Source organism: Maribacter sp. HS (assembly GCF_048059195.1).
In the GTDB taxonomy this organism is placed as follows: Bacteria; Bacteroidota; Bacteroidia; order Flavobacteriales; family Flavobacteriaceae; genus Maribacter; species Maribacter dokdonensis.
Window position 1 is genome coordinate 1 of sequence record NZ_JAYLVV010000005.1, and the last position, 57,671, is coordinate 57,671.

General features: G+C 35.8%; 54 protein-coding genes and 1 other RNA gene (1 of these 55 running past the window's edge). 21 read left to right on the forward strand and 34 right to left on the reverse strand.

Going from position 1 to position 57,671, the window contains the following annotated elements:
• The first annotated feature begins 275 nt into the window (after positions 1-275).
• Positions 276-911 carry a PAQR family membrane homeostasis protein TrhA gene (trhA, locus tag VBZ51_RS12990; RefSeq protein WP_416577201.1) on the forward strand — a complete coding sequence of 212 codons (636 nt, stop codon included), beginning with the start codon at positions 276-278 and terminating at the stop codon, positions 909-911.
• Between the two features lie 19 nt (positions 912-930).
• On the opposite strand, the gene VBZ51_RS12995 is transcribed toward trhA, so the two are convergent.
• Together VBZ51_RS12995 and VBZ51_RS13000 are read right to left on the reverse strand one after the other, a co-directional pair.
• Entirely contained in the window at positions 931-1,356 is a 426-nt protein-coding gene (locus VBZ51_RS12995; protein ID WP_215997359.1) for a DUF4268 domain-containing protein, read from the reverse strand.
• Positions 1,357-2,028 carry a ZIP family metal transporter gene (locus VBZ51_RS13000; RefSeq protein WP_416577202.1) on the reverse strand — a complete coding sequence of 224 codons (672 nt, stop codon included), beginning with the start codon at positions 2,026-2,028 and terminating at the stop codon, positions 1,357-1,359.
• Between the two features lie 93 nt (positions 2,029-2,121).
• Here VBZ51_RS13000 and VBZ51_RS13005 point away from each other — a divergent pair, with 93 nt between their 5' ends.
• Positions 2,122-3,291 carry a THUMP domain-containing class I SAM-dependent RNA methyltransferase gene (locus tag VBZ51_RS13005; protein ID WP_416577203.1) on the forward strand — a complete coding sequence of 390 codons (1,170 nt, stop codon included), beginning with the start codon at positions 2,122-2,124 and terminating at the stop codon, positions 3,289-3,291.
• Entirely contained in the window at positions 3,288-3,518 is a 231-nt protein-coding gene (locus VBZ51_RS13010) for a hypothetical protein (protein ID WP_099191499.1), read from the forward strand. The genes VBZ51_RS13005 and VBZ51_RS13010 overlap by 4 nt, the downstream gene beginning before the upstream one ends.
• Here the strand turns inward: VBZ51_RS13010 and VBZ51_RS13015 are convergent.
• The 3 genes from VBZ51_RS13015 to rlmD are packed head-to-tail and all read right to left on the reverse strand — an operon-like array spanning position 3,513 to position 6,202.
• Entirely contained in the window at positions 3,513-4,301 is a 789-nt protein-coding gene (locus VBZ51_RS13015) for a DUF6048 family protein (protein WP_074672997.1), read from the reverse strand. The genes VBZ51_RS13010 and VBZ51_RS13015 overlap by 6 nt on opposite strands.
• A complete protein-coding gene (locus VBZ51_RS13020) occupies positions 4,282-4,788 on the reverse strand; it encodes a DUF6452 family protein (RefSeq protein ID WP_071341728.1) in 507 nt (168 codons plus the stop codon). Before VBZ51_RS13020 ends, VBZ51_RS13015 begins: the two co-directional genes overlap by 20 nt.
• 1 nt (position 4,789) lies before the next feature.
• A complete protein-coding gene (rlmD, locus tag VBZ51_RS13025; protein WP_416577204.1) occupies positions 4,790-6,202 on the reverse strand; it encodes a 23S rRNA (uracil(1939)-C(5))-methyltransferase RlmD in 1,413 nt (470 codons plus the stop codon).
• Between the two features lie 218 nt (positions 6,203-6,420).
• Here rlmD and rocD point away from each other — a divergent pair, with 218 nt between their 5' ends.
• Positions 6,421-7,668, forward strand: coding sequence for an ornithine--oxo-acid transaminase (rocD, locus tag VBZ51_RS13030; protein ID WP_058103380.1), 1,248 nt, complete (start codon positions 6,421-6,423; stop codon positions 7,666-7,668).
• Between the two features lie 50 nt (positions 7,669-7,718).
• Here the strand turns inward: rocD and VBZ51_RS13035 are convergent, their stop codons facing one another.
• From VBZ51_RS13035 to VBZ51_RS13045, 3 genes are read right to left on the reverse strand one after another with little or no spacing between them, the layout of a single operon-like run.
• On the reverse strand, positions 7,719-8,030 hold the full coding sequence (locus VBZ51_RS13035; RefSeq protein ID WP_416577205.1) for a CCC motif membrane protein: 312 nt from the start codon (positions 8,028-8,030) through the stop codon (positions 7,719-7,721).
• Positions 8,031-8,034: 4 nt separating this feature from the next.
• Entirely contained in the window at positions 8,035-8,361 is a 327-nt protein-coding gene (locus VBZ51_RS13040) for a CCC motif membrane protein (protein WP_058103378.1), read from the reverse strand.
• A 15-nt stretch (positions 8,362-8,376) separates the two neighbouring features.
• Positions 8,377-8,682 carry a DUF2752 domain-containing protein gene (locus tag VBZ51_RS13045; RefSeq protein WP_416577206.1) on the reverse strand — a complete coding sequence of 102 codons (306 nt, stop codon included), beginning with the start codon at positions 8,680-8,682 and terminating at the stop codon, positions 8,377-8,379.
• Positions 8,683-8,741: 59 nt separating this feature from the next.
• On the opposite strand from VBZ51_RS13045, the gene VBZ51_RS13050 reads away from it, so the two are divergent.
• On the forward strand, positions 8,742-9,284 hold the full coding sequence (locus VBZ51_RS13050; RefSeq protein WP_416577207.1) for a Smr/MutS family protein: 543 nt from the start codon (positions 8,742-8,744) through the stop codon (positions 9,282-9,284).
• A 4-nt stretch (positions 9,285-9,288) separates the two neighbouring features.
• Here the strand turns inward: VBZ51_RS13050 and VBZ51_RS13055 are convergent, their stop codons facing one another.
• The gene (locus tag VBZ51_RS13055) at positions 9,289-9,798 is read right to left on the reverse strand and encodes a hypothetical protein (protein WP_091605557.1); all 510 of its coding nucleotides are present in this window, start codon (positions 9,796-9,798) and stop codon (positions 9,289-9,291) included.
• A 103-nt stretch (positions 9,799-9,901) separates the two neighbouring features.
• On the opposite strand from VBZ51_RS13055, the gene VBZ51_RS13060 reads away from it, so the two are divergent.
• Complete coding sequence (locus tag VBZ51_RS13060; RefSeq protein WP_416577208.1) at positions 9,902-11,047, forward strand: cysteine desulfurase family protein; 1,146 nt, start codon at positions 9,902-9,904, stop codon at positions 11,045-11,047.
• Here the strand turns inward: VBZ51_RS13060 and VBZ51_RS13065 are convergent, their stop codons facing one another.
• From VBZ51_RS13065 to VBZ51_RS13075, 3 genes are read right to left on the reverse strand one after another with little or no spacing between them, the layout of a single operon-like run.
• Positions 11,048-11,701, reverse strand: a complete 654-nt coding sequence (locus tag VBZ51_RS13065; protein ID WP_416577209.1) for a hypothetical protein — start codon at positions 11,699-11,701, stop codon at positions 11,048-11,050.
• 9 nt (positions 11,702-11,710) lie between these two features.
• Entirely contained in the window at positions 11,711-14,176 is a 2,466-nt protein-coding gene (locus VBZ51_RS13070; protein WP_416577210.1) for a TonB-dependent receptor, read from the reverse strand.
• Between the two features lie 5 nt (positions 14,177-14,181).
• On the reverse strand, positions 14,182-15,873 hold the full coding sequence (locus tag VBZ51_RS13075; protein WP_416577211.1) for a M23 family metallopeptidase: 1,692 nt from the start codon (positions 15,871-15,873) through the stop codon (positions 14,182-14,184).
• A 198-nt stretch (positions 15,874-16,071) separates the two neighbouring features.
• On the opposite strand from VBZ51_RS13075, the gene VBZ51_RS13080 reads away from it, so the two are divergent.
• The 4 genes from VBZ51_RS13080 to rny all read left to right on the forward strand — a co-directional run bounded on the left by VBZ51_RS13080 (position 16,072) and on the right by rny (position 18,457).
• The gene (locus tag VBZ51_RS13080) at positions 16,072-16,362 is read left to right on the forward strand and encodes a hypothetical protein (protein ID WP_210709082.1); all 291 of its coding nucleotides are present in this window, start codon (positions 16,072-16,074) and stop codon (positions 16,360-16,362) included.
• Between the two features lie 13 nt (positions 16,363-16,375).
• Positions 16,376-16,672: a cell division protein ZapA gene (locus VBZ51_RS13085; protein WP_058103369.1), complete on the forward strand. Its 297-nt coding sequence runs from the start codon at positions 16,376-16,378 to the stop codon at positions 16,670-16,672.
• A 56-nt stretch (positions 16,673-16,728) separates the two neighbouring features.
• A non-coding RNA gene (gene ssrS / locus VBZ51_RS13090) (6S RNA) lies at positions 16,729-16,839 on the forward strand.
• 49 nt (positions 16,840-16,888) lie between these two features.
• A complete protein-coding gene (rny, locus tag VBZ51_RS13095; protein ID WP_058104281.1) occupies positions 16,889-18,457 on the forward strand; it encodes a ribonuclease Y in 1,569 nt (522 codons plus the stop codon).
• 97 nt (positions 18,458-18,554) lie between these two features.
• Here the strand turns inward: rny and VBZ51_RS13100 are convergent, their stop codons facing one another.
• The 18 genes from VBZ51_RS13100 to VBZ51_RS13185 all read right to left on the reverse strand — a co-directional run bounded on the left by VBZ51_RS13100 (position 18,555) and on the right by VBZ51_RS13185 (position 42,903).
• Positions 18,555-19,769 (reverse strand): sensor histidine kinase, encoded by a 1,215-nt coding sequence (locus VBZ51_RS13100; protein ID WP_416577212.1) that lies wholly within the window; start codon positions 19,767-19,769, stop codon positions 18,555-18,557.
• Positions 19,770-19,872: 103 nt separating this feature from the next.
• A complete protein-coding gene (locus VBZ51_RS13105) occupies positions 19,873-21,891 on the reverse strand; it encodes a DUF349 domain-containing protein (RefSeq protein WP_416577213.1) in 2,019 nt (672 codons plus the stop codon).
• A 147-nt stretch (positions 21,892-22,038) separates the two neighbouring features.
• Positions 22,039-22,791 (reverse strand): shikimate dehydrogenase family protein, encoded by a 753-nt coding sequence (locus tag VBZ51_RS13110; protein WP_416577214.1) that lies wholly within the window; start codon positions 22,789-22,791, stop codon positions 22,039-22,041.
• On the reverse strand, positions 22,763-23,782 hold the full coding sequence (locus tag VBZ51_RS13115) for a DUF368 domain-containing protein (protein WP_416577215.1): 1,020 nt from the start codon (positions 23,780-23,782) through the stop codon (positions 22,763-22,765). The genes VBZ51_RS13110 and VBZ51_RS13115 overlap by 29 nt, the downstream gene beginning before the upstream one ends.
• A gap of 13 nt (positions 23,783-23,795) precedes the next feature.
• A complete protein-coding gene (locus VBZ51_RS13120; protein ID WP_416577216.1) occupies positions 23,796-24,710 on the reverse strand; it encodes a DUF368 domain-containing protein in 915 nt (304 codons plus the stop codon).
• Between the two features lie 17 nt (positions 24,711-24,727).
• Positions 24,728-26,131, reverse strand: coding sequence for a tetratricopeptide repeat protein (locus tag VBZ51_RS13125; protein ID WP_416577217.1), 1,404 nt, complete (start codon positions 26,129-26,131; stop codon positions 24,728-24,730).
• Between the two features lie 104 nt (positions 26,132-26,235).
• The gene (locus tag VBZ51_RS13130; protein ID WP_416577218.1) at positions 26,236-27,411 is read right to left on the reverse strand and encodes an aspartate aminotransferase family protein; all 1,176 of its coding nucleotides are present in this window, start codon (positions 27,409-27,411) and stop codon (positions 26,236-26,238) included.
• A gap of 9 nt (positions 27,412-27,420) precedes the next feature.
• Positions 27,421-29,133 (reverse strand): OstA-like protein, encoded by a 1,713-nt coding sequence (locus VBZ51_RS13135; protein WP_416577449.1) that lies wholly within the window; start codon positions 29,131-29,133, stop codon positions 27,421-27,423.
• 131 nt (positions 29,134-29,264) lie between these two features.
• Positions 29,265-30,107 (reverse strand): sugar phosphate isomerase/epimerase family protein, encoded by an 843-nt coding sequence (locus VBZ51_RS13140; protein WP_416577219.1) that lies wholly within the window; start codon positions 30,105-30,107, stop codon positions 29,265-29,267.
• Positions 30,108-30,110: 3 nt separating this feature from the next.
• Complete coding sequence (locus VBZ51_RS13145) at positions 30,111-31,094, reverse strand: ThuA domain-containing protein (protein WP_416577220.1); 984 nt, start codon at positions 31,092-31,094, stop codon at positions 30,111-30,113.
• A 20-nt stretch (positions 31,095-31,114) separates the two neighbouring features.
• Entirely contained in the window at positions 31,115-34,273 is a 3,159-nt protein-coding gene (locus VBZ51_RS13150) for a PVC-type heme-binding CxxCH protein (protein WP_416577221.1), read from the reverse strand.
• Between the two features lie 86 nt (positions 34,274-34,359).
• Entirely contained in the window at positions 34,360-35,661 is a 1,302-nt protein-coding gene (locus VBZ51_RS13155; protein ID WP_416577450.1) for a Gfo/Idh/MocA family protein, read from the reverse strand.
• Between the two features lie 146 nt (positions 35,662-35,807).
• Positions 35,808-36,605 (reverse strand): 3-keto-disaccharide hydrolase, encoded by a 798-nt coding sequence (locus VBZ51_RS13160; RefSeq protein WP_416577222.1) that lies wholly within the window; start codon positions 36,603-36,605, stop codon positions 35,808-35,810.
• Between the two features lie 148 nt (positions 36,606-36,753).
• Complete coding sequence (locus VBZ51_RS13165; RefSeq protein WP_058103356.1) at positions 36,754-38,025, reverse strand: adenylosuccinate synthase; 1,272 nt, start codon at positions 38,023-38,025, stop codon at positions 36,754-36,756.
• Between the two features lie 25 nt (positions 38,026-38,050).
• Positions 38,051-38,521 (reverse strand): Fur family transcriptional regulator, encoded by a 471-nt coding sequence (locus VBZ51_RS13170; protein WP_058103355.1) that lies wholly within the window; start codon positions 38,519-38,521, stop codon positions 38,051-38,053.
• A 50-nt stretch (positions 38,522-38,571) separates the two neighbouring features.
• Positions 38,572-40,776, reverse strand: coding sequence for a RelA/SpoT family protein (locus tag VBZ51_RS13175; RefSeq protein ID WP_074673039.1), 2,205 nt, complete (start codon positions 40,774-40,776; stop codon positions 38,572-38,574).
• 44 nt (positions 40,777-40,820) lie between these two features.
• Complete coding sequence (locus VBZ51_RS13180) at positions 40,821-42,053, reverse strand: M48 family metallopeptidase (protein ID WP_416577223.1); 1,233 nt, start codon at positions 42,051-42,053, stop codon at positions 40,821-40,823.
• A gap of 46 nt (positions 42,054-42,099) precedes the next feature.
• On the reverse strand, positions 42,100-42,903 hold the full coding sequence (locus tag VBZ51_RS13185; protein WP_416577224.1) for a TrmH family RNA methyltransferase: 804 nt from the start codon (positions 42,901-42,903) through the stop codon (positions 42,100-42,102).
• Between the two features lie 82 nt (positions 42,904-42,985).
• Between VBZ51_RS13185 and VBZ51_RS13190 the strand changes: the two genes are divergently transcribed.
• The 10 genes from VBZ51_RS13190 to VBZ51_RS13235 all read left to right on the forward strand — a co-directional run bounded on the left by VBZ51_RS13190 (position 42,986) and on the right by VBZ51_RS13235 (position 50,199).
• Positions 42,986-43,783, forward strand: a complete 798-nt coding sequence (locus VBZ51_RS13190; RefSeq protein WP_416577225.1) for a hypothetical protein — start codon at positions 42,986-42,988, stop codon at positions 43,781-43,783.
• 100 nt (positions 43,784-43,883) lie between these two features.
• Positions 43,884-44,123 carry a MoaD/ThiS family protein gene (locus VBZ51_RS13195; protein WP_416577226.1) on the forward strand — a complete coding sequence of 80 codons (240 nt, stop codon included), beginning with the start codon at positions 43,884-43,886 and terminating at the stop codon, positions 44,121-44,123.
• Entirely contained in the window at positions 44,123-44,539 is a 417-nt protein-coding gene (locus VBZ51_RS13200; RefSeq protein ID WP_416577227.1) for a molybdenum cofactor biosynthesis protein MoaE, read from the forward strand. Before VBZ51_RS13195 ends, VBZ51_RS13200 begins: the two co-directional genes overlap by 1 nt.
• 117 nt (positions 44,540-44,656) lie before the next feature.
• Positions 44,657-45,640 carry a GTP 3',8-cyclase MoaA gene (gene moaA, locus VBZ51_RS13205; RefSeq protein WP_416577228.1) on the forward strand — a complete coding sequence of 328 codons (984 nt, stop codon included), beginning with the start codon at positions 44,657-44,659 and terminating at the stop codon, positions 45,638-45,640.
• Entirely contained in the window at positions 45,640-46,113 is a 474-nt protein-coding gene (gene moaC, locus VBZ51_RS13210; protein WP_058103347.1) for a cyclic pyranopterin monophosphate synthase MoaC, read from the forward strand. The genes moaA and moaC overlap by 1 nt, the downstream gene beginning before the upstream one ends.
• On the forward strand, positions 46,097-46,690 hold the full coding sequence (locus VBZ51_RS13215; protein WP_091605507.1) for an NTP transferase domain-containing protein: 594 nt from the start codon (positions 46,097-46,099) through the stop codon (positions 46,688-46,690). Before moaC ends, VBZ51_RS13215 begins: the two co-directional genes overlap by 17 nt.
• Positions 46,687-47,760 carry a HesA/MoeB/ThiF family protein gene (gene moeB, locus VBZ51_RS13220; RefSeq protein WP_091605505.1) on the forward strand — a complete coding sequence of 358 codons (1,074 nt, stop codon included), beginning with the start codon at positions 46,687-46,689 and terminating at the stop codon, positions 47,758-47,760. The genes VBZ51_RS13215 and moeB overlap by 4 nt, the downstream gene beginning before the upstream one ends.
• Complete coding sequence (locus tag VBZ51_RS13225; protein ID WP_416577229.1) at positions 47,744-48,526, forward strand: sulfite exporter TauE/SafE family protein; 783 nt, start codon at positions 47,744-47,746, stop codon at positions 48,524-48,526. The genes moeB and VBZ51_RS13225 overlap by 17 nt, the downstream gene beginning before the upstream one ends.
• Before the next feature lie 53 nt (positions 48,527-48,579).
• Positions 48,580-49,770 carry a molybdopterin molybdotransferase MoeA gene (locus tag VBZ51_RS13230; RefSeq protein WP_416577230.1) on the forward strand — a complete coding sequence of 397 codons (1,191 nt, stop codon included), beginning with the start codon at positions 48,580-48,582 and terminating at the stop codon, positions 49,768-49,770.
• A 21-nt stretch (positions 49,771-49,791) separates the two neighbouring features.
• On the forward strand, positions 49,792-50,199 hold the full coding sequence (locus tag VBZ51_RS13235) for a hypothetical protein (protein WP_058103342.1): 408 nt from the start codon (positions 49,792-49,794) through the stop codon (positions 50,197-50,199).
• A gap of 79 nt (positions 50,200-50,278) precedes the next feature.
• Here the strand turns inward: VBZ51_RS13235 and VBZ51_RS13240 are convergent, their stop codons facing one another.
• The 3 genes from VBZ51_RS13240 to VBZ51_RS13250 form a co-directional block, all read right to left on the reverse strand.
• The gene (locus tag VBZ51_RS13240; RefSeq protein ID WP_416577231.1) at positions 50,279-51,571 is read right to left on the reverse strand and encodes an amidohydrolase family protein; all 1,293 of its coding nucleotides are present in this window, start codon (positions 51,569-51,571) and stop codon (positions 50,279-50,281) included.
• A gap of 38 nt (positions 51,572-51,609) precedes the next feature.
• Positions 51,610-54,564 (reverse strand): amidohydrolase family protein, encoded by a 2,955-nt coding sequence (locus VBZ51_RS13245; protein WP_416577232.1) that lies wholly within the window; start codon positions 54,562-54,564, stop codon positions 51,610-51,612.
• A 174-nt stretch (positions 54,565-54,738) separates the two neighbouring features.
• The gene (locus VBZ51_RS13250; protein WP_416577233.1) at positions 54,739-55,806 is read right to left on the reverse strand and encodes a DUF3810 domain-containing protein; all 1,068 of its coding nucleotides are present in this window, start codon (positions 55,804-55,806) and stop codon (positions 54,739-54,741) included.
• A 29-nt stretch (positions 55,807-55,835) separates the two neighbouring features.
• Here VBZ51_RS13250 and VBZ51_RS13255 point away from each other — a divergent pair, with 29 nt between their 5' ends.
• A complete protein-coding gene (locus tag VBZ51_RS13255) occupies positions 55,836-57,320 on the forward strand; it encodes an aminoacyl-histidine dipeptidase (RefSeq protein WP_416577234.1) in 1,485 nt (494 codons plus the stop codon).
• A gap of 69 nt (positions 57,321-57,389) precedes the next feature.
• Here the strand turns inward: VBZ51_RS13255 and VBZ51_RS13260 are convergent, their stop codons facing one another.
• On the reverse strand, positions 57,390-57,671 hold the 3' end of the coding sequence (locus tag VBZ51_RS13260) for a peptidylprolyl isomerase (protein ID WP_416577451.1). Its footprint extends 855 nt past the window's final position; only the last 282 of its 1,137 coding nucleotides appear in the window; the start codon falls outside the window, past its right edge; the stop codon is at positions 57,390-57,392.

The window sequence follows — 57,671 nt, forward strand, 5'->3', positions numbered from 1 at the left end:
ATTCCGAACAGGGAAGTTAAGACCGTTTGCGCCGATGGTACTGCTATACCAAGTGGGAGAGTAGGTAGCCGCCTTTTTCGAAAGCCCCTTACAGTAATGTAAGGGGCTTTTTTTATACCTTAAAAGTAAATTCAAGGATTACCAAAATATCTTTTCAATAATTACCGTAGCATTATCAGATATTATTTAATAGACTTAATTTTGGCGCAAATAGATAATAAGTAATACTATATGTGCCAAAAGCATATGATAAGGATTAAGTTAAAATAATAGTTATGCCATATCTAAATTCGTTAGAAAAGGAAGAAAAATTTAATACCATTTCTCATGGTGTTGGTGCCGTATTGGCAATGGTAGGTATGATTGTTTTAATCAACGCTAATAGTCATAAATCGGTATATGCTACATTTGCTATTATTATTTACAGTATATCCTTAATTAGTATGTTAACAGTGTCTACAATCTATCACGCTGTTGAAAATAGAATTTGGAAACTAAGGACCAGAATTCTTGATCATATTAATATATACTATCTAATTGCCGGAACATATACTCCTGTGGCACTTATAACTCTTATTAACGGTAATGGATGGTTGATATTTGGAACGGTATGGGGAATTGCAGCTGTGGGGACTATTTTAAAATTGTTTTTTACCGGTAAGTTTGAAATTATATCATTGTTGCTATACTTAGCTATGGGATGGTTGATAGTATTCGATTTTCAAAATTTAGTAAATAATACGTCAGAAAATGGAATTAAATTACTTATGCTAGGTGGTGCATTCTATACTATTGGGATAATTTTTTATGCCGTTAGAAGAATCCCTTATAATCATTTCATATGGCATCTTTTTGTCCTGTGCGGTGCAATAAGCCATTGGTTTTTCATCTATCTAGATGTAGTCAAATAGATTCAACAATAGAATGTAATTATGAATCTATGATGTCTTTATACTCTTCATAAAACCTTTCTATCTGTAGCATGTTCTGGTTTAAGAATTCCATCGTTTCTCTCCAAGTATTCTTGTTGTGTATAGATACATGGTTTAGCTCTACATAAATTCTTGATATCTCTTTTTTGTTTTCTAGTAAATAGAAATCTTCGAAGGTAGCTTCATGTAAATAATCATTTAGTAAAATTGATTTTAGGGCAACTAATTTATCCCATACTCTTATTCGTTGTTCAAAATCTGAATCTACATCTATAGATACTATAGCCCTTTTTAAATCAAAATGAAATTTAAAAGATAATCCCTTAACTTCAGTTTTATATAAAGTCCATTTATTTGGAAAGGATTTTCCAAATGCAATCCAAAATTCTTCTCGTAGTTTTCTCGATTCTTCCTTACTGAACATCTATAAAAAATATGCGATTGTTATACCTAATATAATTACCAATAATTTTCTCAGGTTGAATTTATGTCCTTCAGAGCTTTCAAATAATATTACTGTAGAAATGTGTAAAAACACACCTATTACCAAAGCATTTAGATACATGCCAAAAGTAGATAGTATATCAGTAGTATGTGCCAAATAGGTGCCTATGGGGGTCATGATTGAAAATAGCAGCATAAAAAAGGCTGCATATAAAGGTTTAATATTTGAGCCTAGTAGAAATATACTCAATATTATGGCAATAGGAATTTTATGTATTAGGATTCCATAGATTATAGTGTCGTTTGTTCCAATGGGTAGACCTTCTAAAAGAGAGTGCGTACATAGACTGATAAAAAGCAACCAAGGAAAATTTGGGCTCTCTTTAGAAATATGCACGTGACCATGTTCAGCTCCTTTAGAGAAAAACTCTAAGAATATTTGAAAAAGAATACCTAACATAATAAAAACACCAATAGATTTTGGGTTGGTATTTGCATATACCTCCGGTAACATTTCAAAAATTGTTAGGGCTAACAGAAATGCTCCACTAAAAGCTAATAAAAGTTTAAAGGACTCATTTTTTTTGGGTTTTGCAACAACCACAAAAAGAAAACTAATAAGTACTCCTAGAATAGGTAATATATAAATCATGTGTTGCTGATAAACCTTTTATAAAAGGAAATAGGTCATAAATTAAACAGGCGTCAAAATTAGCGTATTTTTGTGGTTCGAGAAAAAATGAATATGGGTAATAATTTTAAGATGGTCGCTAAGACCTTATTCGGATTTGAGGAACTTTTATCTAAAGAGCTAAGAAATCTTGGTGCAAGTAATGTTGTAGAAGGTGTTAGAAATGTATCTTTTGAAGGAGATAACGGATTTATGTATAAGGCTAATCTTTGCTTGCGTACCGCAATTAAAATAATTAAACCTATACATTCATTTGGAGTTAGGGATGAAAATGATCTTTATAAGAAAATCTATGCAATGGACTGGACGGAATATCTTTCTGTCAGTGAAACTTTTGCAATAGATGCTACGGTAAATTCAGATCAGTTTACGCATTCTTTGTACGTGTCTCAAAAAACTAAAGATGCTATTGTAGATAAGTTTAGAGATACTGATGGTACTAGGCCAGATGTTGATGTTAAGGATCCAGATTTACGTATTAATATTCATATTCACAATAATGAATGTAATGTATCATTGGATAGTTCTGGTTATTCATTACATAAAAGAGGGTACCGTACAGCTACTAATATTGCTCCTATTAATGAGGTACTTGCCTCAGGTTTACTTTTGTTAAGTGGTTGGGACGGTCAATGTGATTTTATGGATCCTATGTGTGGTAGTGGTACTATGTTGACAGAAGCGGCTATGATAGCATGCAATATACCTGCAAATATTAATAGAAAGAGTTTTGCTTTTGAAAAATGGACAGATTTTGATGCTGAACTATATGAGAAGATTGTAGAATCTAGTTTGAAGAAAACAAGAGAGTTTCATCATAAAATTGTTGGATATGATAAAGCACCTTCTGCAGTAAGAAAGGCACAGGATAATATAGAAAATGCTCATTTAGAGGATTATATTACCGTTGAAAGAAAAGATTTTTTCAGAACTACCAAACAAACCGAGGGAACTTTACATATGTGTTTTAACCCTCCTTATGGCGAACGTTTGGATATAGAGATGGAAAATTTTTATAGTGCTATTGGAGATACTTTAAAACAGGGATATCCAGGAACCAATGCTTGGTTTGTAACTAGTAATTTACCTGCCTTGAAATTTGTGGGTTTACGGCCGTCTAGAAAAATAAAAGTTTTTAATAGTCACCTAGAATCTAGGTTGGTAAAATACGAGATGTATGAAGGTAGTAAAAAAGCTAAACATCAAAACAGAACTGAGAAATGAAATTAAAACACAAAGTATTAGTATTTAATTTTTTAGCTTTCGCAATACTTTTTATTGTTTTCCGTGTTGTATTGTTTATGACTTTAACAATTAGTTCAATTTATTTATCTGTAATTGCCGCAATTTTAGCATCATTTTTAGCCCCTAAGTTTGCTGTGGCCAAAATTGAAAGTGTTGAAAAAATTGTAATGAAATGGATTTTTACCAAAGGGTTTAAGGTTTTATAAACCTTCGTTCTGTCTTGGTGGCGGACCTTGGGGTTCGGTTGAACTTTCAACTTTTTTCTTTGCTTTGTTCTTCTTTTTGTAAAGAGGCAAGAAGTATGAGATGCTGAAGTTGTATCCAACACCAAAATTACTATCCCAAGTAACTTTATTAAAGCCAGGAACCCATAGGTTTGGAAAACGTTCATCTTCTTTTTGGCTAAGAATGAGTCCTAAGCGCACACTAGCGCCAACATACACATTATGTAATAATTCTACTTTAGTGCCAAATACACCTTCTAGCCAGGTTGCTGAAAGCCCTGAGAAGTTCTCGGGAGTATCAGAACCATTGGCGAAATCATCCGGATTCCAGTATCTATTGGTGTCAAAATACTGGTAGTTATTTAAAGTATTGTCAAACGTACTGAATGCCAATCTACCTCCTATGTAAATCAGGTTACGTTCACCATACCAATTTGCATAGTTGTTTTTGTTGACCCCTATCTTAATGTAGTTTCCTGAAGTTGTAAAATTGTAAAGATCTTCTTGTCTTGTTTTTTCTTCACTACCTAATTCTGCCGCTAAATACAAATTTTGTGTTAGTCGGTAATCGGCTACAATTTCAAACCCTGTATAATTATCATCTAACGAACCAGTGATTATCCTACTTAAATCTATACCTAACCTAAGCCCATAATATTGTTTGTGTTCAACCGTGTCTTTAGGGTTAAGGTCTATAGGTTTATTTTGACCTAATACGGTAACCGTAGTTAAAAGTACTATAAGACTAATGAAATATCTTGACATGTGTAGAATCTGAGTTGGTGACTAAAGACTGTGTGATTTCTATATCTTGAATCCAATTATCGGTATCTGCTGTTACATTTGCTGTTAGTTCATCATAATTGACAATAAAACCGCATCCGCGTGAAAGAAAATCTTCAATTCTGGAATAAGAGAAATTAATGGTGTCCAGGTTTCCTGTTTCGGCACCATCATCATCAGACGCTGAGCTATTAATTAATATAAAGCTAGTACTGTCTTCATCTGTTTTTAGTGGTATAGAAATGGTGCTCAAATTGCTGCGGTCTGTAACCGTATTTACGGTTATTGTTTGTCCTACACCAACAACCCTTAAAGTTGGAACTTCTTTTAAGGTGGATGTATCTTCGGCGTCGTAAAATTCTATGACCAGCAAAGGAGTGTCACCTTCTACGCAGATATCATCTTTTTCACAAGATGAGATAAAGATTATTCCTAATAATAGTAGTAACCCGATGTGAATTTTTTTCATTTTAGGCTTTCTTTTCTAAAAGTACAACATTTTCTACATGATGCGTTTGCGGAAACATGTCTACAGGCTGAACCTTTGTAATGGTATAAATTTCCTTCATTAGTTCTAAGTCTCTTGCTTGTGTGGCGCTATTGCAACTCACATAAACTACTTTTTTAGGCGCAATGTTCAATATTTGCTGTACTACATCTTTATGCATGCCATCACGAGGCGGGTCTGTTATAATAACATCTGGCACACCGTTTTGAGCAATAAACTGTTCATTGAAAACATTTTTCATATCGCCTACAAAAAAATCTACGTTTTCAATTTTGTTTCGCTCTGCATTTGCCTTGGCATCTAAAATAGCTTCTGGGACAGATTCAATTCCAATTACTTTTTTAGCTTTTTTTGAAACAAATTGAGCAATGGTTCCTGTGCCTGTATATAAGTCATATACCAATTCATCACCTTTTAAATCTGCAAAATTTCTGGTGATCTTATATAACTCATATGCTTGTTCTGAATTCGTTTGATAAAAAGATTTGGCGTTTATCTTAAACTTCAAGCCTTCCATTTCTTCGAATATATGGTCTCTACCAGAAAAACAGATAATTTCTTGATCGTATATGGTATCATTCTGTTTTGGATTGATTACATATAACAAAGATGTTATCTCTGGGAATGTTTTAGAAAGATGATTTAACAGCAATTCCCTTTTCTCTTTGTCATTTTCAAAGAATTGTACCAAAACCATAATTTCGCCAATAGATGATGTTCGTAACATTAATGTACGTAACATTCCATATTGGTTTCTTGGATTAAAAAAGGTTAATCCATTTTCAATCGCAAATCTTTTTGTTTCTAAACGAATTGCGTTGGACGGGTCTTTTTGAAGATGACATTTTTTAATGTCCAATATTTTATCCCACATGCCAGGTATATGAAAACCCAAGGCATTTTTGTTGTCAATTTGTTGATCAGATTGAATTTCGTCAAGAGTTAGCCAACGGCTATCGGAAAACGAAAATTCCATTTTATTTCTGTAAAAATATTCTTGCTCTGAACCAAGTATTGGTGTAAGCTCTGGTAAATCTAAATGCCCAATTCTTTTAAGATTGTTTTCTACTTCTTTTTGCTTATAAAAAAGTTGATGCTCATAGCCCATATCTTGCCACTTACAACCACCACATACATTAAAATGCTGACAAACTGGATCAACCCTCTTGTCGGAAAGACTATGGAAATTGATCGCAGTGCCTTCAAAATAAGCTTTTCGCTTTTTAGTGGTTTGTACATCTACCACATCACCTGGTACAGTGTTGTTCAGGAAAATTACCCTACCATCTGGAGCTTTACCTATGGTTTTGCCTTTGGCAGCAGCATCGGTAACGGTTACATTTTCAAAAACTAAACGTTTCTTCTTTTTTCGCATAGCGCAAAAATAATGGGTTTCTTTGGATTGGGAATATAGTTAGTGATAGTATTAACAAGATATTGAAACGTTTTAGCGTAAATTTTATGATTCATATTATAAATTTGTACTTTTGAAATTCTACAAGGATGATTTCTCTCCCACGCTGAATTTTCGACTCTTCGAAAGGAAAAAGGTATAGAAGGAATTGCTAAAGTTTTATTTAAAGTAATTTTATCATGTCAATTTTAGAAAACATCACATCTTCTAAAGATGCTATTGCATTGGAAGATAAACACGGAGCACACAATTATCATCCATTACCTGTTGTATTAAGCAAAGGTGAAGGTGTTTATGTATGGGACGTTGAAGGTAAAAAGTATTATGATTTTCTCTCTGCGTATTCTGCAGTTAACCAAGGTCATTGTCATCCAAAGATTGTTAATGCAATGACAGAACAGGCAAAGACCCTTACCTTGACCTCAAGGGCATTTTATAATGATATGCTGGGTAAGTATGAAAAATATGCTACGGAAACTTTTCATTTTGATAAGTTGCTACCTATGAATACCGGTGCTGAAGCTGTTGAAACGGCACTAAAAATTTGTAGAAAATGGGCGTATGAGGAAAAAGGAATCGTTGAGAACAATGCTGAAATTGTTGTTTGTGAGAATAATTTTCATGGACGAACAACTACTATAATTTCTTTCTCTAACGATCCTGTTGCCCGAAAGAATTTTGGACCGTATACAGACGGATTTATTAAAATAGAGTATGATAATCTTTCGGCTCTAGAAGAAGTTTTAAAATCAAACACGAATGTTGCAGGTTTTTTAGTGGAACCTATACAAGGTGAAGCAGGAGTTTACGTGCCTTCTGAAGGTTATTTAAGCGGAGCCAAAGCATTATGTGAGAAGTATAATGTACTATTTATTGCAGATGAAGTACAAACCGGTATCGCTAGAACCGGTAAAATGATCGCTGTAGATTATGAAGAGGTAAAACCAGATATTCTTATTTTAGGTAAGGCATTATCAGGAGGTGCATACCCAGTTTCTGCTGTTTTAGCAGATGATAGGATTATGGGAGTTATTAGACCAGGTAACCATGGTAGTACTTTTGGAGGTAACCCTATAGCGGCTGCTGTTGCCATAGCTGCTTTAGAGGTGGTAAAGGAAGAAAAATTAGCCGAAAATGCTTTTGAACTTGGTGAACTTTTTAGAGATGAACTCAATAAGTTTATTCCGCATACAGATTTGGTAAATAGTGTTCGTGGTAAAGGTTTATTAAATGCTATACTTATTAACGACAGTGAAGATAGTTCTACTGCATGGGATATTTGCATGGCACTTAAAGAAAATGGTTTACTCGCTAAACCTACACACGGTAATATTATAAGATTTGCACCGCCATTGGTGATGACAAAAGAACAGCTTTTGGATTGTGTTTCTATTATAATTAAAACACTGAAAGAGTTTAAAAATTAATAATAAAAAAATCCCCGATGTAAATCGGGGATTTTTTTTGATTATTGCTTTTATTGAAAATCTGCAGTAGTAAATAATGCGATTATGAATCCAAAATAAAGAATACAAAATATCAGATATATTAGCGATAATGCTAAACCAATATAAGAGAGAATTCTTCCCGTATTAATATTTTCGTATCCTCTATAATTACCAGGGTTTGCTTCAAAATAACGCTTTGCGTTTTTAGCATTGCTTAAACCAATAAAGCTGAATATAGCCCCAAAAGGACCACAGCAGAAAAGGGTTAATACAATAGATAAAATGCCAAAAGTTAATGCGTTGCTAGAACCTGGTATTTGTTGATATTCCGAATTGTTCATTTAATTATTGTGAATATTGTTCAGACATAATTCTAACTTGTTCCATATATGCATCCCAACCTCCAATGCTCATTATACCATAGATAGAATATGCTAAATATAAAATTCCTAATACCAAAACGACAATTGAAATGGTTTTAGTCGTTTTTAAGGTACTGTAGTTGGAATAGTTTTCCGGATTTTCCTTGTATAGTTTTTCGTCTTTTGATGCTAAGAAAAATGCTATCCCGCCTAAAATAATACCAGGTAGCCCGCCTATACAACAGCAGACAAATCCTATAATAGAAAGAACTAAGGCTATTGTTACGTTGGGTAATTTTTGTTGTTCCATAATGTAAAGGTTTAATTAAATGAATTTTAAAATGTAATTGGTTAATATAAAACCTACGGTACATACCGCAAGAGTAATGGTAATATGATTAGAATATTTAATGGGAAAAAATTTGTTGACACCTAAGAAGGTAAATAATGCTAGCATTGGGTAAATTGCAGGATACATTAAAAAAGCGGAAACAAATTCGCCCTTGCTCAAAAATAATAAAGAACGTTGCAATCCACATCCAGGGCAATCAACACCAAGTAACTGTTTTGTAAAACAGGGTAGCATAAAGTTTTCTAATGCCAAAAAAATAATTAATGCCTTAATGCGCATCTGTAAATTAATTAATAGTCGGAAAATTACCATTATTTTTGTGTATTCAAAACAAAAACATGTCTCAATTTAAGATTGGCGATACCGTAGAAACAATTGATGACGTCATAAAAGGCGTTGTTGAATCTATTGATAATGGTTCAGTCACCATTTTAAGTGAAGACGGATTTCCTTTATCTTTTGATGCTCATGAACTTGTCTTGGTTTCTAATGAAATAAAGGTTAGTAATTATGAAATTGCCAAGATTAAAAAAGAAAAAGAATTACCAAAGCGAAGAAAAACAAGCGTTCTAAAACCAAAAGAGCGTACTGCACCCAAAATGGAAGTTGACCTCCATATTAATCAGCTTGTTAAAAATCCTAAATCTATGGGCAAGTTTGATATGCTGAATCTACAATTAGATACCGCTAAAAGACAATTGGATTTTGCCATAAATAAACGTATTCAAAAAATAGTATTTATTCATGGTGTGGGTGAAGGCGTCTTAAAGGAAGAACTAGGTTATTTATTCAGAAAATATGACAACGTTAAATTTTATGACGCGGACTACCAAAAATATGGCTTGGGCGCTACAGAGGTATATATTTTCCAGAATTATTAATTAGTTACTCTGTAGATGTGGTTACCGTACCAAATTCATTGATCTGTAAATCTGTAATTCTACTACCGTTCTCATTTAAGAAGGTAACACCGCTTAGTTGAACCAAATGACTAAAAGTTACATTGTCTTCTGATGCGGTTGTGGTTATTATGATGCTACCTCCTGTGGCTTCAATTTCCTCAAGCACAGTTGGTGTAAGTGGTGGTGGCGAGTCGCAAAAATATGCACTTGTCACTGTTTCGGAAAAAATTCGATAACTGATTTGAGAGTTTCCAGGAACTGCACTTTCTATACTGGTAGTAGAAGCTTCATTTTTTAAAAGCCCGCTTGGTAAAGTCAATATCAAAGCTTCATCTCCATTTATCTTGAACAAAACATTTTCTGTAGATGCTGAAATAGTATTGCATGATTGTACGGTTTCTATACTATCAAAATCAACGGTTTCTATTTGTAAGTCACCATCGTTACATCCAAAGAACAAAATGGAACAACCAATTAAAAGGTATTTTTTCATAGGTCAAATTTAATTTAAAATTTGGAAAACCTTCCTTTGCTTAAGGGTCATTTATAGGTTAATTAACTATTTTTGCGCTTTATTTATATAAGAATGCACATATATGAAACATGTATATTTAGATAACGCCGCAACAACTCAAGTACATTCTAACGTTATTGCCAAAATGCAAGAAGCCTTGGCTACCTATGGTAACCCATCTTCTACGCATAGTTTTGGTAGAACCGCTAAAACAGCTATTGAAAGCGCGCGTAAAACCATTGCTAAATATATGAATGCCCAACCTTCTGAAATAATATTTACTTCTGGTGGTACCGAGGCCGATAATATGATTCTAAGATGTGCCGTACGTGATTTAGGGGTTACGACTATTATTACGACAAGAATAGAGCACCATGCTGTTTTACATACCGTAGAAGAATTGGAGGAGAAAGGGCTAATAAATTTATTATATGTTGATCTTGATGCTTATGGAAATCCAGATTTAGCACATTTAGAATCTTTATTGCAAAAAGATGATTCTAAAAAATTGGTGAGCCTAATGCATGTAAATAATGAAATTGGGAATAAGATAGACTTAGAGGAAATTACCCTATTAAGCAAAAAGTACGGGGCTTTGGTGCATTCTGATACTGTACAATCTTTAGGACATTATAATTGGGATGTAAAAGCTTTTCCTATTGATTTTTTGGCTGCTGCAGCTCATAAATTTCATGGCCCAAAAGGTGTTGGTTTTGCTTTTATTCGAAAAAATTCTGGTCTTGGATGTATGATTTCGGGCGGTTCTCAAGAAAGAGGCTTACGGGCAGGAACAGAATCATTCCATAACATTGTAGGTTTGGAAGAGGCTTTTAAACATGCCTATGATAATTTGGACACAGAAAAGAAATATGTAGAAGATTTAAAGTCTTATTTTATAGATCAGGTGAAGTCTGCTATTCCAGGTGCCAAATTTAACGGACACTCTGGAGTGTTGGAAAAAAGTACTTATACCTTAGTTAATGTTTGCTTGCCAATTGAAGAAGAAAAGGCTATGCTACTGCTATTTAATTTAGATATGAAAGGTATTGCTTGTTCTAAAGGTAGTGCTTGCCAATCTGGTAGTGACATGGGCTCTCATGTACTAACACAAATTCTAAATGATGAAGATATGAAAAAGCCTTCTGTTCGTTTTTCATTTTCAACGTACAATACAAAAGAAGATATTGATTATACCGTCAATGTTCTTAAAGAAATAATTGAAGCGTAATTAGCTCTTGTTTCTATCGCGTTTGCGCTCTCTTTCGTACGGAAATTTTCTAATAGCTAATTTCATCATACGATTAATAAGATCGGTAGTGTTTTTACCTGTCTTTTTATTTATTTCTTTTTCATACTTCCATAGAAGTTTGCCGGTATTGCCATCACTGATCTTTATACCTATTCTTCCATAATTGGCACCGCCAGAGAAGTAATCTGTAAAACTGAATTCTGTAGGTACTCCGTTGGACAATAGTATATTTAGATCTAACGTACCGCTTATGATACCATCTACACCCAATATTTCACTTAACTCTTTGGTGGTGTATACATCAATATTCTCATAGCTAATATTTTTCTTAGCTAATATTGCAGCGGTATTTTCTATGTTTTGAAAGGTTACCGGTAACTTTTTCTTTTTACTTCGTTTAGAAAAATAGGTTTCAAGGGCATTTTGTACAGCATACCCTTCATTTTCTTCTAATCTCTTTTGTTCAGATTTAGATACTTTCTCATTAAGATCTAAATTGGTGAGAAAAGGTATGATCGCCAAAACCTGGTGGTCTTCACTTAAGTGGTCAAAATTTGGACTCTCGTAAATGTTCTTTTGGGCTACGACTGTTAGGGTAGAAGTAAGTGCTATTAAGAAAAGTAATCTTTTCATTTTTGTTTTTTATAGGCGAATTCCCAGTCTTAAATTTAGTACTCTAGATGTAAGGTAGTTTGGAACTGCAAATTCATTTTTGCTATCCGCATCCCTTACCCAAGTATTGGTAATTGAATTCTGATTGTTGAAGAGATTAAAAATTTCAAAACCTAAACTCAATTCTTTAAAACTATGAAGCCAATGTGTACTTGAATATTGTTTGTCCTTGTTTGCAAAAATATAGGAAATTCCCAAATCTGCACGTTTATAATCTCTTAATCTATTCTGAAATATATATGGGTCCGCATAACTAGGAGAACCACCTGGAACACCGGTCTGGTATACCAAATTTAAATACATCTTAAAATCAGGAATGGTGGGTATGTAATCTTGAAAAAGAATGCCAAATTTAAAGCGTTGGTCGGTTGGTCTAGCTATATAACCTCTATTATCTCTATTTTCCTCTGTTTTTAAATAACCTAAACTAACCCAAGATTCGGTGCCCGGAACAAAAGCACCATTTAGTCGTACTTCTGCACCGTAAACATAAGCTGCGGTATCATTTGTTGCCGTATACCTAATGCGTACATCTTCTAGTGAATACGGATTTACATTGTTCAATTTTTTGTAGTACGCTTCGCTTATGAGTGTAAACGGACGGTCCCATAATTGAAAACTATATTCATTGCTTGCTACCAAATGAAATGCCTTTTGTGCCTTTACATTAGGTTGTATAGTGCCAGTGCTATCTCTTAGTTCCCTGTAAAACGGGGGTTGGTGGTAAATGCCCGTAGAAAGTTTGAACAATATGTCTTTTTCCCAATTTGGTTTAATGGCAAATTGTGCCCTTGGGCTAACTACTGTTTGTGATACCTTATCAACACCGGTACCACTAACTGTCCAATGATGAGAGCGTAATCCTGCATTATAGTAGATATCTGTATTGTTCCAAGTTTTGTGGGTGCCAATTTGAATATAACCAGAAAAACGATTTGTTTTCACAAAGTTTAAAGCACTAAGACCATTATAAGCGACTAAAGGGGCGTCAAACGGTTCTGCAGGCTGGTTGTTCGTGAATTCTGCTCGTGGAGGTCTAATGGAATATCCCGCGGAATCTATAAACTCAGATTCTCTTAGTTGATCTCTTATATCCTCGTGCGTATATTTTACGCCCCATTCCAAAAGCGAGTTGTTTTTGGTGTGGTTCCCTTTATGCTCTAAGTTGAAAATTAGAGCATCGAGGTCGTTTCTTGTTCTATTGAATTGTGACCCAATACCACGAGACGTTAAAACTTGGCCTGCGGTATCGCTATTTAAATTACTATCTATATCGCCCAGTTCATAAGCGGCAATTACATCTGAGTATTCCTCTTCTGTGGTATGATAGATTGATGAAATAAGTTTTATTGTCGTGTTTTCATCTAAAAAATAACTGCCTTTTAAAGCTGCTAAAGCAGTATTGTACTTGTTTGTTTCCTGTCCCTCATAATAAACGATTAAGGCTTGTGGGTTGTCTATAGTGCCAAAATTGGTTTGTCTGTTAATGGGTTCATTCTTGTAATCGTTGACCGAAATATTTCCTAGAAAATTGAATTGAAATTTGGGTGAGACATGGTAGGTTAAATAGCTTTGGACATCAGTGAATGAAGGGTTAAAATTGCTTTGTGTTTGTTGACTGTTTACTAATAATGCATTGTTTCTATAGCGAATTCCTGAAACCGAACTTAACTTTTTGTTTTTAGAGATCGTTTCTAAACTGGCACTAGCGCCCAAAAAACTTACATCTGCACGCAGGGAAAATAGGGTAGGCGTTTTATACTTAATGTCAAGTACAGAGGACATTTTATCTCCATACTTGGCTTGAAAACCTCCTGCAGAAAATTTTACATTTTGAACAAGGTCGCTATTTACAAAACTTAACCCTTCTTGCTGCGCAGAACGAATTAAAAATGGTCTGTACACTTCAATTTCATTAACGTAGACCAAATTTTCATCATAGTTACCGCCTCGCACAGCGTATTGGGTACTCAACTCATTGTTAGAAGATACGCCCGGTAATAGTTTCAGTATGGTTTCAACACCAGAATTTGCGCCAGGAATTTTTCTGATTTTTTCTGGGGTAATGTTCAGAATATTATTGGTTGTTCTTTCTCCTGTAGCGGTAACGGTAACACCATCTATTTGAGTGACATCACTTTTTAAAACCGGATTGAATTCAAATGTTTCGTTCGTAGTTAGGATTAAATTTTCAAGAACTACATCTTTAAAGGCTACGTGAGAAAAGGAAATCGTATTTTCTTTATCTGCTATAATTTCCAGAAGGTAGAATCCGTCCGAGTCGGAAATTGTACCCAAATCCTTGGCCGTAATGTTCACATTGGGCAGCGGTTTATTGTTCTCATCTAATACAACACCCGAAATAGTAGCGTTCTGAGCAAAACCAATGGTGCTGCACAGCAGTATTATAAGGTTTTGTACATTGCTAAGTTTCAATTATTCTATTTTCTATAAAACGAAGTGGTCAAGGTATTTTCATTACCTACATTATCAGTAACGGTAACTTTAAGTACGCATTGCGTTTGGTCAGCAATCTTATCGTCAAAATTATACGTTAGTGTATTACGTTTTGGTTCGTATTCCATTAAAATCCATTCACCGTTCAAAGTTGCCTTGTAAGTATCTACACCACTAAGGTCATCTGCAATTTGAACACTTAGGTATTTATAATTGTTCAACCACTGCTTTTCTTTGAAATTTTTGGTTCTAATGGTTGGTGCAATAGTGTCTTTTGCTAAAGTATAGGTTCCTAAATTACGGGTGCGAGTGGTAAATTCATTACCTCGTTTATAGGTGTTTGCGTGGCTAGGTCGTAGTTTAGAGTCTAACCTGGCAATGAATAACTGTTTTTGCTCTTCTTTTGAATATTTGGAAACATCAAAAGTTATTGTGAAATTTCTATGTGCAGGCACCGTATTGGTGTGTATGGTAACCGTGTCTTTTCCTTTTTTTAAGTCGATATAAAAATCTTCATAGAACGTGTTGGCAGGGAAATATACCTTGGCACCGTCCAAATCAAAATTATTAGGCCTTTTTGCTGTAATATAATTATCTGTGGTAATCGTTTCTTTTTTGTTGCCCAAAAGATTTTTCTTGCCCGTAACCGGTATGTTCATAACAAGTTTATTGCCTGCGAAATCCTTTATCAATAGTTTTGCGTTGTAGCTTAGACCTTCGTTAACCTTAATTTTTCCGTCATTAAACAATTCTTTATAAATACTTAAATTGTTACCTTGGGATTTAAAACTTTTTTGAATGCGCTGCCTATTTCTGCCATAGTAATCATAGTCTATTAAGGTGTTGATATACCTGGTTTCACCAAAGGAGAACGATTCAAAATCGTATAACGAGTACACTTTACCGTTAACACTGAGTTCTACACTGTAAACGCCATTTTTATTAGCGGCCATATCCAATCGGTCAAAACCAACAAAGCCTATGCCAATATCACCGAGCGCAGTTACGTCATCCGCTAAAAAAGAGCCATCACTTTGTCTTTTGAAATTGACTTGGGTTCTGCTATAATTACCGTTTACATGAGATTGATCGGTTAGTGGGTACACAAATAGCTTCTCTAAAATCGGGTTAGTGGCATCTGCAACATCCATACCGTAGAGTAGCGGGTTGGTAGGTTTTTCAGAAATACTACTTCTTATCTCAAAATGCAAGTGCGGACCGGCAGAACCACCAGTGTTTCCGCTATAGGCAATTAGTTCTCCCTTTGAGACCTTTAATTCGCCATAGTCGGGAAAAACTTCTACCTCAAATGATTTTTTATCGTATTGTATTTTTTTGATGTATTCTTCAATGGATGGGGAAAATTTTTGAAGATGCCCGTAAACAGAAGTATAGCCGTTAGGGTGTGCAATGTATAATACCTTACCATAGCCCCAAAGAGAAACTTTTATCCTAGTTATTGTACCATCACCAATTGAATTTATAGGTATACCTTCTCTTTGCTGTGTTTTTATGTCAACGCCAGAGTGAAAGTGATTAGAACGCAGCTCGCCAAAAGTACCTGCCAAAATGATAGGTATGTCCATAGGTGGGGCAAAAACTCCTTTAGGATAATCTTTTTGTGCAAAAAGGGCAAAACAAAATAAAAAAAGCAGGCTTGTTGAGATTTTTTTCATAGGTAGAATGCAATACTGCGAAAATAAATAATCATTGACAATTCTATGAAGAACCTGTCGCTAAAATTAATATAAAGTAAAAGCGTTTTGCATAAGCAAAAATCAATTAAGATTTTATGAACTACGAATATTTCACAAAACTATTGCTAAGTCATAATATGTATGTTAACTTTGTGTAAATCGCATTGACGGTAATGTATGAGCGAATTAATTAAAATCGTTGATTCTTTAGAAAATAAAATTAGCAAGCTGTTGCATAAACTTGAGGTTTTGAACAATGCTAATATTGAATTGGAAAAAGAATTACGTACAATAAAATCTTCTCAAGAGAACGCTAGTAAAACAGTTTCTGAATGGGAAGAAAAATATAATTCGCTTAAACTTGCAAACTCAATGCTTGGCAGTAATACCAATAAAACAGAAGCTAAGCTTAAAATAAATACATTAATACGAGAGTTGGACCATTGTATAGCCCAATTATCGGAGTAATGTTTATAATAATATGTCAGATAAGCTCAAAATAAAACTTTCTATTGCTGATAGGGTATATCCATTAACAATTGATCCCTCTCAAGAAGAAGGCTTGCGCAAAGCGGCCAAGAACATAGAACAGTTGGCTAAAAAATTTGAGCAGAACTATGCAGTTAGGGACAAACAAGATGTATTGGCAATGTGCGCCTTACAATTTGCGTCTAAAATTGAACAGAATGGCATAGAGCAAGTAGAGGGTACCAAAGAAGCTGAAGAACGTTTAAAAGCGCTTGAAGACTTGGTAAATTCTAAATTAGCTTTTAAATAAAAACGTTCTTATAAATACATTAAGTTACTGCCCACATTGGTAATACCTTTTGACAAACTCAACATTTATTTTTTTTAAAAAGGGTGAGTTTAGATTGTAAAAGCAGGCCCTACTCGTATAGGGATCCTTGATCAGTCTGTTAGCCCTAAACCTGTTTACCGGAGTTTGATCAAAACTTCTCCAATGTGGGCTTTTTTTTTATTAATAAATTACACTATGGATAGTACAATGATAGTTATAGCCGCAATAGTTGGGCTGGCAGTAGGTTTTGCGATTGCAAAATTTTTGGAAAAAGGGAAGGCCTCTAAAACCATAATCAATGCTAAAAAAGATGCTGAACGTATTTTAAAGGACGCTAATGCAGAAGGTGAAAGTGTCAAAAAGGAAAAAATATTACAGGCAAAGGAAAAGTTTTTAGAATTAAAGGCCGAGCATGAAAAAGTTATCAATACTAAGGATAAGAAAATCAATGATGCCGAAAAGAGAACTAGAGACAAAGAATCTCAAGTAAGTAGTGAACTTGCCAAAAATAAGAGCATGAATGCTCAGTTAGACAATAAGTTGAAAGAGGTTGAACAAAAAAGACAACTTTTTGAAAAGCGTCATGAGGAGTTGGATAAAATGCATAAAAGCCAAATTCAGCAATTAGAAGTTATTTCTGGTCTATCTGCGGATGAAGCAAAAAATCAACTAGTAGAAAGCTTAAAAGAAACAGCCAAAACAGATGCAATGGCCTTTATACAGTCTACTGTTGAAGAGTCTAAACTTACCGCACAACAAGAAGCTCGTAAAATCATTATCAATACTATTCAAAGAATAGGTACGGAAGAAGCTGTTGAAAACTGTGTGTCTGTATTCAATATAGAATCAGATGATGTAAAGGGGCGTATCATTGGTAGAGAGGGTAGAAATATTAGAGCTTTAGAGGCAGCTACTGGTGTAGAGATCATTGTGGACGATACACCTGAGGCAATTATACTTTCTTGTTTTGATTCGGTTAGAAGAGAGGTCGCAAGACTTTCGCTTCATAAACTGGTTACCGATGGTAGAATTCACCCGGCAAGAATTGAGGAAATCGTTAAAAAGACCGAAAAGCAGATAGAAACGGAAATTGTAGAAATAGGAAAGCGTACCGTTATAGATTTAGGTATTCACGGTCTTCACCCAGAGCTTATTCGTGCAGTAGGTAGAATGAAGTATAGATCGTCTTACGGCCAGAACTTGTTACAGCACTCAAGAGAAGTTGCAAAACTTTGTGGTGTAATGGCATCTGAACTAGGCTTGAATCCTAAAATTGCCAAACGAGCCGGACTTTTACATGATATAGGAAAAGTACCTAATACTGAAAATGAAGTGGAAACTCCACACGCTATCTTAGGTATGCAATGGGCAGAAAAATTTGGGGAGAAACCAGAAGTTTGCAATGCCATTGGAGCACACCATGATGAAATAGAAATGAAGACATTGATTGCGCCTATAGTACAGGTTTGTGATGCCATAAGCGGAGCAAGACCAGGAGCTAGACGACAAGTGTTAGATTCATATATTCAACGTTTAAAGGATCTAGAAGAAATTGCCTTTGGGTTTAGTGGTGTTCAAAAAGCATATGCTATACAGGCAGGTAGAGAGCTTCGTGTAATTGTTGAAAGTGAAAAAGTAAACGATGATAGAGCTGCTCAACTATCCTTTGAAATTTCTCAAAAAATACAAACGGATATGACCTACCCAGGTCAAGTGAAAGTAACGGTCATAAGGGAAACACGTGCCGTTAACGTTGCTAAATAATCGTTATTGACTTATCATATGAAAGCCTCTAGTATAGAGGCTTTTTTTATGCGTGCTAAAATTTTTTTATGATGGTTTAAAGTTGTACCTGATATATTTATAACGCATGAAACTTAGCAAGTGAAAAACTAAAAAACACGCCTTCTTTATTGTTTTCACGATTATTTATCCTTATTTGTCCACCCAATTTCTCTATTAATGTTTTAATAGTCGTTAGACCAATACCCGTATCCTTAGCATCATCTGTGCCTAGTTTTTCAAAAAGTCCAAATACTTTTCTCCAATATTTTTCTGCTATTCCGGGTCCATTGTCTTCATAAGTGAAGTAATAAAATTCTTGGTCTTCATTAAATGTTACTATGATTTCTGTAGAAGGGGAGTTGGCGAATTTTAGACTGTTGGAAAATAAATCTCTAAATATTTGATCAAAACTATTTAAAGATTGGTTTATAATTTGATCACAATTGATCAGTTGTAATTTTACGTTTTGAATATCAGAGTGCTTATGAAGTACTTGTTGTAACTCTTTTGTTACGTTAAACTTTTCTAATTTTATTTCAGCATTGGTTATAGAATTATAGTTGATTATACCGTTGATCAATGCCTCCATATACTCAACCCTGTTATCTATAGTACCTAGATAACTTGGTATTTCGGTATCTTTCAGTAAATCATCATAATCTTCACTGATAAAGGCTACCATAGAACTTATGCCAAGTAATGGTGTTTTCATATCATGAGCTAGTCGGTATGATAAATGTTTTAACTGGTCATTCTTTATACGTAATTCTTCATTGATTAGTTTTTGTTGAATGTTCTGCTTTCGTAGCTCTAACTGTGCTATTACCTGGTCAGCTAGATCTTTTAAGCAAGCTTGTTGCTTTTCTGTAAAAGCTTGTCTTGGTTTGGTATCTATAACGCAAAGCGTTCCAATAGAAGCTCCCTCTTTGGTGTTCAAAGGAGCACCTGCATAGAACTGGACCGCTGGTCCGCCAGTTACCAGAGGATTGTCATAGAACCTTTCATCTTTATTGGCATCATTTACGATTAATAAGGAATCTGGGGAATTAATGGCATGAGCACAAAAAGCAAGTTCCCTTGGTGTTTCGGTGGCGTCAATACCATGATGCGATTTAAACCACTGCCTATCTTTGTCAACTAAAGATACAAGTGCCATGGGTGTATCACATATTTCAGCAGCAATGCGTGTTATAGCATCATATTCTTTTTCTTCCAATGTGTCTAAAACATTGAAACTATTTAAAACTTCTAATCTAGTTTGTTCGTTTTTTGGTATTTCTGGTTTTACCATTTTTTGGATATAACATATTACCTAACATTATAAATGTAGGTTTTTTCTTACTTATTAACGATTGAATTGCTAAAATGTTATATTTACAAGAACTTAAAAATACTTATTCCTCTGTTTGGGCTTCATCCGTAGATTCCCCTTCATCATCCTCTTTAAGTAGATTGTTTTTTAAAATATTTAGCTTTTTAAGTTTTGCTTTCCAAGCAGCTAAAGATTCTTTGTGTTGGTTTACTCTTTTTATGACATCTTGAACTAAAGGATTGCTTTCAGAAGCATTTGAGAAAAATTGTAGATTATTCTCTAACTGTCTAATCTCATCTTTGCTTTCGTCGATTTTCTTTCTGATAAACGTACGTTCATTTTGTATAGCACGTTCTTGATTGTCATTATCAGCAAGCTGTTGAATTTTGTTTCCGTATTTCAATAACTCCGACTCTTGCTTGCTCACTCCGCATTTTTGATAGAGAGCGTCAATTATTTTATCGAATTTTTGGTTAATGTTTTTCTTTTTAAATGGAACTCTACCATAACCTTTCCATTCTTCTGAAAACTTTTTGATGTCAGCAAGATCTTTAGACTTGTCGCCACTTAATTCAAAAGATTTAAGGCGGTCCATTAAAGCTTCTTTTTGCTTTAGATTTGCTTCTTCTTCTTTAAAAGCATCATTTTTAAGGGCATTTAATCTATCAAAATAGTGATTACAGGCCGTTTTAAATTCTTTCCATAATTTATCTGAATACTTTCTAGGTACATGGCCAATTTTTTTCCATTGTCCTTGAATTCGTTTCATTTCAGAAGTAGTAGCATCCCAATCTTCACTGTCTTTTAAAGATATCGCTATCTCTAATAATGCTCTTTTTTTATCTAAATTTTCTTGCTGCTCCTTTTTAAGGTTTTTGTAAAATGCGTTTTTATGCTGATTAAACTCTCTTACAGCGGCCTTAAAACTGTTCCATGTTTTAGAGTTTACTTTTTGTGGTACTTGTCCGACCGTGAAAAATGCTTCTCTAAGTTCTTCTAACTTTTTAATCTGTTGTTGAAGCTTACCGTGATTGTCCGATACATTTTCGGTAAGGGTATTTATTTCAGCAATAATGGCATGTTTACGCTCTAGATTGTCTTCTTTTACTTTGTCAAGATTCTTAAAATAGTCTTGGCGTCTTTCATGTATAATTTTTGTGGCAGCACTAAATCGATCCCAAATTTCTTCTCTGTGATCTTTTCCTACCGGACCTAAATCTTCTTTCCAAATTTTATGCAGCACTTGTAATTCTCTGAAAGCCCTATTTAAATCTGGTTCTTTGGCAAGTTCTTCCGCTCTAGCAACGATCTTACTTTTTTCTTCAAGATTATGCTTAAAATCTAAATCTCTTAAATCTCTATTTATGTTAAGAAAGTCATAGAATATTTCAATATGGTGATGGTAGGTTTTCCATACATTATTGTAATCTGCACGAGGTATAGGACCGGCATGACGCCATTTGGCTTGTATATCTTTAAAGTTGTTATACGTTGTGTTTATATCTTCTTCTACATTGACCAATGCCTTTAATTGCTCAATTAGATCTAACCTGTACGCTAGATTTTCTTTGTGACTTTTTTCTAGGCTTTTGTAGTACTGATTACGTTTTTCTCTATACTCTGTATATACTTCATTGAATTGTCTTTTGTCTACTGAATTGTATCTAAAATCAATTTCATTGCCGCCATTCGCGATAAATTCTTCTTTCTTTTCCTCAATAAATTCATCAAATTTCTGATTGAATTCATCTTTGATATTGTCTACATGCTTTCTTATGGCCTGAACTTTTTCATTCTTTACCAATCGCTGTAATTCACCAACTAAGTTTTCCATGTTCATTTCATGGTAGTCTGGCATAGGAATTTCGTGTCTCTTTTCTGTATCACTATCTTCTGCATCTTCAGCGTTAGAATCGTCAATTTCGTTCATGACGTCAGTTTCTACGGCAGATTCATTTGATTCAGGTACATTTTCTTCAGGTTGCGCTGTTGAATTTGTACTGTCATCAACAGTTTCTTCTACCTTGCTTTCAATTGCTTGGGCAGTAGTTTTTTCTTCCGTTGAATTTTCTTGTAGCTTTTGTTGTTTATCCTCAGACATAATCCTATGTTATATGCTTACAAGATAGTAACAACCCTAGTACTGGCAAAGAATTGATTACTCTTTTTAAATCTATTACAAAACCCAATTTGATAGGGAATTTCAATAAATAAGGTCTTGATATGGTTGGGTAAGTGAATAGGACACTTATTTATTCCAGATTTCCCAAGATTTTTCAGCTTGATATTCTAGCATTTTGTAACCATTGCAAATGGTTGCCCCATTTGTTTTACCGGCTTTTAAGAATGCTGTTTCTTCAGGATTGTAAATGAGATCGAACAGCAAATGTTCTTCGCTGATTTTTCTGTAGGGTATATTTGGTTTTTTTTCAATGTCGGGAAATGTGCCTACGGGAGAACAATTAATGATCAACGTATGTTCTTCTATAATATCATCCGTCAATTCATCATAGGTGAATCCATTATTTTTACCACTTCTGGAGACAAAAGAATAGGTGATATCTAGTTCTTCAAGAACGTAGGCTATAGCTTTAGAAGCCCCGCCCGTACCTAAAATCAATCCTTTTTGATGGTGCTTTTTTAAATGTGGTTCAAGTGATTTTTTAAATCCATATGCATCTGTATTAAAGCCTTTAAGACCTTCTTTACTGACTTTTATGGTGTTCACTGCACCAATTTTTTTAGCTGCGGGATCAATGTCGTTTAAAAAAGCCATGACCTCTTCTTTGTATGGTATGGTAACGTTCAGCCCTTTTACATTTTTAGTATTCTTGAAGATTGCTGGAAAATCTGAAATTGAGGTTAGGTCAAAGTTTTGATAGACATGGTCATTTAAGCCCATTTCTTCAAATTTCTTTTTAAAATACCCTCTTGAAAATGAATAGGAAATATTTTTTCCTATTAAGCCATAATTAGCTTTCTGTTCTTCTGTTTTTTCCATACCAATCTAAAAGTAGCAAAATACTAATACCGATTATTATAAAGAAAATCGCGATCCAATTTTCTACAATGGTCAAATCCGGAAGAAAACGCTCATAATTCATAATTATTTGCTTTCCATTAGAATCTAAAATGAGGTTTCCGTCAAAATCTGTTTTATAAATTGTCTTTTTCCATGGCCAGACCACGCCTAATGATCCTGTAATAAAGCCAAGAATTGTTGCCGTGGTTACATGCTTGTAATGTTTTAATACATAGGTTAACAAGTGTGATAAGGTTACAAGGCCGGTTGCAGATCCCAAAGTAAAGACAGCAAGTATTTTTAATGTATGTAAACGCTCCGTATTGTTCGTAAAACTAAAATCACCGACCAATAATTCTGAAAATGTATCGTATAATGCGTTAACTGAATCTACTAATAACAATACGTAATTGCCTAGTAAGATTAATATGAAAGAACCTGATAGACCGGGTAAGGTCATACCTGAAACACTGATCATGCCACATAGAAAAATAAATAGCAGATTGTCATTTTCTTTTGCCGGACTAAGAAAACTTATAGCTATGCCTACAGCTAGGCCAATGAACGCGGCGGTAAAGGTTTTCTTTTTCCAATAGTCGAAATCCCTACCTATATAATAGATGGAACCTAGTATCATGCCAAAGAATGTGGCCCAAACGTAGAGTTCCCGTTTCACTAGAAAATAATCTAACACTTTTGAAATGCTAAAATAACTTACCAGCATACCAAAAATAAGCAGTGTTAAGAATGAGCCGTTAATATAGCGGTAGAAACTTTTAAACCTGCCATTGACAAATAGCTTAAATGCTTTTGCATTTACTTTTTGTAAAGAATAAATAAATTCTTCGTAAAAACCACCTACGAAAGCAACTATACCACCCGATACGCCAGGAACCTTATTGGCGGCGCCCATACAAAGTCCTTTAACAACCAAGAAAAATTTATCGGTAAAGGTACGGGGTGTGTTCATGTAGGTTATCGCATTACTTCTTTGAAGCGGATTTTTCCAATATAAAAATAAGGGAAAAACCGATGATGGCAGCTACGATGGCAAAAGTTAATTGATTGTCACCTTGAAAAGCAAAAGGTGAAATATTTTCATCAATTATGATTTCTTTTTTTCCAATTTGAATAATTTCTATGATGTTTTTCCAAGGCCATATTTTATTTAAAGAACCTAAAATAAAACCAGTTAACACCGCAAGTGTGGCATCTCTATAATTGGTAAACATCCATTTTAAGATTCTGGCAAAACTTAAAATACCAAAAGCAGCACCAAAAGCGAATGTAATAATAATGCCAAAATCTTTTTCATTGACAGCTTCTAAAACAGTTCTGTAAGACCCAAGTAATACTAGAATAAAGGATCCGGAAATACCGGGTAAAACCATTGCGCAAATAGCAATAGCCCCAGATAGGAAAATAAAGGGCAAGCTACCAGAACTTGCAGAAGGGGGTAGGGTCGTAATATAAAATGCACTTGCAGTTCCTACAACAAACAGTACAATGGCAAGTATATTCCATTTTTTAATGGATTTTGCAACGAATATAACACTTGCTAAAACCAAGCCAAAGAAGAAAGACCAAGTTGGTATAGGGTGCTCTTCTAAAAGCCAGGCAATTATTTTTGATAAAGAAAAAATACTGATCATCATACCTATGACCAAGGCCAAAAGAAAGTTGCCGTTCAATTTTTCCCAAAAACTTTTAAAACCTTCTTCCTTTAAAACTTTTAGGGTCGTTAGGTTGACGTTGTTGATAGAGGTGATGAACTCTTCGTAAATACCTGTAACAAAAGCTATTGTGCCTCCAGATACCCCAGGTACCAGTTCGGCAATGCCCATTGCCATTCCTTTTAAAGAAATTACGGTATAATCTTTAAGTTTTCTATTTTCCATATGGTGTAGAACCTTTTCTACTTGGTTTTATTGTATTTTTTTACAATTTCCTGGGTCCATTCAGATTTGCCATATTGAGGAAAATTTTCAGTGAACAGGTGAAGTTTTTTCTGTTTTATATCAATCTTTAAAGCATCCATTAGCATAATTCGTGCGTTTATAGGATCATTTGCCAATAGTAGATAACCTACAGATCTATACAACAATTTTAAGCTTTCAGGGTAAAATTCCCTTCCTTGGGAAAGTATTTGAACAGCAGCTTCGGTTTCACCGTTGATTCTTACGACCTCTGCCCATTTTAGCCAAGTATCCAATTCGTAATTTCCTAAATCTACGGCTTGTTTAAAAGCAAAGTCAGCTTGGTCGTAATTCTCTAGCGCCATGTGTATTTTAGCACATTTTTTCCAATACTGTGGGTTTTCACCATCTATATTCAACGCTTTGTTAATATAGAATACCGCTTTTTCAAAATCCCTTTTATTGTAGTACAAATTGGTGATGGCCAACCAGCCTTTGTCCAATAAAGGATCTTCGTGTACCGTTTGGTAGAAATAATACTTGGCCATATCAGTATCCTTTAATTTTTCATAGCATTTTCCTATTCTTAAAAATGCATGTGAGGTTGGATCTTCAATGGATATGGTAGTTTCGTAGTTTTCTATAGCTTCTTTATATCTGCCTAATTTTTCAAGAACTTTGCCTTTTTCAAAATAAGCCCCAATAAAGGTATCGTCTGAAATAATGGCAAAATCATATGCGGTCAAAGCTTCACTATACATTTCTTTATAGTAATATTGTTTGCCCAATTGGTGCCAAGCAACTTCACAATATGGATTTTTTTCTAAATACCCATTTAAATATACAATGGCACCTTCATAGTCTTCTAAGAATTCAAAACAGTATACTACATTATAAAGCGATGAATAATCTTGCTCATCGAACTCTACACATTTCATGAAGCTTTCTTTGGCGCTATCAAAGTTGTCCATAAACAAATACTCCATGCCCAAAAGGCTATACACATCAAAACTGTTACTGGTAATACTAAGCGCTTTTTGCAAAAGCTCTATTGCACCTTCATGATTATCCAATTTGGATAAAATATTGGCACGTTGTATATAAATTTCTTCGTTATGATTGTCAAGTAACTGCAATTCATCTAAAAGGGCTTCAGCCTTTTCCATTTGGTTTTCAAAAACCATCACCTCTACTTGAAGCAACTTAAGTTCAATAGAACCCGGATGTTGTTGTAGCCCAATTTTTATCCCCTTTTTAGCCAAGGAAATTTTACCATGGTTTAAATAGTGGTGTATAATATCTTCAAAATCTTCGGCATCAAAGAAGTAGACATCATCTGTCTTTAACATTGATTCAAATTTCGTAATTGGCTTGTCCGGTCTCTCGTTAGATTCTAACGCCATAGGCACTATTTAGTTTTACAAGATATATTAAAAGTAAGTGTTTGTAAGGGCTTTCAGCCATTGTGCCAATCTATATTATTAACAAATTAGTTAACAACATTGATTTACATAGCGTTAAGTAGCGCTAAAATAATGGCACATCCTTCTCTAATTTCCAATTCTGATATGGTCAATGGTGGAGAAATACGTACGGCCCTGCTTTCAAACAATAGCCAAAATAGAATCAAATTCTTATCCTTGGCTCTTAGTACTAGTTCATTGGCCGTTTCCGGTGAATCCATAATTAGGGCCAGCATGAGACCTCTTCCTCTGACCTCTTTTATCTTTGGATGTTTTAAAAGTTCTTTAAAGAGTTGTTCTTTTTTTAACGTGTCTGCTATTAGCGAAGAATTCAGCAATACGTTCAGTGTAGCTAAGCTAGATGCCGCAATTACTGGATTGCCGCCAAATGTAGTTATATGTCCCATTTTAGGATTATCACTTAGACTGTGCATAATCTCTTTGCTTGCTGTAAAGGCACCCACAGGAAGACCAGATGCCATTCCTTTGCCAATTACAAGTATATCTGGCACACAGTTGAAATGTTCAAATGCAAACAACTTTCCCGTTCTGCCAAAACCAGGTTGTATTTCATCCAATATTAATAATGCACCAACAGCTGTACAACGATCCTTAACTTTTTTTAAATAATTGTTTTCCGGTAAAATAAATCCGGCACCACCTTGTATGGTTTCCAATATGACACAGGCCGTTTTGGTAGTGATCTTTTCTAAATCTTTTTCGTTGTTGAATTTTATATGGTAAACATCGGGCAAGAGTGGTCGGAAAACACTTTTGCGTTCTTCAAAATCCATTAAACTTAGGCTGCCCATTGTATTGCCATGATATGCGGATTTTGCAGCAATAATTTCTGAGCGACCTGTATATCGCCGCGCCAATTTTAATGCTCCTTCAATAGCTTCCGTGCCGGAGTTCACCAGATAAGTTACCTCTAAAGGTGCAGGCAATTGTTCGGCCAATAACTTTGTGTAGTCGGTTGCCGGTGATTGTGCATACTCACCATACACCATAACATGCATGTATTTTTCAACTTGATGTTTAATGGCTTCCACTACTTTGGGGTGACAATGCCCAAGTGTACAAGCGGAAACACCGGCCACAAAGTCTAAATGTGCATTACCTGCGGTATCATAAATATAACTGCCATTTGCATATGATACCTCCATACCTAAAGGATACGGAGAGGTTTGTGCTTGGTATTTTAAAAAGTCCTTGTTCATGTGAAATATTTATTTCACCTTTTTAGGTTTTACAGATTTTTTGGGATCTGTTGCTTTGTCTTGCGCAGGTATGTTGTTGACAGGGTCAGATTCGTTTTGACTACGTTGTTGTTCTTCTGCATCAATATCAATGGGGTTGTCTATACCATTAATGACCACGAGTTTCAGGTTATTATCGTCTTCATCAAATATATCTTCCTTGGTTAGTATGCGCTCATCGCCACGCCATACAAATCCTTTTAATATTCTACTGTTTTCCGGTAAATCTTTTTCGGGGAAGATATCGCCATCTGGATCGGTGTAAAAGGTCAGATCTTCTATATCATTATCTACCATGGTGATTCTGATTTTACTGCAGACCGTTTTGTCAATTCCAATAAGTTCATCATCATCGTTATACATATAATATACCACCTCTGTATTTTGAACCAGATCAATTAGTTTTAGCTCGTTATCAATGAACTTGCCGAACAAATTAATTCCTTTAGCTTGATTGTAGCCTGTCATGCTTACACTGTCTAAAGAAATTATAAAGGCGTTCTTTAGTACTTTTAAAGAATCTAGCTTTTCGGTTTCCAAGTTCGATTTTAAATGAATACTATCGCCTGTCATCTGGTTGGCACCGTTCCAAATAATAGGGTTTTTTATCAATTGAGTAATGCCTGTCTTTTCCTCGGAATGAATACTGTCGCACTTACCGCTCAAATCTGTTTTGTAAAATTTTGCATTTCTAAACGCTCTTAGTACTCGATCTTCTGGTTTGCCGGTGACCATTAAGGTATCTCCATGTACATACAGCGAATCTCTTTCTTGAACAGAAATAGAAACAGCTCTTCTAGTTGCAAAGACAGAATCTTTAGCTTTGAACACCTCTGCGTAATGGGCTCTGATAATACCTTTGTTAATAGTATCGGTTACGGTAATGTTATTGGTGGCCGAAGCAAATTCTTGTACTTTGTTGAAGTACACACTGTCACCTTCAATAATACGATTGTTATAATCTATACGCGTGTTTTTGATACCATAGCCGGTTTCTACCTTGGTGTCATAAAATCCTCTTTCACAATAAATTTTATACGTTTCTCCGTTTATGGTCGACGGCCCGTACATGTAAGCATTTTTAGAAGTTGTATAGTAATCTAGCTGTTCAGAATCTAAAGTGTATTCCGGGTTTTGAACATGAACACTATCTAAGAACTGATACTTTTTGAGTTCCATAAAATACTTGCCAATTTTACTGGTCAATGTATTTGCGGAATCAACTACAGTACCATTATCTTGATAAAATGCTTCTTGTTTTTCACGATCTAAGCGAAGGGTATCTGTTCTTAACGTCATGTCAGAATTAGTAAGAACTACATTACCCCAAGCCTTTGCCAGTTTTACATCGCCCAAATAGTTGATTTTTTTACTGGTCATTTTTATGGAGTCACCCTGTTTTAAAATGACATTGCCAATAGCTTCTAAACGGTTTTCTAGTTGGTAGTAAATTGCTACATCGCACCACAGATCGGCACCTTGGTGTTCAAATTGTACTTGGCGTGTATCTTTACTGAATATAGAGGCGCCTGGGTATTCAGCTTCGTTTTTAGTGAAGTTGGCACCGTAAACAATATTAATTTGCTTGGGTTCTTCTTCATTGCCATCTTGCTGGGCAACACTAAAAAAAGAACAGGCAAAGAACAAAAGAACAACTGAATAAATCTTTTTCAACCTAAAAATTTTTTCAAAAATAGGATATTTTAAAAGAGCCTTACCATGGTTAAGATACTTTTGACATTTACTTGTGCAAAAGTGACTTTTATACAAAGCAATTTATACCGTGTTATTATTTAAAAAATCCAGGTCAGAAATTATATCATTTTTAAAACACCTCTTATGTATCCTACAGATTCTGACAGTCCATAAATGGCGTGGTTGGCGTCTTTTTCATATTCTATAGCAACAATACCGGCATAATTAATCTTCTTTAAAGTACTTAAAATGGCAGGTAAGTTTATTTTGCCGTGGCCTAAAATGGTTTTTTGACCTTTTTCTATTGGCGCATCTATATCCTTTATATGGACATCAAATAATTTATCTTGATATTTTATAAGTTCTTCTGCCGGGTCAAGTCCTAGCCTAAAAGTATGGCCAACATCTATGCATAGACCTATTCTGGAATCTAAGTCCTTAATTTTTTCATAGACACTTTTTGGGGAGGGAAAAACTACATCCTCCGGACCGTGATTGTGTATGGCCAATTTGATACCCGTCTCTTTTACCTTTTGCTCTACCAATGGTAATAAATCATGTTCCGGTGCTCCAATAATCATAGGCAAACCTGCATTATCAGCATAATTGAAATAGGTTTCCACATCTTCAGGTGATTTCATATAAATGACCCCACCGCCATATAAATTGAGTCCCCTAGCAGTAACTTTTTCACGTATAAAGGTGAGTTCTTTCTTGTCTGCTTCGTATGGTAAATGAAAGCTTTTAAACGCTACATCTTTTAACCCTAAGCGCTCTGTGATATCTATGAGTTCATCTAAGCTATACTTTCTAAGTGTATAGGAAGCCAACCCAATGTTAAGTTGATGATCGGTATTATTTGCTGTTTTTTTACTGTTTGAGTTAGCTGTAAAAGATGCAGTACCTAGTGCCAAAGCTCCTAATCCACTGGTTTTGATGAAATTTTTTCGTGATAAAGCCATACTTTAAAAATTGGTTAATGGTTTTTGATTCTTTTTAAATTTCTGCCCAAAGCCCGAGTTGTTTGGTTCAAAAGGCTCATCTAATGTTACATTTACTCCTTCTTTCGGGATATTGTCCTCTTTTCCTAACGCCCAATAAATTCCGTTCATGGCAATTTTGCGCATTACGGGAAGTTTAAAATCATAAGGGTGACCAAGGGTAGTGAAGAATACTCTCGCAGGTTTGCCAGAAGTTCCAGTATAGCTTTTTGTCCAAGCAACGGGGTTGTCCAAAGAAAATTGATCTAGTTTGCCATTCATTTCGTGTTGAGATTTGGTGGAATGCCCCATTAAAATAGGTTTACTATCGCCCTGCAATTTCCAATCTCCGCCATCAACATGGTATAACCATGAATATGCTTCAAATTCAGAAAAGCCGTTTAAAATTGGATTATCACTTTTACCATCTTTTATTGAAATATCCGTGACAGGAAATTTGCCATCATCAAAGTGACCATGGTGCGTAATCCATTGTTGCCCAAAAACTTTTGCGGGCCATTCTTCATTATATGTTGTTAAAGTAGAGTCATTATCATATTTAAATGCATGGGTAGTGGTTCTAAAACCCACAATTGGTTTGCCCGATTCTACATAATTGGTTATGTAATCTAGTTCTTTTTTAGGTAGGTTTCTAAAACGCATGAATACGACCATTAAATCAGCAGTTTCCAAAGCTTCTAATCCTTCAATATGGTCAGTTCTGTTGGGGTCTATAAATCCTGAGCTGTCAATAGAATAGGCAATGGAGACTTTTGCGCCTAATTCTCTCTTTGCCAATTTTGCCAACATAGGAAACGTTTCCTCTGACCTGTACTCTTCCTCGCCAGTGACAAAAACAATGTGTGGAGCTTTAATTTCTTCTGAAATGATTTCTTTTTTACTTTTTGTTTTTTCACCACAAGCTATTAATATGGTTAAAATTAGTAATGTAGCATATTTCAATTTCATATGGTCTCTATTTTATTGTATCAGTTCATAGGATGCTCTTGTAGCAACTCGTCTGCGGTATAGAACTTATTACGGTCTTTAGTGGCTTCCCTAATTTCTTTTACCTTGTCAGGATCGATGACCGATGCTTTATTGCCAAATGAATTTCTAACATACGTAAGTACGGCAGCAATTTCATCATCATTTAACAGCCCCTTGAAAGCCATCATGGGTACTTGACCTTTGTAATGGTTGCCCATGATATTCATTGGTCCGTAAAGTCCGTGAAGGGCTAATTTTATCAATCTTTCTTCGTTGCCCAAAACCCATTCTTGCCCCACTAGTGTTGGGTAACCGGCTTTTTGTAATCCGGTACCGCTTTCTTGATGACAAGTTATACAGTAACCCTCGGTTTCATATATTTTTTTTCCTTTGGCAAAAATTTCTAAATCTGCACCCTTTAAATGTGATGCTAATAGTTCTTCTTTATTATTTTTCAGGAAGTTACCTGTTAATCTGGTTTCCGAAAAATTGAATGCATCGGTCATCCATTCATCTAGTGGATGTTGTTTTGCGACTTCTAGAATTTCCATTCCTTCAGATTTTGGCAACCATGATGCTGCTGTTATAGCTTCTAACCTAACTCTACCGTGAGAGTCATTTGCAGCACTCTTCAGTAATTCTTGTGCATTGTTCAATTGATGCCCCATATACCTTGTGACCCTAACTGCGGCAGATCGTACTCTGTGGTCGTTAGATTTTAACAATGACTCCAGTAATGGTTGGTCTACCTTGTTCATTCCCCAAGATACCCACAAACCCTCTAACCTATGATGTTCATAATTGGGGTCGTTCTTATCTAAGCTGGTAATCCAAATTTTTAAATAGTCCAATACCTCTGTCGCATTTCTTCCCCTTAATTCCCTACGGGTTCTATAGCGTGTTCTATATTCTGGCAATTTTAAATTCTCAAAAAGTTGGGATATTTTTGCGCCATCAATTTGTGGAGGTATTATCAAAGGTCTAGAAGGGTAAGTAATCCTATAAATTCTGCCGTGAACATGGTCACGTAATGGGTCACGGGCATTGTGTTGCATGTGTCCAATTAATACATTGTGCCAATCTACTAGATAAAGTGAACCATCTGGAGCAAATTCTAGCTCAACCGGTCTAAAATTAGGATCAGTGCTTGTTATTAAATCTTGTCGGTGTTTGGTGGTGTAACCCGTACCATCTTCTAACATTCGGTGTTGTTTTAATCCTAGGAAGCCAATGGAATTAGCTAGTAACATATCGCCCTGTATTTCTTCCGGAAAGTGGCTACTTGAAACAAATTCCAGACCAGAGGTTGGTCTTACACGATGTGCTTCTTCGATCAACTCTTCCGTTAACGGTGATGATATTCCGTAGATGGGCTTTAAAGAACTGGGCATCATCCAATTTACTTTAGGGCCAGAGGTATGCAAAAAGAAATCTTGCCCCCAATCATCAAAAGCAATACCCCACGGATTAGGAACAGGCACTTGCAAGGTTCGCTCCAAATGTTTACGCTGTGGATTATATCTATAAAACCCACCGTTGGTAGCACGGACCGGACCGTATGAGGTTTCTACGTTGGTATGAAGAAATAGCCCCTCTGACATATAAAAAGCGCCAGAAGGGTCTGCACAAAAAGCAGAAATGGCATGATGGGTGTCATGATCATCAAATCCGCTTAGTATAGTTTCTATCGTATCAGCTTTATCGTCACCATCAGTGTCTTTAAATAATTTTAGGGTAGTGCCTTGGCTTACATAAACACCTTCCGCAGAGAACTCAAATCCAATGGGTAAATGTAAGTTCTCGGCAAATACAGTTTCCTTATCCGCTTTGCCATCGTTATCGGTATCTTCTAAAATAATAATCTTGTCGTTTGGCTTGGCATCGCCCGGTCTGTAATGTGGGTAAGAGGGTAGGGTAGCAACCCATAAACGACCTTTGTTATCAAAGGAAATTTGTGCAGGATTTGCCAAATTGGTGAATTCTTTTTCCGAGGCAAACAATTCTACCTTATAGCCCTTTGGTACGGTCAATGTTTTTAGGGCTTCTTCTCCGTATTTGTAATGAATAGCATCTCCTTCGCTTAAATTATAATTGCTTGTTACTGGGGGCAATTTGCTTGTTAATGCATCTGCAGCTTTAAGGTTGTATGTATTTCCCTGTGCTGCCGCCCAGATAGCGGTATCTCTGATCGCTGTTAATTCTCTTGTTTTTCTTATTTCATACGGATAATTGTCTGGTCCGTAGGGTGCGTGTCTTCTGCCAAAAACATGCACGCCATTGGGCATCTTATAATCATTGTGCCAATAGAAATTCTTTTCTAGAACAGCTTCTTTAATTGCTACTCTCTTATTTTCTAGTTTTACGGAAGTATTGCCGGTAAGTTGATCAGCTAAGAATTTGGCAAAAGTTTCATAACCTACTTTATTCATTTGTGAGCCGTCAATGGTGAAATCATCATTGGTATTTTTAAACCATTTTTTTGATGCTTCAAAAACGTTAATAAAAGGTATGTTGTTTGCTTTTGCAATTTCGCTCATTGCAGCAGTATATAAATTTAGATTCTTATTCTCTAATTGACCATTAGGGACATCTATATGGTCTGATAAGTCTTCAAAAGCAATGGGGGAAATCAATACCAATTGCGGTGTAGTAGTACCATTATAACGTTGTTTTAATGAATGCTTTATAAATGCATCTAACTCTTTTTTGTAATTATTTAAACCTTCAGCGCCTTCAAATGATTCATTGTAACCAAAAAAGGCTAGGACAATATCAGCTTTAAGACGAGTTAACCATTCGTCTGGCGTTTCAAACTCTCCTTCACTTCCAGAATTTTGTGCAAGTTCTGTTTGAAAATTCTCTGCACCGGGAAAAGCCCATGGGGAAACGCGACCAGAATGTGGTCTAAAGCCTGGGGTGTCTCCGGCATCGCACATATTTCTTATAAAAAGCGAATCTGTAGGATATCGCAAATGAAATTCTGTTTCTAAGCTTCCATACTCCATCATTCTAGATCCCAAGTTATTTCCTATAAGGACAATTGAAGAATGCGGTTTTATGTCAATTATTGGAGGAGTACTTTCTTTACAGCTTTCAAGGATTAGAATGCCTATGAACAGTAGAATACATCTAAAGATGATATTAAAGATTTTTGACATTGATGAAAAGGTTGGTGGTGGTATGTTCTTTTAAAGATAGGTATAAAAAAACCACTCGAAAGTGGTTTTTTATGATATAATATTGATTAGAAGTTTCTATAATCGCCTTGTAAAAATGCATTTGCTTCTTCTTCGGCAAACTTGGCATTTTCACTATCCCAATGCAATACTTGGTTGGGGAATCTACCGGCAATGACACCTAATAATATAGTTTCCGTTAACCTTGATGCATATGAAAATGGTGCTGTGGTGGTATCTGTACCTAGACAAGCATCTACAAACTGATGATAATGTTTAGGACCTTCAGTATCATAATTACGAATTGGTTTGCCCATATTGTTCGCTTTTTCCACTGCTTCTATTTCTGAGGAAATGTCTACGTATTTACCGTCTACTATTTTTTTAGGTAGTTGCATAAAGTGAGGTAACAATAACCTTCCTTTTTCTCCAATGAACATAGCACCTTGATCTGGTAGTGTGCCTTCGTCTACGGTTTTAGTGTCTAAGGACATTTTATCTTCCATACTATCCTTGGAACTATCATCTTTGGCGACTATATTTTCCGCACCCGGTAAAATTAAATCTTCATGATCTTTTGGTGCACCGGGACCGTCGTACCAAACCCATTTTAATGTTTCTGTAGTAAATTCAGTTTGTGGAAACTCATAGGTTACTACATTGTTTTGAGGAAAGCCAAACCCATTAGGTTCCCTGCATTCATTTTTTATGGTTTTGGGTACCTGTAAAGCCAGTGCGTTATAAGGGGTGTCAAAAATATGAACTCCCATATCGCCCAATGTTCCACAACCATAATCAACTAGTTTTCTCCAATTTCCAGGGTGGTAAAACCCTTCTTTATATGGTCTCTCTGCTGAGGTGCCCAACCATAAATTCCAGTCTAATGAATCAGGAACAGGGTCAGAACCTGTAGGTTCAGGTCCGTCATAACCCCAATCTTTTGGGGACCATGCACGAACAGTGTGTACCTTACCTATAATACCAGATTGAATCAATAAGGTGGCAAGTTTATAGTCATAAAATGAATGAACCTGAATTCCCATTTGAGTGACCAATCCTTTTTCTTGAGCTAGTTTATTCATAGCCCTGGCCTCTGATACGTAATGGGTGAGGGGTTTTTGACAATATACGGGTTTGTCCATTTCCATTGCCATCATAGAAGCGGGAGCATGGGTGTGATCAGGTGTAGATACAACTACTGCATCTATTTCATCACCCATTTCTTTCAGCATTACTCTGTAATCTGTATACGTTTTTGCATTTGGGTGAAGTTCTTTTGCTGCAGCCAGATTGTTGGCGTCAACATCACAAAGAGCAGTGACATCCACTTTATTGTGAGATGAAATGGCTTTTAAGTCTTCTGCCCCCATATTACCTACACCAATATGAGCCGTGCGTAATCTGGTCAGTTTTTTCACTTCTTTTTTACAAGACCAGAGTCCAGATGGTAATAATACAAATGTGGACAATGCCGCTGCGTTCTTTAAAAAGTCTCTTTTGTTCATTGGTGTGGTGGTTATAGTTTTTTGATTTTTATATTTCTGAACCAAATAGGGCTAGAATGATCTTGAAAACCGATATAGCCAGTTTTAAACTTGCCGTAATCTTCGCTGTTTTTCCATTTATCTGAATTCTTTTTTTCGTACCAGGCTTCATCCCATGGAACAAAAGAAACTACTTTTTTACCGTTCAACCAATGTTCTACCTGGTCTGGGGTGAAAATAATTCTTGTAGTATTCCATTCGCCCACAGGGTGCAGAATTTTCCCTTCAGGGTCTGCTGCGTGCATGGCATAATCAGATGCGGTCTGTTGTAATGGTTTTAGTTCTTCCGGGTTGTCAGTATACCCTAAGCTTAAATTGTAATCTGTAAGGTCGTGAATGCTTGCGTAATTTTCGTCATCTATCAATTGGTATTCAGGAGCAACTTCCGGTGGGGTATCATACCCTTCTTTTAAATGGTAGAAAATGCCACTGTTACCTCCTTTTGGTAGTTTCCATTCTACGTAGAATTCAAAATTGTCAAATTCTTCAGCTCCATATATAATATCTGTGCCGCCGGTGTAGTCTTGTTCCTTACCTAATTCGGTGTCAAATTGTAGTTCTCCGTTTTTTGCGATCCAGCCAGGTGGTAATTCTTTTCCGTTATAAGCTCGCCACCCTTTTGTAGATGTGCCATCAAAAAGGGTGATCCATTCGTTTTCGGTTTGTTGTTGGGTAACGGTTTGTTCTTCAGCTTTGTCTTTTTTTTCTGTTTTGCAAGCTATTGTCAATACAAGAAAAAAAAGCAAAGTTGAGCAGGTGGTTTTTTTCATTTTTTTGAGTTGTCGTTAAGTTGTTGTTGAATTGTAAAATGTAAATTTTACATAAACTTGAAAATACAAAAAAAAAGAATGGCGATAAAGGTATTTCCCTATATCGCCATTCTCGAAAGTTGAACAACCTGTTCTAGTCGCTTAATGCTTATCTTAGAATTGTCTGCGTTCTATCTGGACCCACAGAAACAATTTTAATAGGCACTTCTAATTCTTTCTCTAGAAAATCTATATATGCATTTAATGCTTTTGGTAATTGATCGGCAGAGGTCATTTTGGTTAAATCTTCTTTCCAACCATCCATTTCAGAATAAACGGGAGTTACATTCTCTGCTTCAATGTTATATGGAAAATGCTCTATTTGTTCACCTTTGTAATTATAAGCGGTACAAACTTTTAGTTTTTCAAATCCACTAAGAACATCTCCTTTCATCATCATTAGCTCAGTTACGCCATTAACACGAACCGCATATTTTAAGGCAACCAAATCTAACCATCCACAACGTCTTGGTCTACCTGTAGTAGCTCCAAATTCATTACCTACACGGCCCATAGTTTCACCATCCTCGTCAAAAAGCTCTGTAGGGAAAGGACCGCTACCAACTCTTGTTGTATACGCTTTAAAAATACCTTTTACCTCTCCGATTTGATTAGGGGCTACACCTAAACCTGTACATGCTCCTGCTGCAGTAGTGTTTGATGAGGTTACAAATGGGTATGTACCAAAATCAATATCTAACAATGATCCTTGTGCACCTTCCGCCAATATTTTTTTACCCGCTTTTTGAGCTTGATATAGATATTCTTCGCTATCTATAAAGGTCAATTTTTTCAATTCTTCTACAGCTTTGAAGAAATCTGATTCTAGCTCAGCCAAATCATATTGAATGTCTACGTCATAAAAGCTGATCATGGCTTCGTGCTTATTGGCTAGGCTACGGTATTTATCTTTCCAGTCGTTTAATTCCAGATCACCGATACGCATACCGTTTCTACCGGTCTTATCCATGTATGTAGGACCAATACCTTTTAAAGTAGAACCAATTTTTGCTTTTCCTTTAGATGCTTCTGAGGCTGCATCAAGTAAACGGTGAGTAGGTAAAATTAAATGTGCTTTTCTTGAAATGAATAATTTAGAATTTACATCTAAATTAAACTTCTTTAACGCATCTAATTCTTTTTTAAAGATAACAGGGTCTATAACCACCCCATTACCAACTACGTTTACCGCATTTTTGTGAAAAATACCTGAAGGAATAGTGTGTAAAACATGCTTAATACCATCAAATTCTAAAGTATGACCGGCATTTGGTCCGCCTTGAAAGCGAGCAATAATGTCATAATTTTCGGTTAATACATCAACTATCTTACCTTTTCCTTCGTCACCCCATTGTAGGCCTAACAATAAATCTACTGCCATCTAAATATTATATACTTGGTTAGTCTTATTTTATTTCTTTTTTACCTGCATCTTTGGCAGGAGTATTTTTAGTCCCATAAAAATATAGGGAATGTGTATTTATCTTAATATCAAAAACTTCTTCAATTGTTTTTTTGATAGATTGTATTCTAGGGTCGCAAAATTCCATTACTTCACCCGTATCCGTTAAGATTACATGATCGTGCTGACGGTCAAAGTATGATTTTTCATATTGCGCCTGGTTTTTACCAAATTGATGCTTGCGAACCAATTTACAATCTAATAGAAGTTCAATGGTGTTATAGAGAGTTGCCCTACTTACACGATAGTTTTTATTCTTCATTTTAATATAGAGTGACTCTATATCAAAATGCTCATCACTTTCGTAAATTTCTTGTAGAATAGCGTAGCGTTCGGGTGTTTTTCTATGTCCTTTGTCCTCTAAAAAGGTAGTGAAGACGTTTTTTACAATTTCTTGATTTTTATCAGAAGACATATTTACTGCATTAATGCACAAAGGTACAGTTAAATTTTAATTTCCTTTTTCTAAATACGAGTAACTTTATCAATACCGTTGATGTTCATAAGATTATCGGTCAATTTTTTCAAGACAGCTTTGTTTTTGACTACAACCGTAATCTTACCTTTAAAGGTGCCACCATCTGTACTGAAATTTAAATTTCGCATATTTACGTGCATAATATCAGAAATAACTTCTGTTATATCACTGACCAAACCTAAATTGTCAATTCCCGTCATTACAATATCTGCTTGGTATTCTTGTTGAGAAGAATCGATCCATTTTGCGCTAATAATTCTATACGCGTAATTAGATTGTAACGATATGGCATTTGGACAGTTCTTTTTATGAACTTTAATTCCTTCTGACACACTTACAAAGCCAAAAACATCATCACCAGGAATTGGATTACAGCATTGAGATAGTTTATACTCTAGTTTTTCTTCTTCTTTACCAAAAACCAGCATATCATACTTAGATGTAATTTCATCTTTGTTGATGTCTTCCGGTGATGGAGATTTGCGCATTCTGTTCTTGAAGAAACTAATGAATGCATTACTGTAAGATGATGCAAAGTCTTTGATCATGGCATTGTCTATGGAGCCAATGCCAACACGATAGAATAAATCTAAACTTGTCTTTAACTTAAAGAAGGTCACCATTTTGTTTATGGAATCTTCATTAAGCGTAATCTTTTGAGATTTTAGTTTACGGCGTAAAATCTCTTTTCCATCTTCGGCTACAACTTTTTTCTCTTCTCTAAGAACAGATTTAATTTTAGCACGGGCTCTGGCGGTAGTTGCATAATCCAACCAGTTTTGATTTGGTTTCGCCTGGTCAGATGTAATGATCTCTACTTGGTCTCCACTTGAAAGGGTGGTATTTAAAGGTACCAGTTTGCCGTTTACTTTTGCCCCACGGGTTCTCATGCCCACTTCAGTGTGAATATTGAAAGAAAAATCTAACGGTGTAGCGCCTTTAGGTAAAGACCTTAATTCTCCTTTTGGGGTAAAAACAAAAATTTCTTTTGAATATAGGTTTAGCTTGAACTCCTCTACAAAATCAACAGCGTTGGTATTTGCATTTTCCAAAGCTTCTTGCAGTTTGTTCAGCCAAACTTCTATTCCTTGTTCTTTTTGGTCGCCATGTTTGTATTTAAAATGCGCCGCATACCCTTTTTCGGCAATTTCGTGCATTCTTTCACTTCTGATCTGTACTTCTACCCATTTGCCTTTTGGTCCCATAACAGTAATGTGTAGGGCTTCATATCCGGTAGATTTAGGAGATGATATCCAATCTCGCAATCTAACGGGGTTAGGGGTAAAGTGATCCGTAACTATAGAATAGATTTTCCAAGCTAAAAACTTCTCGTTCTGTAAGTCAGATTTGTAGATGATCCTTATGGCAAACTTGTCATAAATTTCCTCAAAAGTGACATTTTGGGCAATCATCTTTTTGCGCATAGAGAAGATAGATTTCATCCTCCCTTTAATGATATAGTTAAGCCCTTCCTTTTTTAAAGAATTGTCTATAGTGCCAGAAAATGCATCAATATAGGCTTGCTGATCTTCTTTGGTGTCTTCTATTTTATCCTTGATGGAGTTGTAGACTTCCGGTTCCGTATACTTTAAACTTAGATCTTCTAGCTCTGTCTTAATGTTGTAAAGACCAATTCTATGTGCAAGAGGAGCATAAATGTACAAGGTTTCAGAGGCAATTTTCACTTGTTTATGCTCTGGCATAGAATCCATAGTGAGCATATTGTGATAACGGTCGGCTATCTTTATGATGATAACCCTAACATCATCATTTAAGGTCAAGAGCATTTTTCTGAAATTCTCCGCTTGTTGGGAGATGTTCATGTCTTTTTTTAAATGAGATATTTTAGTGAGCCCATCAACAATCCGCGCCACGGTTTCACCAAACATACGATCAATGTCGTCTAAGGTATACTCTGTATCCTCAACAACATCATGTAATAGGGCAGAGGCAATGGAAACCGCATCAAGACCAATCTCCGAAGCTACAATTTTTGCCACCGCTATGGGGTGAAAAATATATGCCTCGCCAGATTTTCTTCGCTGGGTTTTGTGCGCATCAACAGCTACTTCAAAAGCGCTACGTATTAGTTTTTTATCCTCATCGGTTAAGGTTTGATAACTAATTCTAAGTAACTCTTTGTACTCTTGAGCTATGAGCTTGTTTTCCTCTTCTATTGCTGCCTGTGTCATACTAGATTAAAAATAAGATAATCTTAAATGATGGGCAACAAAAATTATGCCTTTAAATTACGAATGCGATCGATTAACGGTGGGTGGGAATAATGCATAAATACATATGCTGGATGTGGAGTTAGGTTGCTAAGACTGTTTTTTGATAATTTCTTTAGTGATGCTACCAATGGTAAAGCTGCGTAAGTTTGTTTAGCATAATTATCTGCTTGATATTCAAATTTTCTTGAAAAATGATTCATTAGCAGTCCTGTAATCTCAGAAATAGGGCTATAAAGTATGCCAAAGCCGATCAAGGCGGCATGAAAACTAGGTCTGTCAACACCAATTGCCAATGATACTTCTGGATTATTTATGAAAAGTGATAGAATTAATAGCATAACCCCCGTAAGTAAAACTGAAGTCGCCAAATTATAAATGATATGTTTTCGTTTGTAATGACCTATTTCATGTGCCAAAACGGCAACTATTTCTTCTTCCTCTAATTCATTGATCAAAGTGTCATACAGAGTTATGCGCTTTTCTTTTCCAAAACCAGAAAAATAGGCATTGGCTTTTGTTGAGCGCTTAGATCCGTTGATTACAAAAATATTCTGAAGGTCAAAACCAACTTCTGCGGCATAGTTTTCAATTTTACTTTTTAAACTACCGGCTTCCAAAGGTTCTTGTTTGTTAAATAACGGTACAATAAGCTTGCTATAAAATAAATTCATGAACAGCGTGAAAATGGTAATCAAAGCCCAAGTGTAGAGCCAGAAATTTGTGCCGGCCCATTGAAAAAACCAAAGAATCAGAGAAAGTATTATACCACCTACGATTATGGTCATTAGCCACTGTTTAAGCTTGTCTATGAAAAATGTCGCTTTTGTTGTTTTATTGAATCCAAACTTTTCTTCAATTACAAAAGTTTGATAATAAGAAAAAGGTAGGTTAAGGATGTCACTACCTATCATTATAATTCCGAAGAAAATCAATGCTTGGACTATACTGTTGTTACTAATGTTTTGAGCCACTTGGTCAACCCAGGCAAAACCACCAAATAGTAAGAACGCTAATATTAATACTAGGGAAAATACAGAGGTAATAATTCCGAATTTATAATTGGTAAGCTTATAGGCTTGAGACTTTTTGTATTCTTCGGCGTTAAAAACATCGGCAACTTCTGTGGGAATAGGGTCTTTAAAACGCTTTGCGTTTAAATAATTCATTACCGTGGCAAGTATAAATTCACCTATCAGTATAAATAGAATACAATAAAAAACAATAGTTTGGTCCATATAGCGTAATTGAAAACGAAAACATTAATAGAAAAAGTATAAAATGCTACGTGTTTAATTTACGTTGCCGTTTTGCTTCAAATATAAGTATTGCTGCAGATACCGAAACATTCATAGAATCTATTTCACCCTCCATGGGTATAATGATATTTTGGGTGGAATTTTGCAACCATTCATTGCTGAGTCCAGAGTGTTCTGTGCCAACAACTATGGCAGAGGGTTCTGTAAAACTAACGGTAGTGTAATCTTTGGAGGCTGTTAGCGCTGCACAAAAAACCTGAAAGCCCTCCTTTTTTAAGTAGGAAATAATTTCGCTAGTACTGCCCGTTTTTACGTTTCTAGAAAAAACACATCCTACACTTGATCTTATAATATTTGGATTATAAAGATCGGTCTTTGGGTTGGCAATTAAAACCGCATCAAGATTAGCAGCATCTGCAGTTCTAAGTAAAGCACCTATGTTGCCCGGTTTTTCGGGTGCTTCTGCAATTAGGATCAGTGGGTTCTTTGTGTTGAACTCTAAAGATGAAAGTTGGTGGTCTTTACTTTTTGCAATAGCTATTACACCTTCGGTAGTATCTCTATATGCTAATTTTTTATATACATCTACACTAACGGATATTAACTGGTCTGCATTAAAAGTATGTAAGAGGTTATTATTCTCTATAATGTCTTCGCAGAATAATACTGACTCTATAAAGTAACCAGCGCCAATAGCAATCTGCAGTTCTCGCAAACCTTCTAAGACAAAGAGTCCGGTTTTTTTTCTTTCCCTTGATTTTTCTTTTAGTACCAAAACCTTTTTTATCAAAGGGTTTTGTACGCTGCTTATATGTTTTGTTACCTGCATGTAGTACAAAAATAGTTCAATTTGGTAAGTACTTCATATTTTCTCGACTAACGATTTTTAAAACAATAAAAACAGAATTAAAATGATGAACAAACTTTACCTTTTGGTCTTGGCATTAGCAGTGTTTTCATGTAAGCAAGCTCCTAATAAAGAAAAGGCTGCAGCCCCTGTAGATGAGGTTGTGAAAATGGGAGATTCGGATAAATATCCAACTGAGTTGAATAAAGTTTTTGAAGCTCATGGAGGTTTAAAAGCATGGAAAAGTTATAAAACTTTAATTTTTGAAATGCCCAAAGAAGGTTTCAATGAAGTTCAAACTATTGATCTTCACAAGAGATTCGATAAGATATCTACACCTGCCAATACTATAGGGTACGAGGGAAAAGAAGTTTGGCTTTTGGACAAAACTGGTGATTATGAGGGTAAACCAAAGTTCTATCATAATTTAATGTTCTATTTCTATGCTATGCCATTCGTATTGTCCGATGATGGTATAAAATATGAAGAAGTAGATGCTATGGTTTATGACGGTGTGTCTTACCCAGGTTATAAAATTTCTTATAATGCAGGGGTTGGGTCATCTTCTACGGATGAATATTATATTCATTATGATGCAGATACGTACCAAATGAAATGGTTGGGCTACACCATGACTTATTTTAGTGGTGAACCATCGGACAAAATTAGTTGGATCAACTATGCTGAATGGAACAAAGTTGATGAGGTGTTATTGCCTAAGGCTATTACTTGGCATAAAGTTGAAGAGGGAAAGGTTAAAGAAGCTGCTAAAACCGTTAATTTTGAAAACGCCAGTATATCTACTCAGGCGCAGCCAGAAGGGTTTTATTCCAAACCTGAGAATGCTGTAACGGTCCAGTAGTTCTTTTCTCAAAATCATATAATTTTTTTAAAATAGGTGCCATTTTTATGGCACCTTATTTTTTATGCCTAACTTGGAATTTATCTAATTTTAGACGGATATGAATGTACTTTTTTTCGGTATTACCAAGGACATCGTGGGTAGTTCTGAGATTAACTTTAATGAAGAATTAAAGCCGGCTAACGTTGGCTCGTTAAAGAAGAAATTAATAGATGCTTACCCTGAGTTTTCTAAGCTGAATTCGTTAGCGGTTGCCGTTAATAGCGAGTATGCAGATGATACTTTGGTTTTGACCGGTAATGAGGAAATTGCAATTATACCACCTGTAAGCGGAGGCTAATGAAGAAAGTAATAGAAATTGTTAATGATATAGATACGGCAAAGGTATATGCAGAGTTGAGCGATGCCAAAAGTGGCGGAATTTGTGTTTTTGTAGGTGCTGTACGCGAGTTTACCAATAATGAAACAGTGGTTGCCCTGGAGTTTGAAACGTACCAGGCAATGGCATTGAAAGAGATGGATAAAATTGCGGATAAAGCTTTTGAAAAATGGACTTTGAACAAGGTAGTCATGCGACATGCCGTAGGCGAAAAAGGGGTTGAAGAGCCCGTTGTGGTTGTAGGGGCATCTTCTGCGCATAGAGATGCTTGTTTTGAGGCATGCAGGTTTTTAATAGATACACTAAAAGAAACAGTTCCTATTTGGAAAAAAGAGAAATTCAAAAATAAATCTGTTTGGGTTTCGGCACATCCGTGATTTTTGTAAAAGAGAAGTTAGAAAATAGAGAATAGAAATTAGATAAAAGAGTAAAGAGATTGGAGTATAGATGTTATTGAACTCGAATTTGATTCTTGAACTTGTATTTTTAAAAGTATGTTAGTAGATAACCATAATAGAGCAATTAATTACCTGAGATTGGCAGTGACAGATCGTTGCAACCTGCGTTGCAATTATTGTATGCCAGAAGAGGGGATAAACTTTGCTAAAAATGATAAGTTGTTTACTATAGATGAGCTTGTGAGGTTAAGTGAAATTGTGGTTTCTCAAGGAATAGATAAGATTAGAATAACTGGTGGCGAACCCTTTGTACGCAAGGATCTTATGGTTTTGCTGAGAAGCTTATCTAAATTAAACGGTCTAAAAGATATCTCTGTTACAACCAACGCTACTTTAATAGGTCCATATATAGATGAATTAAAGCAATTGGGCATTAAGAACATTAACGTAAGCATGGATGCCATTAATCGTGAGACTTTTGAACGAATTACACGTCGCAATCAGTATGATGTTGTATATAATAACATGATTCGTTTAATAACCGAAGGGTTTAATGTTCGTATCAATTTTATTGCGTTAGATGGTCAGAATACAGATGATATTTTACCCATGCTTGAACTAACCAAACATTACAATGTTTCGGTTCGCTTTTTGGAAGAAATGCCTTTTAACGGTGGGTCTAAAGAATTTCAGACTATAAAGTGGGATTTTAAAACTATTCTAGGGCATATTAAAAGCGCACACCCAGATTATTATAAATTGGAATCTCCAAAGACATCAACGTCTATAAATTATAAAATTCCAGGTTTTAAAGGAACTTTTGGAGTAATCCCATCTTTTAGTAGAACATTTTGCGGTAGTTGTAATCGTTTAAGAATTTCGGCAACAGGTGATGTTATTTCTTGTTTGTATGCTAAAGCAAGCGCAAATCTTAGAGATATAATGAGAGCGGATGATATGGAGGAAAATATCAAAAAAGAAATTTTAAAGGCTGTAGGCAGTCGTGCTAAAACTGGTTTTGAGGCGCAAGAAAAATATAAGGACGTATTCAGTAATTCAATGACTTCAATAGGAGGCTAATGCAGAAGAAATTATCACATATAGATGAATCTGGGAATGCTACCATGGTAGATGTTTCTCAAAAAACAGCATCGGTACGTACTGCCATTGCTAGTGGTACTATACAATTTCCTTCAGAGGTTTTTAAATCTTTGTCTGATCAAGATTTTGTTGGTAAAAAGGGAAGTATTGTGCAAACTGCTGTTATAGCAGGTATACAAGGTGTAAAGAAAACGTCTGAGCTAATACCTCTTTGTCATCAGATAAACTTGTCTAAAATCAATATCGATATCACTCCTTCTGTAAACGCTTTTCAAATAACATGTACTGTAAAATGTAATGAGAAAACGGGAGTGGAAATGGAGGCATTAACTGGTGTATCAGTTGCTGCTTTGACCATTTATGATATGTGTAAGGCCCTTTCTCAAGATATTGTAATCGGTACAATTCAACTAGAACAAAAAACAGGAGGAAAAAATGATTTCCAAAGATAAGTTATATGGGCTAGTGCTATCCGGAGGGAAAAGTACTAGGATGGGAGAAGATAAGGGTTTGATCAAATATCATGAACTTCCACAACGTGAGCATTTATATTCATTGTTGAATGAGGTTTGTGACCAAACATTTTTAAGTATCCGCAAAGACCAAAAAGATGAAATTTCAAATGCTTTTGATACTATAGTTGATAAAGATGAGTTTCGCGGACCCTATAATGGTTTGCTTTCTGCACATAAAGCCCACCCAGATGCAGCTTGGTTGGTTCTGGCCTGCGATCTGCCTTTAATGGATAAAAAAGCTTTGGAAGAATTAATCGCATCAAGAAATACAGGCAAAATAGCCAGTGCTTTTGCCGACAAGCAAAACCCGTTGCCAGAACCACTTTGTGCTATTTGGGAGCCAGAGGCTCTAAAACGATCGGTCGCCTACTTAGAGGCGGGCAATGGTTCATGTCCTAGAAAATTTTTGATCAATGCAGATGTTCATTTGGTATTCCCAGAACATAAAGAAGTATTGTTAAATGCGAATTCCAAGGCAGAATATGAAGAGGCATTGCTAAAAATTTCATTATGAACCAAGATCGTTACCAGAGGCAAATCACTTTAGCGGGTTTTGGAATTGAAGGGCAACAGAAATTACAGAAGGCAAAAGTACTGGTAGTAGGTGCTGGCGGTCTAGGTATTCCTGTATTGACTTATTTAAATGCCATGGGGGTAGGTACCCTTGGTGTTGTAGATGCAGATGTAGTTTCATTATCCAACCTTCACCGTCAAGTGTTGTTTACAGAAGCTATGGTGGGTATTTCTAAAGTTGAAGCGGTTAAAAGTCAATTATCTGCCCAAAATTCATCTACCGAAATACGAACATATCATACTTTTTTGACTGTTGATAATGCTCTTGAAATTATTGAAGGATATGATCTTGTTGTTGATGCTACAGATAATTTTCCGACAAGGTATCTTATAAACGATGCTTGTGTTATATTGAATAAGCCATTTGTCTACGGGGCTTTGCATGCTTTTGAAGGGCAGGTAAGTGTTTTTAATTATAAAGGCGGACCAACATATCGTTGTTTGTACCCTACCATGCCGGCTGCCGATGCTGTACCCAATTGTAATGAAAACGGAGTCTTGGGAATTTTACCGGGAATCATTGGAAACTTACAGGCATTGGAAGCAATAAAAATAATAACGGATCTAGGGGAAGTTTTAACTGGTATTTTACTTTTGTGTGATACACTTACCCAACGTACCCAACGTATTAGATTTAAGTTACAGCCTGGTCATAATGAGATTAAGGTTCTGGAGAAAAGTTATGAATTTAACTGTGATTTACCATTAAAATCTATTGAAGCCAATGCCCTTCAACAGCTGCTTTCAGAAGGGGCTATTGAATTGTTAGATGTTCGTACATCAAAAGAGTATCAAAGGCAGCATATTGACCAGGTTAAGCACATACCTCTGAGCGAGTTGGCAGATAGAAGTAGCGAGTTGAATTTAGAAGAAACTGTTTACGTTATTTGTCAGTCTGGCGTGCGCAGTAAAAAGGCAATAGCCACGCTGCAAGAACTATATCCTGGTAAAGATTTTGTAAATGTGGTCGGAGGCATGAACCAGATGAAAAATTATGTTGATACCTATTGAGCAATTACTGCTTTTATGTGTTGGTTTTTTTATCATAGCTACCTTATATTCTTCGGTCGGTTTTGGTGGTGGATCTAGTTATTTAGCGCTATTGACTCTTTTTTTGACCAGCTTTTTTGCCATTAGGTCCATAGCATTGGTTTGCAATTTGGTGGTGGTTTCCGGTAGTACCTATCTTTATTTTAAAAATGGACATGCAAAATTCAAGGATTTTCTGCCGTTTGTGTTAACTAGTATTCCTTTGGCGTATATTGGAGCTACCTTTCGTCTTAAGGAAAGTGTGTTTTTTATTATTCTTGGGTGCTCCCTTATCCTTTCAGCTTTATTCTTGGCTATTCAGACATTTGAACTGAACAACGCAAAGAACGAAGTACATGACTATCCAAATTATATGAGTTACTTATTAGGTGCTGGAATAGGTTTTTTATCTGGATTGGTAGGAATTGGAGGCGGTATTTTTTTGGCTCCGATCTTAAATCATTTACGATGGAAAAAGGCTATTAAAATTGCTGCCCTTGCTAGCTTCTTTATATTGGTCAACTCTATCTCGGGTTTACTTGGTTTAATTACCAGCAATGCACTTTCATTACCTTTAAAAGAAACCTTATGTTTGGTTATAGCTGTTCTTCTTGGGGGGCAGTTGGGTATTCGCATTAGTTTAAAGAAACTTTCTGCCAATGGAATTAAAAGAGTAACCGCACTTCTTGTTTTTGTGGTGGGTGTAAGAGTGTTGTTGGTCAACGGTTTAAGTTTGTTTTCATCTTGATTTGATGATGTCCATTTAATAGAAGTTTACATTATAATTTTACCTTTAATTCTATGATTACATTTAAAGAAGCATTTGAAAAAGTAATTGATCATCGCTTAGACTTGGGAGCAGAAAAGGTGAAACTGATAGACAGCTTAAACAGAGTTTTAGCTGAAGATGTTCTTGCAGATCGTGATTTTCCACCTTTTGATCGGGCTACCAAAGATGGCATTGCCATTCAATTTTCAAGTATGTTGGAAAACGGACATGCTTATACCATTGAAGGGGTAGCTGCGGCAGGTGTTGCCCAGCAAACCTTAAATGATACAAATCATTGTTTAGAGGTCATGACGGGTGCGGTAGTTCCTAAACATTGCGATACCGTGATTATGTATGAACATATCACTATTAAAGATAACAAGGTTACCATTAACGAAATAGTTACCAAAGGCCAAAATATTCACTACAAAGGCAGTGACGAAAAGGCGGGTGCCGTAGTTCTTTCTAAAGGAATTAAGATTACACCTGCTGAAATAGGTGTTCTGGCTTCTGTGGGTAAATCTGTGGTAAAGGTAAAAGTGAACCCGAACATTTGTACCATAGCAACCGGTAATGAATTGGTTGAGGTTGACCAGTTGCCAGAACCGCATCAAATTAGAAAATCAAATATGCTGACCATTGAGGCGGCATTATTGAACAGTAAAATACCTTCAAATTCGTTACACCTTTTAGATGATAAAGAAAGTATTAAAACTGCATTGGAGAAGGCGTTGATTAAAAATGACGTTCTGTTATTAAGTGGAGGCGTATCTAAGGGTAAGTTTGATTTTATTCCGGATGTTATGGAATTCCTTGGTGTAGAAAAGGTGTTTCATAGGGTAGCACAAAGACCCGGGAAACCTTTTTGGTTTGGTGTACATGCTAAATTAAAGACTGTGGTTTTTTCATTCCCCGGTAATCCTGTCTCTACTTTTGCTAATTATCATCTTTATTTTTTACCGTGGTTGTATGCTTCTTGGGGTATTCAGATAGAAAATTTGTATATTAAGCTAGGTGTTCCTTTAAAAATAGTACCGCCATTAACTAGAATTATACATGTAAAAACGGAGTTGAAAGAAGGAGTTGTTTGGGGGGCACCGGTCATAGAAAATGGCTCAGGTGATTTAACCAGTTTGACCAAGGCCGATGGTTTTGTTTGTTTAGAGCCTAAGGAAAATACTTATGAAGTAGGAGAGGTGGTACGCTTTGTTAAGACCAGATAGTAACCAATTAAATCTTTTGATATGAATCCAATATTAAAAAACGTTTTGGCTGTCGTTGCCGGAGTTATTATAGGCAGTATGGTGAATATGGGAATAATTATGATAAGTGGTTCTATTATTCCACCACCTGAAGGAGGAGACATTACTACTATGGAAGGGTTAAAGTCAACAATGCATTTGTTTGAACCCAAACATTTTATCTTTCCTTTTTTGGCACATGCGTTAGGTACATTGGTAGGAGCTTTCGTAGCCGCTAAAATCGCTGCTGGTAAAAAAATGCTTATGGCACTTTTGGTAGGGTTGTTTTTTTTGATAGGAGGTACGGTCAATATAGCTATGCTTGGCGGACCAATGTGGTTTACGGCTTTAGATATTATTGTAGCCTATATGCCAATGGGATATTTAGGGTATGTGCTAGCTAAGAGATAATTAATTGTATAGAATATACTAAATAAAAGAGGCTGCCCTGAATAAGGCAGCCTCTTTTGTTCAATGTTGTAATTGGGAATTATTTGCCTTCGTATTTACCCATGTAGCGTTTCCAAAGTTCAGTTTGGTGTGTCTCTAAAGAAACTGTTCTGCCGTCTATGAAAGCGTGGGTTAAAATGTTTCCGGCCATATCAAGAGCATCACCTTCAGAAATAAATAGAGTAGCGCTCTTACCATTTTCTAAAGTGCCATATTGGTCATCAATACCTAAAATTTTGGCTGTATTTCCGGTCAGTAGTTGAACGGCTTTTTCCTTGTCCAACCCCTGTTGCGCGGCTTGACCCGCATAGAAAGGTAAATTTCTAGTTTGAAAGTTTACCGCGTCTGAATTTTGAATTCCCACTAACAAACCAGCATCTACTAACAATTTAGGAAGTTTGTAGGGAAGGTCATAATCATCATCATCAAACACCGGAAGATTATGTGTATACTGTACTAAAACAGGAATATCATTACTCTTTAAAAATTCTGGAATTTTATAAGCATGGTATCCACCGATCAATACAACTTCTTTTACACCATTTGTTTTTAAAGTGTTTACAGCGTCTATAATTTGCTTTTCGTCATCTGCATGAACATATAGTTTTTGGGTACCGTCGAAAATACCTTTCATGGCAGCATAAGCCGGGTTTACCTCTTTAGGAGTTGATTTACCATATGCTATTGAATTTTTTAGAAAGGTAGCAATGGCTTCTATTTGTTCCGGATAGTCTTTGTTTGGTTTGTAGCCTGGGTCTTCACCTGCCCACCAACGACCTTGCTTAAAGGTACTTGGCCAGTTTAAATGAATACCGTCATCAACCTTTATAGCGGCATCTTCCCAATTCCATGCATCAAACTGTACAATACTTGAAGTGCCTGAAATTAAACCACCAGAAGGTGCTATTTGCCCAATTAAAACTCCATTGGGTCTCATGCTTTCTACTACTTTAGATTCTGCATTGTAAGCTATTAAGCTTCTAACATGTGGAATAAAATCGCCAATTTCATCTTCATCTTTTGAAGCTCTCACGGCATCGATCTCAACCAGTCCCAATGTTTTCGCTGGCGCTATAAAGCCAGGATAAACATGTTTGCCTGTTGCATCTATTACTTTGCCTTTTCTTGCAATTCTCATTTTAGAATCACCCACAAAGGTAATCTTGCCATCTTCGAACATTATAAGTGAACTTTCAATGACTTCGCCATTACCCAAATGAGCCGTTGCTCCTTCAATGGTAATAGCTTCGGCTTGTTTATTGCCCGGTGTCTGCTGTGCTATAGTCGGTAATACCAAGCCAAGGGCAATGATCAAGGTTATTAATTTTTTCATTTTTAAAGTTTTATATATTTTGAATACTTCTTATACTATTAAAGGCTTTCGCAAGTGAAATCTCTTTTGACACTTTGTTTAGGACCTTGGGTTTTTTTACCGCTGCTTTTTTCTTTAAGCATCATAGTGACCAGTTCATTTCTTTCTTTTTTGATGGCCTCGCGATTTTTTTTGTCGGTCTCTAAATCAAAATAGGTAATACCCTCGATCATTGTTTTTTCGGCTTTTGAATAAACCGATAACGGACTGCCGGACCACAATACCAAATCAGCATCCTTACCTTCTTTTATACTACCAACACGGTCATCTAGGTGTAATAATTTAGCAGGGTTTATGGTAACCATTTTCCAAGCTTCCAATTCCGTCATGCCACCATACTTTATAGTCTTGGCAGCTTCTTGGTTCAGCCTTCTTATCATTTCTCTGTCATCACTGTTTATGGCAGTTACAACCCCTTGTTTTTGCATAATTGCCGCGTTGTAAGGTATAGCATCATTTACTTCGAATTTATACGCCCACCAGTCACTGAACGTTCCTGCGCCAACACCATGTTCCGCCATTTTATCGGCTACTTTATAGCCTTCTAGAATGTGGGTGAAAGTATTGATTCTGAATCCAAAGTGCTCTGCAACTTTCATCATCATATTGATTTCACTTTGTACATAGGAGTGGCAACTTATAAAGCGTTCACCATTTAATATTTCGGCTAGAACCTCCATTTCCTCATCATAACGATATGGCTCACCATTTTTCTTTTTGGTGTCATATTCCTTGGCTCTTTGGAAATAGTTCATGTACAGCTGTTCTACACCCATACGTGTTTGAGGAAAACGCGAAAAACTACCCCAGTTACTTTGTTTTACATTTTCACCAAGAGCAAACTTTATAAATTTAGGTGAATTGTCATAGATCAATCCATCAGCTTCTTCTCCCCATTTTAATTTTAATATAGCCGATCTACCACCAATAGGATTAGCCGAACCGTGCAGTAACTGTAATGAGGTAACTCCACCAGCAAGTGATCTGTAAATGCCCATATGCTCTGGGTCTACGACATCTTCCATTTTAACTTCTGCTGAACTGTTCTGACCGGATTCGTTTACCGATAACGCCGCAATATGGCTATGCTCATCTATAATACCAGCGGTTAAATGTTTGCCTGTAGCATCTATTACCGTTGCGCCACCTGCACCTAAGTCTTTACCTATTTTTACTATTTTACCGTTTTTGACCAGCACATCAGTGTTTTTTAAAATACCTGCTTCTTCACTTGTCCATACCGTAGCATTTTTGAACAAGGTATTTTGTGCCTTTGGTTTAGCGGCAAAGCCATACCCAACGTTAGGGAAGGTTACCGGTACCACCTGTATAGATTTGTCAGCTTTCTCTTTATCAGTTTCTTTTTCGTTAAAAGATTTTGATTTGGTTGCCGTAAATTTAGATTCGGTTCCGTCAGGTAAAACCAATCGCCCAGATAGGTTATCTGATGTATTGGTAACGGCACTAATCATTCTATAGGTTTTTTCACCCTTATCTGTAGCGAATGAAAGGGTTACCCAATTGTTGTCATATGCAATTTTTGAACTTAGTTTGGTCGTATCTTGCTTAACTTCAATTTTAGGTTTTGAAACATCTCCTGAAATAACTACGTCATAAGAGTTTCCTTGAACCATTAATTGGTAATCCCCACGAATGTCTTTAACGTCCATAGCGTTGATAACGCTTTTTGTTCCCTGTACCCAGTTTTCATACAAGGTGGTAGTTTTGTCAAAAATGTCGCCAGATGAAATTAAAAAATTGGCAAGGTAGCCTGTCTTTAATGCCCCTATTTCATTTGATTTTCCTAGAATTTCTGCAGGAACGGTTGTTAATGCTTCTAATGCCTTGGTCGATGAAAGACCATAATCTATGGCTTTTATTAATTTCTCCTTAAAATTAGCCGGAGATTTCAAATCATATGTAGTAAGCGAAAATTTTATTCCGTTATCCGCTAACACTTTTGGGTTAGATGGGGCTTGGTTCCAATAACGCATATCCTGTAAAGAAACATAGTCAACCGCATATGGGTTAGATACATCATACGCATCTGGAAAATTTATAGGTATAATGAATTTTGCATTGGTGGCCTTAATTTCCTCAATACGTTCAAACTCGTTTCCACCGCCTAAAATAGTGTACTGTACACCATAACTATCGCCAATTTTATCGGCACGTAAGTCGTGCGATTTGTCTTTGGCTTCAATAATCTGAACCAAATTTTTATTACTGTTCAATGCTTCTAAAGAAAGATCTGTTGTGGTGGCGTTCCCTTTAGCGTACCAATCTGCATCACTATACATTTGTCTTAATAATGCTAATGTTCCCATTAGTGAACTTGGGTAAGATTGTGCTTTGGTGATACTTCTGCTTAGTGAAAAATACTGCGCAGAACGATCGTCTAAAATTCTATTGGCATTGGTGCCCTTTCCATTTAAAGCTATAAGCACACCTGTACCTCTGGCAATACCATCATGTATGTGAGAGTTAACTACACCAAAACCAGCTGCTCTAAGTGTTTTGGCTTCCTTATCATCATAAGTGAATTTTTCTATTGCCTTATTCTCCGGCATAATATGATCATTCCAATAATATCCTTCTCTAGAAGGTTCATATTGGGTGGATCTTCCACGACCTGGTTTTCTTTTGGCTTGTTCTACCCCAAATTTTGAGTATACATCTATAAATGATGGATATATTGATTTACCTTGCAAGTCAATTACCACGGCATTTTTAGGAATATTGACATTGCTTGATGCATTGACCACTTTTCCATGTTGGATCAATAAAGTTCCTTTTTCGATTACTTGTGTTGGAGTTACATAGATTTTAGCGTTGGTAAAGGCGGTATAATTGTTATTGTTGACCTTTACTCCGGCATTTTCCGGAAAATAATCTTGGGCAGTTAAAAATGAACCATACCCGAGTAGGCATAGTGCAAAGAATAGTTTTTTCATTACGTTTGGTTTGAATTAGTATTTTAAAAATACACGGATTATACACTAAATACGGTGTATTTCACTTTTGTTTAACAGTTGAAATATCCGTAATTAGGAATAATGATTATTTTCTTAATATTTTATAAAATGACCCGAAATAAAGCTCTAAGATCACGAACTTTTGAAGGTAGATTAAAGCGGATGGTTTTTGTGGTAAGCAACCAAAAATAGAACCACGGCGGTATAGCTTCTTATACCTTCTTTTTGATTGTTAGCTTTTAAAAACGTATCAAAAATTGATTTAAAGACGGGTTCCATAGGGTTTTCATAAGAATTCCAGAAAATGGCCATTTCTTGAAAGTTCTTTTTTACACCATCATTTAGCGCTAACATAATTCTGTCAAAATCGTCTTTATTAGTTCGCCTAACATCGTTTAAACAATAACCAAGGGCATAGGCGTAGGCAGCATATTTAAAATATGGATCTTTGTTGTTAGATGTGACCAAGTAGCCAATAAAGTTTGTTTCGTTTTCAGCGGAATACCCCAATTGATGTCCTACTTCATGACCTGCAACAAAAGGAAATCTAAAATTGGGCAATAGGTCATTTACCTGAGCTTCGTTCGTGAATGGATTTAAATACCCCGCATAACCCATATATGTAAGTCCTGTACTGAACAATGATCTTTTTAAACTAGGGTTGTTATAGGTAAGAAACGGATGAATAGTTTTAAGGTGTTTATAGCCATCTATGGTTTTGTTGAATATCTCTTTTTGTGAGTAGGGAATCTTTACCGCTAAGCTAGAATCTTTGGTAATGAATACTTGAGATTCATTGGTCTTTTGAATCAGTAATTCTGTAAACTTTAAAAGGTCGGTATATTCTTTATTAGGGGTAAGTTGTAATTTATGGGATAAGGGTTCCCTGTAGTAGTTCATGCCCCACATAATATGATACGTAAAATAAACAACGGCTAGTACCATACCCACGTTTTCCAAGAATTTCAACTTATGTCGCCAAATGTGTTTTCTTTTTCTAACTAAATAAAACAAGGCAAGAAATGTCAATGTGAAATATAAAAGGTCACCAATGGAAAAAGGAATCCATCCAAATAAAAGCCTGAAGAAATTAGAGATAACGGGGTAAATGCCTGTGCTATAATATTGTTCAACTAAATCTGTGCGGGTAGCAAGCCATTTCACAACAATAATTTGAGGAATTATAGTTAAGGCAACGGAGGTTTTAAAGGATATCTTCATTAACCCAAAAATAGCGAAATCCTTTTTCTATGAGTACTTTTGTGGTATCTAACCATGAAAATTGTAGAATGGAAATCAATAAACTAGAACCCACATCTGTTTGGGGGAATTTTTCCAAGCTTAATGCAGTGCCAAGACCATCTAAAAAAGAAGAAGAGGTAATTGCGTTTATGCTGGAATTTGGAAGTAAACTGGGCTTGGAAACTTTTTCTGATGAAGCAGGTAATGTTATTATTAGAAAACCGGCTACCGAAGGTATGGAAGGTAAAAAGATGGTCACCCTTCAAAGTCATTTGGATATGGTGCATCAAAAGAATGCGGATACTGAATTTGATTTTAATACCCAAGGCATAGAAATGTTCGTTGAAGGAGATTGGGTTAAAGCAAAAGGTACTACGTTGGGTGCTGATAATGGTATGGGCGTTGCCGCTATTATGTCGCTTTTAGAAAGTAATTATATACCTCACCCACCACTAGAAGCTTTGTTTACTATAGATGAAGAAACGGGTATGACGGGTGCATTTGCTTTAAAGGAGGGAGTTTTAAAAGGGGAGATACTCTTAAACTTAGACACTGAAGAGGACGATGAAATTGATATTGGTTGTGCCGGAGGAATAGATGTGACCGCTACTAGAACATATAATGAAAAAGAGGGCACACATGGCGATGCGGGATTTCAAATTACCGTTAAAGGTTTAACCGGTGGTCATAGTGGAATGGATATTCATAGGGGCAGGGGTAATGCCAATAAAATAATGAACCGTTTACTATACTTGGGGTTAGACCATAATGTACGCGTTAGCTTTTTAAACGGTGGTAGTCTAAGAAATGCTATACCCAGGGAAAGTGTTTGTAAATTGAATATTGTACGTAAACAGGCAGATAGTTTTTTAAAGAAAGTAAAAGAACTGTCCAATGTTATCATTCAGGAGCTAAAAGAACAAGAGCCGAATTTGATTATTGAGATTGAAGATATAAAACCAGCTAAAAGAGTGATGGGTCTAGGTGCGCAAGAAAAAATGATCAAAGCCATTTATGCAGCACAAAATGGTGTGTATGCCATGAGTGGGGCAATTGATGACTTGGTAGAGACTTCAAACAGTATTGCCAAGGTAAAGGTAGAAGATGGTAAGATAACCATTGGTTGTTTAACCCGTTCTTCTGTAAATTCGGCAAAATTGGATTTAGCCAATTCTTTACGATCGGCGTTTGAATTAAGTGGATTTGATGTTGAATTTAGTGGAGATTACCCTGGATGGAACCCTAATCCTAATTCTGAGATTCTTACTGTAGTAAAAGATACATATGTAAGTTTATTTAAAGAGGAGCCTAGAGTGGTAGCTTGTCATGCAGGTTTGGAGTGTGGTATTTTAGGTCAAAATTATCCAGAAATGGATATGGTCAGTTTTGGTCCAACTATTTTAGGGGCGCATTCACCAGATGAGCGTGTAAGTATAACTTCTGTTCAAAAGTTCTGGAGTTTACTTTTAGAAGTTTTAAAACGTACCAATTAGAAATTCTATTTTAAATAAAAAAGCCCTTTAGTGATATCACTAAAGGGCTTTTTTGATTCTGAGGAGTTATTACTCCGTTAAACCTGTTATTTCAAGATCAAAGATCAAATCTGCATTTGGTGGTATTGGTCCGCCACCTTGTTCACCGTAGCCTAAATGAGACGGAATAAATAAACGTACTTTATCACCAACCTTCATGGTTAAAAGACCTTCTCTAAAGCCCGCAATTAAACGAGATTCAGGAGAATAGTCCATTGGTACCGGCATGTAGCCGCCACCTTGCAATCTTCTTTCATCGAAAGCACCATATTTTTCTGCTATTTCTTGATAGTTACTGTCAAATAAGGAACC

Excerpts from the sequence above, each read along its gene's own strand:
- VBZ51_RS13020 (WP_071341728.1), bottom strand. The coding sequence starts at position 4,788 with ATGAAAAAAATTCACATCGGGTTACTACTATTATTAGGAATAATCTTT.
- VBZ51_RS13255 (WP_416577234.1), top strand. The coding sequence starts at position 55,836 with ATGAGTACTTTTGTGGTATCTAACCATGAAAATTGTAGAATGGAAATC.
- VBZ51_RS13035 (WP_416577205.1), bottom strand. The coding sequence starts at position 8,030 with ATGAACAATTCGGAATATCAACAAATACCAGGTTCTAGCAACGCATTA.
- VBZ51_RS13040 (WP_058103378.1), bottom strand. The coding sequence starts at position 8,361 with ATGGAACAACAAAAATTACCCAACGTAACAATAGCCTTAGTTCTTTCT.
- VBZ51_RS13200 (WP_416577227.1), top strand. The coding sequence starts at position 44,123 with ATGAAGAAAGTAATAGAAATTGTTAATGATATAGATACGGCAAAGGTA.
- VBZ51_RS13085 (WP_058103369.1), top strand. The coding sequence starts at position 16,376 with ATGTCAGATAAGCTCAAAATAAAACTTTCTATTGCTGATAGGGTATAT.
- VBZ51_RS13050 (WP_416577207.1), top strand. The coding sequence starts at position 8,742 with ATGTCTCAATTTAAGATTGGCGATACCGTAGAAACAATTGATGACGTC.
- VBZ51_RS13235 (WP_058103342.1), top strand. The coding sequence starts at position 49,792 with ATGAATCCAATATTAAAAAACGTTTTGGCTGTCGTTGCCGGAGTTATT.
- VBZ51_RS13055 (WP_091605557.1), bottom strand. The coding sequence starts at position 9,798 with ATGAAAAAATACCTTTTAATTGGTTGTTCCATTTTGTTCTTTGGATGT.
- VBZ51_RS13155 (WP_416577450.1), bottom strand. The coding sequence starts at position 35,661 with ATGGGGGCAGAAGACTTAAAAGCCATTTCATCTCACAATAAAGTGGAT.
- VBZ51_RS13160 (WP_416577222.1), bottom strand. The coding sequence starts at position 36,605 with ATGAAAAAAACCACCTGCTCAACTTTGCTTTTTTTTCTTGTATTGACA.
- VBZ51_RS13180 (WP_416577223.1), bottom strand. The coding sequence starts at position 42,053 with ATGGACCAAACTATTGTTTTTTATTGTATTCTATTTATACTGATAGGT.
- VBZ51_RS13225 (WP_416577229.1), top strand. The coding sequence starts at position 47,744 with ATGTTGATACCTATTGAGCAATTACTGCTTTTATGTGTTGGTTTTTTT.
- VBZ51_RS13170 (WP_058103355.1), bottom strand. The coding sequence starts at position 38,521 with ATGTCTTCTGATAAAAATCAAGAAATTGTAAAAAACGTCTTCACTACC.
- VBZ51_RS13075 (WP_416577211.1), bottom strand. The coding sequence starts at position 15,873 with ATGAAAAAAATCTCAACAAGCCTGCTTTTTTTATTTTGTTTTGCCCTT.
- trhA (WP_416577201.1), top strand. The coding sequence starts at position 276 with ATGCCATATCTAAATTCGTTAGAAAAGGAAGAAAAATTTAATACCATT.
- VBZ51_RS13120 (WP_416577216.1), bottom strand. The coding sequence starts at position 24,710 with ATGGAAAATAGAAAACTTAAAGATTATACCGTAATTTCTTTAAAAGGA.
- VBZ51_RS13005 (WP_416577203.1), top strand. The coding sequence starts at position 2,122 with ATGGGTAATAATTTTAAGATGGTCGCTAAGACCTTATTCGGATTTGAG.
- moaC (WP_058103347.1), top strand. The coding sequence starts at position 45,640 with ATGCAGAAGAAATTATCACATATAGATGAATCTGGGAATGCTACCATG.
- VBZ51_RS13060 (WP_416577208.1), top strand. The coding sequence starts at position 9,902 with ATGAAACATGTATATTTAGATAACGCCGCAACAACTCAAGTACATTCT.
- rlmD (WP_416577204.1), bottom strand. The coding sequence starts at position 6,202 with ATGCGAAAAAAGAAGAAACGTTTAGTTTTTGAAAATGTAACCGTTACC.
- VBZ51_RS13140 (WP_416577219.1), bottom strand. The coding sequence starts at position 30,107 with ATGGCTTTATCACGAAAAAATTTCATCAAAACCAGTGGATTAGGAGCT.
- moaA (WP_416577228.1), top strand. The coding sequence starts at position 44,657 with ATGTTAGTAGATAACCATAATAGAGCAATTAATTACCTGAGATTGGCA.
- VBZ51_RS13165 (WP_058103356.1), bottom strand. The coding sequence starts at position 38,025 with ATGGCAGTAGATTTATTGTTAGGCCTACAATGGGGTGACGAAGGAAAA.
- VBZ51_RS13115 (WP_416577215.1), bottom strand. The coding sequence starts at position 23,782 with ATGAACACACCCCGTACCTTTACCGATAAATTTTTCTTGGTTGTTAAA.
- moeB (WP_091605505.1), top strand. The coding sequence starts at position 46,687 with ATGAACCAAGATCGTTACCAGAGGCAAATCACTTTAGCGGGTTTTGGA.
- VBZ51_RS13190 (WP_416577225.1), top strand. The coding sequence starts at position 42,986 with ATGATGAACAAACTTTACCTTTTGGTCTTGGCATTAGCAGTGTTTTCA.
- VBZ51_RS13145 (WP_416577220.1), bottom strand. The coding sequence starts at position 31,094 with ATGAAATTGAAATATGCTACATTACTAATTTTAACCATATTAATAGCT.
- VBZ51_RS13250 (WP_416577233.1), bottom strand. The coding sequence starts at position 55,806 with ATGAAGATATCCTTTAAAACCTCCGTTGCCTTAACTATAATTCCTCAA.
- VBZ51_RS12995 (WP_215997359.1), bottom strand. The coding sequence starts at position 1,356 with ATGTTCAGTAAGGAAGAATCGAGAAAACTACGAGAAGAATTTTGGATT.
- VBZ51_RS13245 (WP_416577232.1), bottom strand. The coding sequence starts at position 54,564 with ATGAAAAAACTATTCTTTGCACTATGCCTACTCGGGTATGGTTCATTT.
- VBZ51_RS13110 (WP_416577214.1), bottom strand. The coding sequence starts at position 22,791 with ATGGAAAAAACAGAAGAACAGAAAGCTAATTATGGCTTAATAGGAAAA.
- VBZ51_RS13215 (WP_091605507.1), top strand. The coding sequence starts at position 46,097 with ATGATTTCCAAAGATAAGTTATATGGGCTAGTGCTATCCGGAGGGAAA.
- VBZ51_RS13080 (WP_210709082.1), top strand. The coding sequence starts at position 16,072 with ATGAGCGAATTAATTAAAATCGTTGATTCTTTAGAAAATAAAATTAGC.
- rocD (WP_058103380.1), top strand. The coding sequence starts at position 6,421 with ATGTCAATTTTAGAAAACATCACATCTTCTAAAGATGCTATTGCATTG.
- VBZ51_RS13105 (WP_416577213.1), bottom strand. The coding sequence starts at position 21,891 with ATGTCTGAGGATAAACAACAAAAGCTACAAGAAAATTCAACGGAAGAA.
- VBZ51_RS13015 (WP_074672997.1), bottom strand. The coding sequence starts at position 4,301 with ATGTCAAGATATTTCATTAGTCTTATAGTACTTTTAACTACGGTTACC.
- VBZ51_RS13000 (WP_416577202.1), bottom strand. The coding sequence starts at position 2,028 with ATGATTTATATATTACCTATTCTAGGAGTACTTATTAGTTTTCTTTTT.
- VBZ51_RS13240 (WP_416577231.1), bottom strand. The coding sequence starts at position 51,571 with ATGAAAAAATTAATAACCTTGATCATTGCCCTTGGCTTGGTATTACCG.
- VBZ51_RS13130 (WP_416577218.1), bottom strand. The coding sequence starts at position 27,411 with ATGAACAAGGACTTTTTAAAATACCAAGCACAAACCTCTCCGTATCCT.
- rny (WP_058104281.1), top strand. The coding sequence starts at position 16,889 with ATGGATAGTACAATGATAGTTATAGCCGCAATAGTTGGGCTGGCAGTA.
- VBZ51_RS13230 (WP_416577230.1), top strand. The coding sequence starts at position 48,580 with ATGATTACATTTAAAGAAGCATTTGAAAAAGTAATTGATCATCGCTTA.
- VBZ51_RS13125 (WP_416577217.1), bottom strand. The coding sequence starts at position 26,131 with ATGGCGTTAGAATCTAACGAGAGACCGGACAAGCCAATTACGAAATTT.
- VBZ51_RS13100 (WP_416577212.1), bottom strand. The coding sequence starts at position 19,769 with ATGGTAAAACCAGAAATACCAAAAAACGAACAAACTAGATTAGAAGTT.
- VBZ51_RS13185 (WP_416577224.1), bottom strand. The coding sequence starts at position 42,903 with ATGCAGGTAACAAAACATATAAGCAGCGTACAAAACCCTTTGATAAAA.
- VBZ51_RS13195 (WP_416577226.1), top strand. The coding sequence starts at position 43,884 with ATGAATGTACTTTTTTTCGGTATTACCAAGGACATCGTGGGTAGTTCT.
- VBZ51_RS13175 (WP_074673039.1), bottom strand. The coding sequence starts at position 40,776 with ATGACACAGGCAGCAATAGAAGAGGAAAACAAGCTCATAGCTCAAGAG.
- VBZ51_RS13065 (WP_416577209.1), bottom strand. The coding sequence starts at position 11,701 with ATGAAAAGATTACTTTTCTTAATAGCACTTACTTCTACCCTAACAGTC.
- VBZ51_RS13010 (WP_099191499.1), top strand. The coding sequence starts at position 3,288 with ATGAAATTAAAACACAAAGTATTAGTATTTAATTTTTTAGCTTTCGCA.
- VBZ51_RS13150 (WP_416577221.1), bottom strand. The coding sequence starts at position 34,273 with ATGTCAAAAATCTTTAATATCATCTTTAGATGTATTCTACTGTTCATA.
- VBZ51_RS13045 (WP_416577206.1), bottom strand. The coding sequence starts at position 8,682 with ATGCGCATTAAGGCATTAATTATTTTTTTGGCATTAGAAAACTTTATG.